At 60.1% G+C, this 57,671-nt stretch carries 45 protein-coding genes and 1 other RNA gene (2 of these 46 only partly in view); 20 read left to right on the plus strand and 26 right to left on the minus strand.

Annotation, left to right across the window (positions count from 1 at the left end; genetic code table 11):
- The 3 genes from hemN to AC07OG_RS10650 all read left to right on the plus strand — a co-directional run.
- Positions 1 to 874 carry the 3' portion of an oxygen-independent coproporphyrinogen III oxidase gene (hemN, locus tag AC07OG_RS10640; RefSeq protein WP_495067069.1) on the plus strand. Its footprint begins 509 nt before the window's first position, so 874 of the gene's 1,383 nt are visible here — the last part of the coding sequence; its start codon lies beyond the left edge, outside the window; its stop codon occupies positions 872 to 874.
- Positions 875 to 967: 93 nt separating this feature from the next.
- Positions 968 to 1,702: a fumarate/nitrate reduction transcriptional regulator Fnr gene (gene fnr, locus AC07OG_RS10645; protein ID WP_218424505.1), complete on the plus strand. Its 735-nt coding sequence runs from the start codon at positions 968 to 970 to the stop codon at positions 1,700 to 1,702.
- Positions 1,703 to 1,782: 80 nt separating this feature from the next.
- The gene (locus AC07OG_RS10650; protein ID WP_008057870.1) at positions 1,783 to 2,331 is read left to right on the plus strand and encodes an adenine phosphoribosyltransferase; all 549 of its coding nucleotides are present in this window, start codon (positions 1,783 to 1,785) and stop codon (positions 2,329 to 2,331) included.
- Positions 2,332 to 2,474: 143 nt separating this feature from the next.
- Here the strand turns inward: AC07OG_RS10650 and AC07OG_RS10655 are convergent, their stop codons facing one another.
- From AC07OG_RS10655 to dnaX, 5 genes are all read right to left on the minus strand, one after another.
- Positions 2,475 to 3,623, minus strand: coding sequence for an acyl-CoA dehydrogenase family protein (locus AC07OG_RS10655; RefSeq protein WP_495066989.1), 1,149 nt, complete (start codon positions 3,621 to 3,623; stop codon positions 2,475 to 2,477).
- Positions 3,624 to 3,828: 205 nt separating this feature from the next.
- The gene (gene recR / locus AC07OG_RS10660; RefSeq protein ID WP_218424507.1) at positions 3,829 to 4,431 is read right to left on the minus strand and encodes a recombination mediator RecR; all 603 of its coding nucleotides are present in this window, start codon (positions 4,429 to 4,431) and stop codon (positions 3,829 to 3,831) included.
- A 78-nt stretch (positions 4,432 to 4,509) separates the two neighbouring features.
- Positions 4,510 to 5,544, minus strand: coding sequence for an NADPH-dependent curcumin/dihydrocurcumin reductase (gene curA, locus AC07OG_RS10665; RefSeq protein ID WP_218424508.1), 1,035 nt, complete (start codon positions 5,542 to 5,544; stop codon positions 4,510 to 4,512).
- Positions 5,545 to 5,759: 215 nt separating this feature from the next.
- Positions 5,760 to 6,098: a YbaB/EbfC family nucleoid-associated protein gene (locus tag AC07OG_RS10670; protein ID WP_060539784.1), complete on the minus strand. Its 339-nt coding sequence runs from the start codon at positions 6,096 to 6,098 to the stop codon at positions 5,760 to 5,762.
- A 66-nt stretch (positions 6,099 to 6,164) separates the two neighbouring features.
- The gene (gene dnaX, locus AC07OG_RS10675) at positions 6,165 to 8,267 is read right to left on the minus strand and encodes a DNA polymerase III subunit gamma/tau (RefSeq protein ID WP_495066990.1); all 2,103 of its coding nucleotides are present in this window, start codon (positions 8,265 to 8,267) and stop codon (positions 6,165 to 6,167) included.
- Between the two features lie 123 nt (positions 8,268 to 8,390).
- Here dnaX and AC07OG_RS10680 point away from each other — a divergent pair, with 123 nt between their 5' ends.
- Positions 8,391 to 9,143 carry a substrate-binding periplasmic protein gene (locus AC07OG_RS10680; RefSeq protein WP_495066991.1) on the plus strand — a complete coding sequence of 251 codons (753 nt, stop codon included), beginning with the start codon at positions 8,391 to 8,393 and terminating at the stop codon, positions 9,141 to 9,143.
- 101 nt (positions 9,144 to 9,244) lie between these two features.
- On the opposite strand, the gene AC07OG_RS10685 is transcribed toward AC07OG_RS10680, so the two are convergent.
- The 7 genes from AC07OG_RS10685 to AC07OG_RS10715 form a co-directional block, all read right to left on the minus strand.
- A complete protein-coding gene (locus tag AC07OG_RS10685) occupies positions 9,245 to 9,532 on the minus strand; it encodes a hypothetical protein (protein WP_495066992.1) in 288 nt (95 codons plus the stop codon).
- A gap of 382 nt (positions 9,533 to 9,914) precedes the next feature.
- Positions 9,915 to 10,011: signal recognition particle sRNA small type (gene ffs / locus AC07OG_RS10690), an RNA gene on the minus strand.
- A gap of 159 nt (positions 10,012 to 10,170) precedes the next feature.
- Positions 10,171 to 11,337 carry a zinc-binding metallopeptidase family protein gene (locus tag AC07OG_RS10695; RefSeq protein WP_495066993.1) on the minus strand — a complete coding sequence of 389 codons (1,167 nt, stop codon included), beginning with the start codon at positions 11,335 to 11,337 and terminating at the stop codon, positions 10,171 to 10,173.
- Between the two features lie 128 nt (positions 11,338 to 11,465).
- Positions 11,466 to 13,823 (minus strand): NAD-dependent DNA ligase LigA, encoded by a 2,358-nt coding sequence (gene ligA / locus AC07OG_RS10700; RefSeq protein ID WP_495066994.1) that lies wholly within the window; start codon positions 13,821 to 13,823, stop codon positions 11,466 to 11,468.
- A gap of 260 nt (positions 13,824 to 14,083) precedes the next feature.
- Positions 14,084 to 14,938 (minus strand): cell division protein ZipA, encoded by an 855-nt coding sequence (gene zipA, locus AC07OG_RS10705; RefSeq protein ID WP_060539798.1) that lies wholly within the window; start codon positions 14,936 to 14,938, stop codon positions 14,084 to 14,086.
- A 257-nt stretch (positions 14,939 to 15,195) separates the two neighbouring features.
- A complete protein-coding gene (smc, locus tag AC07OG_RS10710) occupies positions 15,196 to 18,684 on the minus strand; it encodes a chromosome segregation protein SMC (protein ID WP_495066995.1) in 3,489 nt (1,162 codons plus the stop codon).
- 2 nt (positions 18,685 to 18,686) lie between these two features.
- Positions 18,687 to 19,346 (minus strand): GntR family transcriptional regulator, encoded by a 660-nt coding sequence (locus AC07OG_RS10715; RefSeq protein ID WP_060539915.1) that lies wholly within the window; start codon positions 19,344 to 19,346, stop codon positions 18,687 to 18,689.
- Positions 19,347 to 19,613: 267 nt separating this feature from the next.
- Between AC07OG_RS10715 and xdhA the strand changes: the two genes are divergently transcribed.
- The 4 genes from xdhA (at position 19,614) to guaD (ending at position 25,792) form a co-directional block, all read left to right on the plus strand.
- On the plus strand, positions 19,614 to 21,068 hold the full coding sequence (gene xdhA, locus AC07OG_RS10720) for a xanthine dehydrogenase small subunit (protein WP_495066996.1): 1,455 nt from the start codon (positions 19,614 to 19,616) through the stop codon (positions 21,066 to 21,068).
- Positions 21,061 to 23,460 (plus strand): xanthine dehydrogenase molybdopterin binding subunit, encoded by a 2,400-nt coding sequence (gene xdhB / locus AC07OG_RS10725; RefSeq protein WP_495066997.1) that lies wholly within the window; start codon positions 21,061 to 21,063, stop codon positions 23,458 to 23,460. The genes xdhA and xdhB overlap by 8 nt, the downstream gene beginning before the upstream one ends.
- A gap of 146 nt (positions 23,461 to 23,606) precedes the next feature.
- Positions 23,607 to 24,464, plus strand: a complete 858-nt coding sequence (xdhC, locus tag AC07OG_RS10730) for a xanthine dehydrogenase accessory protein XdhC (protein WP_495066998.1) — start codon at positions 23,607 to 23,609, stop codon at positions 24,462 to 24,464.
- Between the two features lie 23 nt (positions 24,465 to 24,487).
- Entirely contained in the window at positions 24,488 to 25,792 is a 1,305-nt protein-coding gene (gene guaD, locus AC07OG_RS10735; RefSeq protein WP_060539803.1) for a guanine deaminase, read from the plus strand.
- A 182-nt stretch (positions 25,793 to 25,974) separates the two neighbouring features.
- Here guaD and AC07OG_RS10740 read toward each other — a convergent pair whose 3' ends face one another.
- On the minus strand, positions 25,975 to 26,739 hold the full coding sequence (locus AC07OG_RS10740) for a GntR family transcriptional regulator (protein WP_060539804.1): 765 nt from the start codon (positions 26,737 to 26,739) through the stop codon (positions 25,975 to 25,977).
- Positions 26,740 to 26,994: 255 nt separating this feature from the next.
- On the opposite strand from AC07OG_RS10740, the gene AC07OG_RS10745 reads away from it, so the two are divergent.
- Complete coding sequence (locus AC07OG_RS10745; RefSeq protein ID WP_495066999.1) at positions 26,995 to 28,188, plus strand: benzoate/H(+) symporter BenE family transporter; 1,194 nt, start codon at positions 26,995 to 26,997, stop codon at positions 28,186 to 28,188.
- 161 nt (positions 28,189 to 28,349) lie between these two features.
- On the opposite strand, the gene AC07OG_RS10750 is transcribed toward AC07OG_RS10745, so the two are convergent.
- Positions 28,350 to 28,694: a YggL family protein gene (locus AC07OG_RS10750; protein WP_007971486.1), complete on the minus strand. Its 345-nt coding sequence runs from the start codon at positions 28,692 to 28,694 to the stop codon at positions 28,350 to 28,352.
- Positions 28,695 to 28,927: 233 nt separating this feature from the next.
- On the opposite strand from AC07OG_RS10750, the gene dacB reads away from it, so the two are divergent.
- Positions 28,928 to 30,388 (plus strand): D-alanyl-D-alanine carboxypeptidase/D-alanyl-D-alanine endopeptidase, encoded by a 1,461-nt coding sequence (gene dacB, locus AC07OG_RS10755; protein ID WP_495067000.1) that lies wholly within the window; start codon positions 28,928 to 28,930, stop codon positions 30,386 to 30,388.
- 142 nt (positions 30,389 to 30,530) lie between these two features.
- Here the strand turns inward: dacB and rlmKL are convergent, their stop codons facing one another.
- Entirely contained in the window at positions 30,531 to 32,801 is a 2,271-nt protein-coding gene (gene rlmKL / locus AC07OG_RS10760; protein ID WP_060539807.1) for a bifunctional 23S rRNA (guanine(2069)-N(7))-methyltransferase RlmK/23S rRNA (guanine(2445)-N(2))-methyltransferase RlmL, read from the minus strand.
- Positions 32,802 to 33,330: 529 nt separating this feature from the next.
- On the opposite strand from rlmKL, the gene rmf reads away from it, so the two are divergent.
- The gene (gene rmf, locus AC07OG_RS10765; protein ID WP_003223300.1) at positions 33,331 to 33,546 is read left to right on the plus strand and encodes a ribosome modulation factor; all 216 of its coding nucleotides are present in this window, start codon (positions 33,331 to 33,333) and stop codon (positions 33,544 to 33,546) included.
- 189 nt (positions 33,547 to 33,735) lie between these two features.
- Here the strand turns inward: rmf and AC07OG_RS10770 are convergent, their stop codons facing one another.
- A complete protein-coding gene (locus AC07OG_RS10770; protein WP_060539808.1) occupies positions 33,736 to 34,755 on the minus strand; it encodes a quinone-dependent dihydroorotate dehydrogenase in 1,020 nt (339 codons plus the stop codon).
- 229 nt (positions 34,756 to 34,984) lie between these two features.
- On the opposite strand from AC07OG_RS10770, the gene AC07OG_RS10775 reads away from it, so the two are divergent.
- From AC07OG_RS10775 to cobA, 8 genes are all read left to right on the plus strand, one after another.
- The gene (locus AC07OG_RS10775; protein ID WP_218424517.1) at positions 34,985 to 36,196 is read left to right on the plus strand and encodes a CmpA/NrtA family ABC transporter substrate-binding protein; all 1,212 of its coding nucleotides are present in this window, start codon (positions 34,985 to 34,987) and stop codon (positions 36,194 to 36,196) included.
- Positions 36,197 to 36,211: 15 nt separating this feature from the next.
- Entirely contained in the window at positions 36,212 to 36,787 is a 576-nt protein-coding gene (locus tag AC07OG_RS10780) for an ANTAR domain-containing response regulator (protein WP_060539810.1), read from the plus strand.
- 317 nt (positions 36,788 to 37,104) lie between these two features.
- A complete protein-coding gene (locus AC07OG_RS10785; protein ID WP_060539811.1) occupies positions 37,105 to 38,316 on the plus strand; it encodes a nitrate/nitrite transporter in 1,212 nt (403 codons plus the stop codon).
- A gap of 7 nt (positions 38,317 to 38,323) precedes the next feature.
- Positions 38,324 to 39,994, plus strand: a complete 1,671-nt coding sequence (locus AC07OG_RS10790; RefSeq protein WP_495067001.1) for a bifunctional protein-serine/threonine kinase/phosphatase — start codon at positions 38,324 to 38,326, stop codon at positions 39,992 to 39,994.
- Between the two features lie 326 nt (positions 39,995 to 40,320).
- Positions 40,321 to 42,774: a nitrite reductase large subunit NirB gene (gene nirB / locus AC07OG_RS10795; protein ID WP_495067002.1), complete on the plus strand. Its 2,454-nt coding sequence runs from the start codon at positions 40,321 to 40,323 to the stop codon at positions 42,772 to 42,774.
- Positions 42,771 to 43,085 (plus strand): nitrite reductase small subunit NirD, encoded by a 315-nt coding sequence (nirD, locus tag AC07OG_RS10800; protein ID WP_060539814.1) that lies wholly within the window; start codon positions 42,771 to 42,773, stop codon positions 43,083 to 43,085. The genes nirB and nirD overlap by 4 nt, the downstream gene beginning before the upstream one ends.
- The gene (locus tag AC07OG_RS10805) at positions 43,085 to 45,799 is read left to right on the plus strand and encodes a nitrate reductase (RefSeq protein WP_495067003.1); all 2,715 of its coding nucleotides are present in this window, start codon (positions 43,085 to 43,087) and stop codon (positions 45,797 to 45,799) included. Before nirD ends, AC07OG_RS10805 begins: the two co-directional genes overlap by 1 nt.
- Positions 45,800 to 45,810: 11 nt before the next feature.
- Positions 45,811 to 46,569, plus strand: coding sequence for a uroporphyrinogen-III C-methyltransferase (gene cobA / locus AC07OG_RS10810; protein WP_495067004.1), 759 nt, complete (start codon positions 45,811 to 45,813; stop codon positions 46,567 to 46,569).
- A gap of 87 nt (positions 46,570 to 46,656) precedes the next feature.
- Here the strand turns inward: cobA and AC07OG_RS10815 are convergent, their stop codons facing one another.
- From AC07OG_RS10815 to ppsA, 8 genes are all read right to left on the minus strand, one after another.
- A complete protein-coding gene (locus tag AC07OG_RS10815) occupies positions 46,657 to 47,685 on the minus strand; it encodes an OmpA family protein (RefSeq protein WP_495067005.1) in 1,029 nt (342 codons plus the stop codon).
- A 107-nt stretch (positions 47,686 to 47,792) separates the two neighbouring features.
- Positions 47,793 to 48,383 (minus strand): RNA polymerase sigma factor SigX, encoded by a 591-nt coding sequence (gene sigX / locus AC07OG_RS10820; RefSeq protein WP_032834987.1) that lies wholly within the window; start codon positions 48,381 to 48,383, stop codon positions 47,793 to 47,795.
- A gap of 93 nt (positions 48,384 to 48,476) precedes the next feature.
- Positions 48,477 to 49,301 carry a mechanosensitive ion channel family protein gene (locus tag AC07OG_RS10825; RefSeq protein WP_060539818.1) on the minus strand — a complete coding sequence of 275 codons (825 nt, stop codon included), beginning with the start codon at positions 49,299 to 49,301 and terminating at the stop codon, positions 48,477 to 48,479.
- Positions 49,302 to 49,303: 2 nt separating this feature from the next.
- Positions 49,304 to 49,552, minus strand: coding sequence for a hypothetical protein (locus AC07OG_RS10830; RefSeq protein ID WP_008048593.1), 249 nt, complete (start codon positions 49,550 to 49,552; stop codon positions 49,304 to 49,306).
- Between the two features lie 63 nt (positions 49,553 to 49,615).
- Positions 49,616 to 50,611: a zinc transporter ZntB gene (locus tag AC07OG_RS10835; protein ID WP_495067006.1), complete on the minus strand. Its 996-nt coding sequence runs from the start codon at positions 50,609 to 50,611 to the stop codon at positions 49,616 to 49,618.
- A gap of 24 nt (positions 50,612 to 50,635) precedes the next feature.
- On the minus strand, positions 50,636 to 51,127 hold the full coding sequence (gene rraA / locus AC07OG_RS10840; protein WP_495067007.1) for a ribonuclease E activity regulator RraA: 492 nt from the start codon (positions 51,125 to 51,127) through the stop codon (positions 50,636 to 50,638).
- Between the two features lie 137 nt (positions 51,128 to 51,264).
- Complete coding sequence (locus tag AC07OG_RS10845; RefSeq protein ID WP_495067008.1) at positions 51,265 to 52,254, minus strand: alpha/beta fold hydrolase; 990 nt, start codon at positions 52,252 to 52,254, stop codon at positions 51,265 to 51,267.
- Between the two features lie 96 nt (positions 52,255 to 52,350).
- Positions 52,351 to 54,726 (minus strand): phosphoenolpyruvate synthase, encoded by a 2,376-nt coding sequence (gene ppsA / locus AC07OG_RS10850; RefSeq protein ID WP_060539822.1) that lies wholly within the window; start codon positions 54,724 to 54,726, stop codon positions 52,351 to 52,353.
- 174 nt (positions 54,727 to 54,900) lie between these two features.
- On the opposite strand from ppsA, the gene ppsR reads away from it, so the two are divergent.
- Positions 54,901 to 55,719 (plus strand): posphoenolpyruvate synthetase regulatory kinase/phosphorylase PpsR, encoded by an 819-nt coding sequence (ppsR, locus tag AC07OG_RS10855; protein ID WP_060539823.1) that lies wholly within the window; start codon positions 54,901 to 54,903, stop codon positions 55,717 to 55,719.
- Positions 55,720 to 55,853: 134 nt separating this feature from the next.
- Here ppsR and prpF read toward each other — a convergent pair whose 3' ends face one another.
- The gene (gene prpF / locus AC07OG_RS10860; RefSeq protein ID WP_495067009.1) at positions 55,854 to 57,044 is read right to left on the minus strand and encodes a 2-methylaconitate cis-trans isomerase PrpF; all 1,191 of its coding nucleotides are present in this window, start codon (positions 57,042 to 57,044) and stop codon (positions 55,854 to 55,856) included.
- Positions 57,045 to 57,110: 66 nt separating this feature from the next.
- Positions 57,111 to 57,671: the end of a Fe/S-dependent 2-methylisocitrate dehydratase AcnD gene (acnD, locus tag AC07OG_RS10865; protein ID WP_495067010.1), read on the minus strand. Its footprint extends 2,034 nt past the window's final position; 561 of the gene's 2,595 nt are visible here — the last part of the coding sequence; its start codon lies off the right edge, out of view; it ends in the stop codon at positions 57,111 to 57,113.

Genomic DNA, 57,671 nt, shown 5'->3' on the forward strand with positions numbered 1-57,671 from the left:
GGTCAGTATCGGCCTGCAAGACCTTGACCCCGCCGTACAGCGCGCGGTCAATCGCATGCAAAGCCTGGAAGAAACCCGTGCGGTGATCGACGCAGCCCGCACCCTGCAGTTTCGCTCGATCAACATTGACCTGATTTACGGCCTGCCGAAACAGACGCCGGAGAATTTCGCCCGCACCGTCGAAGAAGTCATCAACCTGCAACCGGATCGCCTGTCGGTGTTCAATTACGCGCACCTGCCGGAGCGCTTCATGCCACAACGACGGATCAACGTCGCAGAACTGCCAAGCCCGGCACAGAAACTGGAGATCCTGCAACGCACCATCGAACAGCTGACCGCTGCCGGTTACCGCTACATCGGCATGGATCACTTCGCCCTGCCCGACGATGAACTGGCGATCGCCCAGGAGGAGTCAACCCTGCAACGCAACTTCCAGGGTTACACCACCCATGGTCATTGCGACTTGATCGGCCTGGGCGTATCGGCCATCAGTCAGATCGGCGACCTTTACTGCCAGAACAGCAGCGACCTGAGCGAGTACCAGAACGCACTCGCTTCATCGCAGCTGGCAACCAGCCGCGGCCTGCTGTGCGACGCCGACGATCGCCTGCGGCGCGCGGTCATCCAGCAATTGATCTGCCAATTCAGCCTGGAATTCAGCGAGATCGAGCAGGTGTTCAACATCGATTTTCAAGGCTACTTCGGCGAGCTCTGGCCGCAACTGCAGGACATGGCCAACGACGGGCTGATCGAACTCGATAGCGACCGAATCACAGTATTGCCTGCCGGGCGACTGTTGGTGCGCTCAGTGTGTATGGTCTTCGACGCATACCTTGCACAACACGGCTATCAGCGGTTTTCACGAGTCATCTAGACTGGCGTGACAAAACCGCCACAGGCTGGCCTCAATGTCCTTGGGTGGGTTACCCTTACACCTAATGTGTGATTTCCCACAAGGATTGAAGAAATGTCCGAGCCAGTCAAACTGCGCACCCACACTCAGGCACACTGCAAGGACTGCAGCCTCGCGCCTCTCTGCCTGCCACTTTCGCTGAATCTGGAAGACATGGATGCGCTGGACGACATTGTCAAACGGGGCCGCCCGCTGAAAAAGGGCGAGTTTCTGTTCCGCCAGGGCGATACCTTTGATTCCGTCTACGCGGTACGCTCCGGCGCCCTGAAAACGTTCAGCCTCAGTGATTCCGGCGAAGAGCAGCTCACCGGTTTCCATCTGCCAAGCGAATTGGTCGGCCTGTCAGGCATGGACACCGAAAAGCATCCGGTATCGGCACAAGCTCTTGAGACGACCTCGGTCTGTGAAATTCCGTTCGAACGCCTCGATGAACTGGCCATGCAACTGCCACAACTGCGTCGCCAATTGATGCGTGTGATGAGCCGCGAGATCCGTGACGACCAGCAGATGATGCTGCTGCTGTCGAAAAAAACCGCCGACGAGCGCATCGCCACTTTCCTCGTTAATCTCTCGGCGCGCTTTCGTGCCCGGGGCTTTTCTGCCAATCAGTTCCGCCTGAGTATGTCGCGCAACGAAATCGGCAACTACCTGGGCCTGGCCGTGGAGACCGTTTCCCGCGTCTTTACGCGCTTCCAGCAGAACGAATTGATCGCCGCCGAAGGCAAGGAGATCCACATCCTTGATCCTATCGAGCTCTGCGCCCTGGCCGGTGGCTCGGTGGATAGCTGATACAAATCATTGCGGCTGAGCGAAACGGTTCAGCCGCCGTTATACTGCGCCGTTTGCAGCCCTGCCAGGACTCTTCGATAATGGTCTTCGACTCTTTCGACATCAAATCCCTTATCCGCCCGGTCATCGACTTTCCGAAACCAGGCGTGATCTTCCGCGACATTACCCCGCTGTTCCAGTCGCCAACGGCCCTGCGCCTGGTGATGGACAGTTTCGCCCACCGTTACGTCGAGGCCGACTTCACCCACATCGGCGCCATGGATGCCCGTGGCTTCCTGATCGGCTCGGTGCTGGCTTATCAGCTGAACAAGCCGTTGGTGCTGTTTCGCAAGCAAGGAAAGCTGCCGGCCGACGTACTCGCCGAGGGCTATGCCACCGAGTACGGCGAAGCGTTCCTTGAAGTGCACGCCGACAGCCTCTGTGAAGGCGACTCGGTGGTGATGTTCGATGACCTGATCGCCACCGGTGGCACCCTGATTGCGGCGGCAAACCTGATCCGTCGCATGGGCGCACGGGTGCACGAGGCAGCGGCGATTATCGATCTGCCGGAGCTGGGCGGGTCGCAGCGCCTGGAAGACATGGGCATCCCGACTTTCTGCCTGACGCAGTTTGCGTTGAGCGATAAGTAAGCGGCGCCTGGACTGCCCTCTTCGCGAGCAAGCCCGCTCCCACAGGGGCTTGGTCGTTCACACTTCTGATGTACACCAGAGAACCTGTGGGAGCGGGCTTGCCCGCGAAGCGGGCAGTACAGACACCACACCTACAAGATCAATCAAAGCCCCATCTGCTTGCTGATGATCTCGTTCATCACTTCCCGCGTCCCGCCGCCAATCGACAGGATCCGGTTATCCCGATACAGCCGCTCCACCAGACTCTCGCGCATATACCCTGAACCACCGAGGATCTGCACCGCATCGGTAACGATCCGGTCCGCCGTGTCCGTGGCAAAATTCTTGGCCATGGATATTTCCTTGATGACACTCTGCCCCACCGCCATTTTCGCCGCCTGGCGATAGGTGAACTCCCGGGACACTTCCAGCGCCGTAGCCATCTCGGCGAGGCGATGCTTGATCACCTGGAACTTGCCAATCGGTTTGCCAAAGGCTTCGCGTTGACGCGCCCATTTCAGGCTTTCCTCCAGCGCAAGCTGCGCGGTCATGTTGGCCATCAACGCCAGGGCCAGTCGCTCGCTCTGGAAGTTACCCATGATGCAGGCGAAGCCCATGTTCTCACCGCCGATCAAATTGCCTGCTGGCACCCGGCAATCGTCGAAGAACAGCTCAGCGGTGTCCGACGCCCACCAGCCCATTTTCTTCAACTGGCGGCCCACAGTGAAACCTGGCGTACCCTTCTCGATCAGCAACAGACTGATGCCGCCAAAACCTGGAGCCCCGGTGCGCACCGCAACTGTGTAGAAGTCGGCACGCACGCCGCTGGTAATGAAGGTTTTGCTGCCACTGACGCGGTAGCAATCGCCGTCACGCACAGCGCGGGTTTGCAGATTGGCGACGTCGGAGCCACCACCGGGTTCGGTTACGGCCAGGGCACTGACTTTCTCCCCGGCCAGCACCTGCGGCACCACTCGGTCGCGAACCTCAGGTCGGGCCCATTTGAGTATCGGCGGCAGGCCGATATCCAGCGAACCGAGCCCCGCCACCAGGCCGCCAGAGCCACAGCGCATCAACTCTTCGCTGGCGGCGATCTTGGCGAACAGATCGCCTTCATGGCTCCCACCCAGGACCTCTGGGTAGCCGATGCCGAGTATTCCCGCCGCGCCGGCCTTGAGGTAGAGATCACGGGGAAAGCTTTCGGCTTCTTCCCACTGGTCGATGCCAGGAAGAATCTCGCGCTCGACGAAACGTCTGACGCTGTCACGGACCAATTGGTGGCTGGGGTCGAAGTATTCCTGCAAGGCAGACATCGGCGAGCTCCACTGAAGGGTTCAGTGAAGTTAACCGAGCGCTTGCTTGGTTTTCAACTGGATTTGTGTGAAACAGCGCAACCGAGTCGCCTGCATCGCTAGCAAGCCAGCCCTACAGTAACTCTGGCAGTTCATGCTAGCACGAACACCAAAGAACCTGTGGGAGCTGGCCTGCCAGCGATCGCGTCGGCCGGGCCAACACCAATTACAGAGTGATCGGCTTACGCCCGGCAAACGAATGCGCCAGCGTCCCGCCATCCACCAGCTCCAGTTCACCGCCCAGCGGCACGCCATGGGCGATACGCGAAGCGATCAGGCCTTTGCTGCTCAGCAGTTGGGCAATGTAGTGCGCCGTAGCCTCGCCTTCCACCGTCGGATTGGTCGCGAGAATGACTTCGGCAAAGGTGCCAGCCTCTTCGATGCGCGCCATCAACTGCGGGATTCCGATAGCCTCCGGCCCCAGTCCGTCGAGTGGTGACAAGTGACCCTTGAGCACGAAGTAACGACCACGGAAACCTGTCTGCTCCACCGCATATACATCCATCGGCCCTTCCACCACACACAGTAAAGTGTCGTCACGCCGGGTGTCGGCACATTGCGGGCACAGGTCGTCTTCGGTCAGCGTGCGGCACAAGCGACAGTGCCCGACCCCTTCCATGGCCTGGCTGAGGGCCAGCGCCAGCCGCGAGCCGCCGCTGCGATCACGTTCGAGCAACTGCAACGCCATGCGCTGGGCGGTTTTCTGACCCACCCCCGGCAACGTTCGCAGGGCATCGATCAGTTGGCGAATCAAAGGGCTGAAGCTCATGGTGAAAAAGTCCGACAAAACAACGAGACGCGGTTTATACCCGCGCCTCTGATTTGCGTCAAATTACTGCGTTGAATATCAATCCCGGCAGACTCGCACCACCAGCTTGCCGAAGTTGCGCCCTTCCAGCAGGCCAATGAACGCTTCGGGCGCCTGCTCCAGCCCATCGACCACGTCCTCGCGGAACTTCACCTTGCCATCGCGCACCCACGATGCCATGGCGCTGAGGAATTCCGGCTGGCGATCGCCGTAGTCATCGAACACGATAAAACCCTGGATACGCACGCGCTTGGTCAGCAGCGTGCGCTGCAACAGGGGCAAACGGTCCGGTCCGCTCGGTGCTTCATGGGCATTGTAGGAAGCAATCAGGCCGCACAGCGGAATCCGCGCCTTGGCATTGAGCAGCGGCACCACCGCATCGAAGACCTTGCCGCCAACGTTTTCATAGTAGATGTCGATTCCGTTACCGCAGGCCTTGGCCAGCTCATCGGCAAAGTCCGGGCTCTTGTGGTCGACACAGGCATCAAAGCCCAGCTCTTCGACGACATAACGGCACTTGTCCGCACCACCGGCGACGCCAACCACGCGCAGGCCCTTGATCTTCGCCACCTGGCCGACCACCGAGCCCACGGCGCCGGATGCGGCCGCGACGACCAGGGTCTCGCCGGACTTGGGCTGACCGATGTCCATCAGGCCCATATAGGCAGTCATGCCCGGCATGCCGAGCACGCCCAAAGCCATCGATGGACTGGGCAATCCCGAAGGCACCGGGATGATGCTGCGCCCGTCGCTGATGCTATGGCTTTGCCAGCCTGTGGCACCGACCACCAGATCACCTTCCTGGAACTTGGGATTGAGCGAGCGCTCGACCCGGCTGACGGCGCCACCGGTCATCACTTCGCCGATTTCCACTGGCGCTGCGTAGGACGGCGCGTCACTCATGCGACCACGCATGTAGGGATCCAGAGACAGGTAGACGGTCTTGAGCAGCACCTGACCGTCAGTCAGGTCCGGCAGTGCCACCCGCTCCAGACGGAAGTTCTCCGGCGTCGGCGCACCTGTCGGGCGCGAGGCCAGGACAATGCGTTGATTGAGGGTCATGGGGTCGGACATGGTGGCGTCTCCTTGGATCGATGGGATTCGGTGATATAGGGAGCAGACCTTTGTAAGGGTATCGCGTTCGATGTTTCTGGAGTAAGACCGGGGCGACTTCTTCGCGAGCAAGCCCGCTCCCACAGGGATCACCGCAACCCTCCAACAGCCGGAAACAAAAATGCCAGGCGCGATGCCTGGCATTTTTTGTATCTCATCTGTCGCCTGAAGGCGAATCAGAATGGCAGTTTCATGCCCGGTGGCAATTGCATGCCGGCGGTCATGCTGCCCATTTTTTCCTGGCTGTTGGCTTCGATCTTGCGCACGGCGTCGTTGACGGCGGCGGCTACGACTGCTTCGAGCATTTCCTTGTCGTCTTCGCTCAGGCCTTCGACCAGACTCGGGTCGATGCTCACGCTCTTGACGTCGTGACGACCGGTCATGACCACGGTGACCATATCGCCACCGGCTTTACCGGTGACTTCGGCGTTGGCCAGTTCTTCCTGCATCTTGGCCATTTTTTCCTGCATCTGCTGCGCCTGCTTCATCAGGCCGGCCATGCCACCTTTCATCATGGGAATCACCTCAAAAGTACTTGGATCAAAACAGCGCCCGGCCGATCGGCCGAGCGCTTTCAGTTATTAGCCCTGAGTGACCAGAGCGTCGACAGGTTCAATAGTATCGTTACGGATCACCGCACCGAACTGCTGCATCATTTGCTGGATGAACGGATCACCGTGGATCGATTCTTCCGCCTCGCGCTGACGGTCGGCGCGCCGGCGCGAAGCCGCCTGTGCCGGGGTCTCCTGCTCGGGCTTGATCAGCTCGATGCTCAGGGTCAGTGTGCGTTGATGATACTGGTTCAATGCTTCGTTAAGACGGCGCTGCTGGGTCGCGTTGAACAAGGCGCTGTGGGCCGGGTCCAGGTGCATCAGCCAATTGTCGCCATCCACCGCGATCAGCGTGCAGTTGGCGGCAATGCTACCGGTCATGCCGGAAATCGGCAGTTTCGGGAACAGCTCCAGCCATTGCAGGGCCAGGCCGGTGGCCGGCATCGCGGCGGGCTCAGGCTCGGGCTCCGGCGCAGGGTCAGCGGCATGCTCGCTGGCCAACTCGTCAAGGTAACTGTAGGCCGAATCCATGTCCGGCTCGATGTAGTCTTCGTCCAGCGGGGGCTCGTCATCCAGATCCATGCCTGGCGTGGCGGCGTCGACCTGGGCGACCGTTGGCTCAGGAGTTGGCGTGGCGGCCCACTCCGGCGCATCCGGCACCACGCTGTCCGGCGTCGGTAACGGCATAGGCGGCAACTCGGGCTGCTCGCTCGCGGTTTCCAGAACCGGTTCGACCGCTGGCTGCTGAACGGGGGCAGGCTCGACCGGGTCGTTCCACGGCAGGTCGATAACTTCCTCGACCACGACCGCTTCAACCACGGGCTCGGGCACCACGACCGGTGCAGGTGCAGGTGCAGGTGCAGGTGCAGCATGTTCAGGCACGGCAGCCGTTGCCACCACTGGTTCGACGGGCGCAGCCGCCACCGGTTCGACTGCGGCGGCGACTACCGGCGCAGTCACCTGCGCGGCAGCCACGGATTTGGCGGAATCAACTGTGGCCTGGCTGATCCCCACTGGCTTTAGTGGCTGTCTCGGGGCATCCGCGGTGTCTGCCGGGCGGAAGGCCAGCATCCGCAGCAGGACCATTTCGAAGCCACCTCGCGGATCCGGTGCCAGTGGCAGGTCGCGACGACCGATCAGGCCCATCTGGTAGTAGAACTGCACGTCTTCGGCCGGCAGAGCCTGGGCCAGGGCCAGCACCCGGTCGCGGTCGCCGTGACCGTTGTCGACGCCTTCAGGCAGGGCCTGGGCGATGGCGACACGATGCAATACGTTGAGAATTTCCGACAGCACGCCATTCCAGTCCGGACCTTGTTCAGCCAGGTGACGCACCGCTTCAAGCAAAGCCTTGGCATCACCTTCGATCAGCGCATGCAGGACATCATAGACCTGACCGTGATCGAGAGTCCCGAGCATCGCCCGCACATCGGTTGCCATGACCTTGCCTTCCCCGAAGGCAATCGCCTGGTCGGTCAGGCTCATGGCATCGCGCATCGAACCATCGGCAGCGCGGCCGAGCAGCCACAGCGCGTCGTCTTCAAATGGCACGTTCTCGACCCCGAGGACGTGAGTCAGATGCTCGACCACACGCTCCGGCGTCATGTTCTTCAGGGAGAACTGCAGGCACCGCGAGAGAATCGTTGCAGGAAGTTTCTGCGGATCTGTGGTGGCCAGAATGAACTTGACGTAGGGTGGCGGCTCTTCGAGCGTTTTGAGCAGTGCATTGAACGAATGACTGGAGAGCATGTGCACTTCGTCGATCAGGTAGACCTTGAATCGACCACGGCTCGGGGCGTATTGCACGTTATCGAGCAACTCGCGGGTGTCTTCGACCTTGGTGCGGCTCGCGGCGTCGATCTCGATCAGGTCGACAAAGCGCCCTTCATCGATCTCCCGGCACACCGAGCACTCGCCGCAGGGCGTGGAAGTGATACCTGTCTCACAGTTCAGGCATTTGGCAATGATCCGCGCGATGGTAGTCTTGCCCACCCCGCGGGTCCCGGTAAACAGGTACGCGTGGTGCAGCCGCTGGCTGTCCAAGGCATTGATCAGAGCCTTGAGCACATGGGTCTGGCCGACCATTTCGCGGAACGAGCGCGGACGCCATTTACGTGCAAGAACCTGATAACTCATCGAAAACCGTCGCAACGAAAGAAGCAGAAGCGGCTAATGCTAGCGGAGCAAGGCACAAATTGCATCCGGTGCGCTCCTCAATTCTGGCTAAGCTTCACTTTGCGCACATTTAACGGGGTGTTTATGCGGCTGGTGCTGGGGGCAATGCTGTTAATCAGCCTGGACGGCATGGCCGCGGACGCACCCTTGCGTTTCGTGGTGCCCGATAGCTGGGCCATGCCCATGATGCAGTTTGAACAAGATCGCCCGACCCAGGGCATCCTGCATGACCTGATGCTCAGCCTCGCGACCCAGGTCGGCATGCCTGCCGAATTCCACGTACTGCCTCGCGGCCGCATACAAACCGCCATGGAGCATGGCGAAGTCGATGTGCGCTGCTACGTTGTGCAAACATGGCTGACCGACCAGCCAGGCGATTACAGCTGGAGCATCCCGCTCTTCACTCAGCCCGACCTGCTCGTCTCCCGACAAGCCTCGACTGCCCCGATAAACCCGGCGGACTTGTCGGCACAACCCATTGGCACCGTACTACGTTACAGCTACCCGACCCTGCAACCACTGTTCGACGCCAAGCGCCTGGAGCGTGACGACGCGCGCAATCAGCAGTTGGTGCTGGACAAGCTTTTGGCCGGACGCAATCGCTATGCCGTCAGCAATCAATGGAGCCTGGACTGGTTCAATCAGCGCCTGTTGCCGCAACAGCAGTTAAAAGCCGTGGCAGAACTGCAGGAGTTGAAACTGGGCTGTTATGTGCGCAACGACCCAAAATTGCCCGTGCAGCGCATTCTGGGCACACTGATGCGGATGAAGAAGACCGGAGAGATTGACGACATTATCCGGCTCTATATCGGTGGCGAGCCAAAGACCGCACCGTAACCCTTGTGAGCTAGCGTCGATTTTCAGAGCGTCACGGCGGCGGCACGACGAGCCGTTGTCCAAGCCTTGCGATCTGAACCCTCAAGCCGCCATCAGGTTATTCATTCGTCGCCATCGTCAGCGTCAGCGCCATCTTCATCTTCATCTTCATCTTCCGGTGTGATAACTCCGCTGCCGCCATGGACAAACGACCGACAACCTTCGTTGAAGGATTGAGAGGCGTCGCTGCAGGATTCCTCATCGTCAACCCCTTCTTCTTTGGCCCAGTCATACCCTTCCTGATGCCCCGAGCAGTCATCTGTACATTTGTAGGTATCAAACTTATCAGCGAAAGCAATTGAGCTACCCAACATCGATACAAGCAACGCAACTGCATAAAATATCTTCATCGTTAATCTCGTAATGCAGTGTAAAAACCAGTAAAGCACCTCAACACGAAAGCCGCTGGATATGGCTCGATGCCGAATAGCCGAGGGCTTGCCGCATAGATCGCAGGAGATATTTATAGAGGGAGACTGCCAGCATCGCAACTGGCCACAGTGCCTTTTCGACTCGGGACAAAGTTGCAGTGCATTGCTTACAGTTTCGTAGAATGCCATGCCCCCGGACATACCAATATGTCGTCATTAGTGTGCGAGCAGGGTTTGAGCGCGGACAATACTGAGTGCCAGCACAATGCACCATTCAGGCGTACATGAACGCTGTCGTACTTCGAAGAATTTTTTTTACTGAGAAATCCTTGTAGAACCAAGGACTGGAGATAGGTGGTAACCCCACCAGCCACACCCCGGCACACAATGTTCCCGCTGTGGCTGCTGCCTTCCGGCTCTGACCAGGTTCACGGGTAATCGTTGCGGGGGGACCGATGGGGTCACCATAACGACGCTCACCTGTCGGCGAGCCGCGCCATTGTACCTATCTGAGACGAAGTTACAACTGTTCGGACGGATTAAAAAAAATGAGGCGCTTCAAGGACATGCGCAGAAGTGGAAAGATCGTCCGAACGCGGCCCGCACGACGGCTGCGCCTACAGATCCTGCAGCACCTCGTCCGCCCTGCCGCCCTCCTGCTGGATCACCAGGTGGATGAAGTGCAGCTTGGCGATCACCGCCGGCGGCAGCACGAATGGATAGAAATCCGGCTGCCCCATGCTGCGGGACAGTTCGTTGAGCATTCCGGCCAGTTCGATCCATGCGTTGACGAACGCCAGAAATGCCGCGCCCCCGGGGTGTTGCGGGTCGTAAAGGGTGCCAGGCGCAAACGGCTGGAAGTCGAGATCCAGCTCCCTGGCACTCATGCCGAATCCCAGTGCCGTGTCCACCGCGTCCATCATGTGCAGGTAGTGCGCCCAGGTTTCCGCCCAGTCTTCCCATGGGTGCATGGTGGCGTAGGCGCTGACGTAATGCTGTGGCCAGTCCGGCGGTGCGCCCTGCTGATAATGCCGCTCGAGCGCATCGGTGTAGCTCGTACGCTCGTCGCCGAACAGCCCGCGAAACGCCTCCAGCCAATGGCTGCCTCCGATCAGCCGATCCCAGTAGTAATGCCCGACCTCGTGACGAAAATGCCCGAGCAGCGTGCGATAGGGCTCGTGCATCTGCACCCGCACCTGTTCGCGGTGAACGTCGTCGGCTTCGTTGATATCAAGGGTGATCAGGCCGTTGGCATGCCCGGTGGTGGGCGGTTTGCCGTCGAGGTCGACGCCGATAAAATCGAACGCCAGCCCGGCCGTTTCGTCCACGGTTTTCGGGATGACCTGCAGGCCCAGGCTGATCAGTTGCGCGACCAGCCGTCGTTTCGCGGTTTCGACCTTGCACCAGCGTTCGTGATTTTGCGCGATCGTCAGGTCGGGAATGGTGCGGTTCAGGCTGCAGGCGATGCACAGCAGGTCGCGACCGGTGTCCGGGAGCAACCAATTGCACGCAGCGGGCGAATCGAGGTTGGCACAGCGGCGGAACAAGCCCGCTTCGGGGTCGGCATCAAGTAACCAGTTGTCCGGCTGAACGCCGGGCTGCAGCGAGGATAGACGGCCGAGCTGTGGCTGATAGCCCAGGGCGGCCGAACAGGCCAGGCACTGACTGTTGCGGAAAAACAGCGACTGCCCGCAACGACAGGGCCAGACCTTGCTGTTGCGCGAATTTTGCGCCGTGAAGGGGGCGCTGATTCGCGAAGTCAGCTGTTCGAAAAAACGGTGCATGGCGATCTCTCCCTGGGGCTTGCCAAGACTAGATCATTGCGGTGAGCGGATCGTTCCCACGCTTTTTTGTGGGAATACTGCCTCGGACGCCCCGCGCCCGCAGTGACGCAGAGCGTGGGAACGATCAATTACACAGAAATGCCGTGGGTCTGCAGAAAACCGACAAACGCTTCTTCGTCCAGCACTTTCAATCCCAGTTCATTGGCCTTGGTCAGCTTCGACCCGGCACCGGGACCGGCAACCACGCAGTGAGTCTTGGCCGACACCGAGCCTGCGACCTTGGCTCCCAGGCTTTCGAGTTTGTCCTTGGCGACATCGCGGCTCATCAACTCCAGCGAGCCGGTCAGGACCCAGGTCTGCCCGGCCAGCGGTAAACCTTCGACGACTTTCTTTTCGCTTTGCCAGTGCATGCCGAAAGCGGCCAGCTGCTGCTCGGCGGCCTGCGCCAATCGGCGATTCTCTTCGACTGCAAAGAACTCTCGAACCGATTTGGCCTGCTTCTCCGGCAGCGCCTGGCGCATGTCCAGCCAGTCCGCGTCGATTACCCCTTGCAGGGAGCCGAACCTGTCGGCCAGTTTCTGTGCCCCGCCCGGCCCTACCGAGGGAATGTGCAACTTGTCGAGAAAACCACCCAGGGTGGTGCTGGCGGCGAACTCGGCGCCCAGCTCGCCCTGATCCTGAATCTGCAAACCATGTTTGAGCAGGTCGGCGATCACTTGCTGGTTGTGGGCATCCTCGAAGAAGCTGTGGATCTCGTGAGCAACTTCCAGACCGACATCCGGCAAGTACGTCAGCACTTGAGGCAAGGCTTGCTGCACTCGCTCCAGCGAGCCCAACGAGCGCGCCAGGACCTTGGCCGTCTCTTCGCCGACATCGGGAATCCCGAGGGCGTAGATGAATCGAGCCAGGCCTGGCTTCTTGCTGTCTTCAATGGCGCCCAGCAGCTTGTTGCTCGATACCTCGGCGAAACCCTCCAGGTCGACAATGTCGTCGAACTTCAGGGCATACAGATCAGCGGGCGAACTCACCAGACCTTCATCCACGAGCTGCTCGACGCTCTTGTCGCCCAGGCCTTCGATGTCCATGGCACGGCGGGACACGAAGTGAATGATTGCCTGCTTGAGTTGCGCACCACAGGCCAGCCGACCGACACAGCGGTACACCGCACCTTCGCTGACGGTCTCGCGGCCTTTGCTGCGCTTGACCAGTTGCGTGCGTTCGACATGGGAGCCGCACACCGGGCACTGCTCAGGAATCTGCACCGGTCGCGCATTCTCCGGGCGGCGCTCGGTGACCACTTGCACCACTTGCGGGATCACGTCGCCGGCGCGGCGGATGATCACCGTGTCGCCGATCATCAGACCCAGGCGCGCCACTTCATCCATGTTGTGCAGCGTGGCGTTGGCCACGGTGACGCCCGCGACCTTGACCGGTTTCAGACGCGCCACTGGCGTGACAGCGCCGGTGCGGCCGACCTGGAATTCCACATCGAGCAGCTCGGTGAGTTCTTCCATGGCCGGGAATTTATGCGCGATGGCCCAACGCGGTTCGCGGGCACGAAAACCCAACTCACGCTGCGAGGCAATGCTGTTGACCTTGAACACCACGCCATCGATTTCATAGGGCAATGCGTTGCGGCGTTCGCCGATATCGCGGTAGTAGTCCAGGCACTCGCCGATGCCGTGCGCCAGCTTCAGTTCATGGCTGATGGGCATGCCCCAGTCTTTCAGCTGCTGCAGATTACCGATGTGCGTATCGGCGATATCCGCGGATACCTGGCCGATGCCATAGCAGCAGAATTCCAGCGGGCGGTTGGCGGTGATCTTCGAATCCAGCTGGCGCAAGCTCCCCGCCGCCGCGTTGCGCGGGTTGGCGAAAGTCTTGCCGCCGACTTCCAGTTGCGTGGCGTTGAGCCGCTCGAAACCAGACTTGGACATGAATACTTCACCGCGCACTTCAAGGGTCGCCGGCCAGCCGGTGCCCTGCAGCTTGAGCGGGATATTGCGTACGGTGCGCACGTTGACGCTGATGTCTTCACCCGTGGTGCCGTCGCCACGTGTCGCGCCGCGTACCAGCACGCCATCCTGATACAACAGGCTGACCGCCAGGCCGTCGAGCTTCGGTTCGCAGCTGTACTCCACCGCAGCGCCGCCACCGAACAGATCACCGGCCGGCAGATCCAGACCTTCGGTCACCCGGCGATCGAACTCGCGCATGTCGGTTTCTTCGAAGGCGTTGCCAAGGCTGAGCATCGGTACTTCGTGACGCACCTGGGTGAACGCCGACAACGCCGCACTGCCCACTCGCTGGGTCGGCGAATCGCTGGTGACCAGCTCCGGATTGGCCGCTTCAAGGGCTTTGAGCTCATGGAACAAGCGATCGTACTCGGCGTCCGGGATGCTCGGTTCGTCGAGGACGTGGTAGCGATAGTTGTGCTGATCCAGCTCAGCTCGCAATTCTAGAATGCGGTTTTTCGCGGCGGTCATGGGTGTTCTCTCTTAAAGCAAAAGAGCAGCCGAGGCTGCTCAATTTTCTAATCACGATAGCCTGAAGGCTTGCACTATGTGGTGAGGGGGCTTATCGGACCGCCGCACCGCCCCGTTGGGCTGCGCAGCAGTCGCAAATCCTGTGATCGTGTTCTATCTGGCACAACAGGGTGTGGTTTTAGGGCCGCTTCGCAGCCCAACGGGGCGGTGCGGCGGTCCGACAAGCCCCCTCGCCACAGGAGCCCGCTCCGGCTTTTGAATCAACGCTTCTGGGTCAAGGCGCGGCGTTCGAACTCGACGATGCGCTGACGGTAATGCTCGATCGTCTGGGCGGTCAGTACGCTGCGCTGGTCGTCCTTCAGTTCGCCGTTCAGCTCCTGGGACAGTTTGCGCGCCGCTGCCACCATCACATCGAAGGCTTGCTTGGGATGACGCGGGCCAGGCAGACCGAGGAAGAAGCTCACCGCCGGCGTGCTGAAGTGGTCGATGTCGTCCAGATCGAATACGCCAGGCTTGACCGCGTTGGCCATGGAGAACAGCACTTCGCCGTTACCTGCCATGCTTTCGTGGCGATGGAAGATGTCCATTTCGCCAAAGCGCAGACCGCTTTCCAGAATGTTCTGCAACAATGCCGGGCCCTTGAAGCCGGCGGCGTCACGGCAGATCACACTGATCACCAGCACTTCTTCGGCTTGCGCCTGGTCTTTTTCGCTGGCCGAACCACCCACCTTGGTGTCATCCGGGAAATCGTCGTCACGGCTGCTGAAGCTCGGGCCGCCGTCCAGGTCCAGGCTGAGGTTCATGTCGCCCTGGGAAGGCTCGCCATGCCCACGCTTGCCACGCTTGGAACCCGACTCGCGAGGTTCACGGGCCGGCATGCTCACCGACGGCAGATCCTGCTCGTCGAGCTGCGGCTCTTTATGCGTATCCAGCACGCGCGGCGGGCCCAACAGCTCGGCGCTGGTGTCCTCGTCGGGCAGGTTGGACAGATTTCGATCCAGGCGGAATTTCAGTTTTCCCTTGCCACCGCGCATGCGGCGCCAGCCATCGAAAAGAATACCGGCAATGACAATGATGCCGATGACGATCAGCCACTCGCGCAGACCGATTTCCATGTAATCCCGTGCCTCTATAAAAAATGCTGAAAAATAAGGGGTTTACAACCTGTAAACCGCTTTAAAACGTGGCGCCAACTCTATGTTCTGACAGGCGTTTTGCCCACGTATACGAAAAATTGACATTAAACTAGCACGACCAAAGGCAACTTTACACCGTCTACCACCTTGGCTTGCGCGAATATGTCGAATTGCCAGCAAGTCAAAGCCAGTAAAAAAGTCCGATAGACCGCAATTCCCGTCCTTCAACCTGCGGTTCAGGCGTCCACCATCGCCATCGCCTCCTCGACATCTACCGCCACCAGACGCGAACAACCGGGTTCATGCATCGTCACCCCCATCAGTTGATCGGCCATTTCCATGGCGATCTTGTTGTGGGTGATGTAGATGAATTGCACCGTCTGCGACATTTCTTTGACCAGCCTTGCGTAGCGTCCAACGTTAGCGTCATCCAGTGGTGCGTCAACTTCATCGAGCATGCAGAACGGCGCCGGGTTCAACTTGAAGATCGCAAAAACCAGGGCCAATGCGGTCAGGGCTTTTTCGCCACCGGAGAGCAAATGGATGGTGCTGTTCTTCTTCCCGGGCGGTTGCGCCATGATTGTCACCCCTGTATCGAGTAGATCTTCGCCCGTCAGTTCCAAATACGCGCGTCCTCCACCGAAAACTTTTGGGAAAAGCGCCTGTAAACCGCCGTTGATCTGATCAAAGGTATCCTTGAAGCGGTTGCGGGTTTCCTTGTCGATCTTGCGAATCACGTTCTCGAGCGTCTCGAGGGCTTCGACCAGATCGGCGTCCTGGGCATCCAGATAACGTTTACGCTCCGATTGTTGCTGGTATTCGTCGATGGCCGCGAGGTTGATCGCGCCCAGGCGCTGAATCCGCGCGGCAATGCGCTCAAGCTCTTCTTCGGCGTCTTTCTCGCTGGCCTCAGGCGTCAGCGTGGCGAGCACGCCATGCAGGTCGTAACCGTCTTCCAGCAATTGATCCTGCAAAGTCTTGCGGCGCACGGTCAGGGCCTGCCATTCCATGCGCTGCTGCTCGAGCTGGCCGCGGATCAGCTGCGATTGCTGCTCGGCCTGGTTGCGGCGTTTCTCGGCGTCGCGCAATTCGCGGTCGGCGTCTTCGAGAGCGATCTGTGCGGTCTTGAGCTCTTCGTCGACGCTCATGCGCTTGTCGAGCAATTCTTCGAGTTTCAGGCGCAGCTCTTCCAGCGGCGCCTCGCCCTCCTCCAGATTCAGGCTCAATTGCTCGCGCTTTTCGGTCAGGCGTTCGGACTGCATTTCCAGTCGCTCGAGCGCCTGGCGCGTCGAGTCGTGCTGGGCCTTGAGCGAGCCCAGGCGCACGGCCAGTTGATGAGCGTGATCCTTGTGCTGGCGCGCCTCCTGACGCACCCGGTCAAGGCGCTCGCGCAAGCTATCGCGCTGGGCCAGCAGCAACTCGCGCTGCTCGGTGTCCAGGGCCATGCTGTCGAGGGCTTCCTGCAATTGCAGGCGGGCCTCGCCGATGTTTTCGTGCTCCAGGGCGCGCTGCTCGTCCAGCTCGATGAGCTCGTCGTCGAGGCGGGTGCGGCGCAGGGTCAACTGCTCGGCCTTGGCTTTGCCGGCGGACAACTGCGCCTTGAGTTCGCCCTGCTGACGCGCCTCGTCCTGAAGCAGGCGGCGCAAATGCTCGCGACCGTTTTCCTGTTGACGCTGTTGCGCCCGCAGGTTTTGCAGTTGGGCTTCCAGTGTTTCCACTGCGGCCTCACGCTCTTCGCGCTCAAGGCTCAGTTGCTGGATTTCCTGACCACGGGCCAGCACGCCGCTTTCCGCTTCGCTGGCCCGGCGCACACGCAGGAAGTGTCGACCGACCCAGTAACCGTCGCGACTGATCAGGCTCTGGCCCGCGGCCAGTTGAGCGCGCAAGGCCAGGGCCTGCTCCAGACTGTCGACTGGCTTGACCTGCCCCAGCCAGGGCGACAGATCAATCTGCGCCTCGACCTTGTCGAGCAGGCTGCCCGGCACCCGCACGCCATCGCCGGCGGGACTCAGCAAGCGCAGATCGCCCTGGGTAAACCCGGACAGATCGAAATCGTTGAAATCATCCACCAGCACCGCTTGCAGGTCGGCGCCGAGCACGGTTTCCACCGCCAGCTCCCAGCCCGCCTCAACCTTCAGGCCTTCGGCCAGGCGCGGACGATTCGCCAGGTTCTGCTCGCGCAGCCATTCGGCGGTGCCGGTACCAGGATCGAGCGCGGCTTGCTGCAGGGCTTCAAGGGACGCCAGGCGACCGTTGAGTCGCTGCAAATCGCCTTGGGCCTGCTGTTGCGCCGACAGCGCCTGCTGCAGTTCCTGTCGTAATTGCTCTAGCTTTTCGACCTGCGCTTCTTCGCTGGTCTGCAAATCCTCGAGCGTCGCTTCGGATTCAGCAAGCTGCTCGCTGAGCTCCATGATCGCCGCGTCTTCCGGGTCGGCCGACAGCAAGGCGCGTTCCTCGCCCAGACGTTTCTGACGATCGGCCAGGCGCTCCAGGCTGGTTTCCAGCTGCTGGATCCGCGACTGCTGCACTTCGGCCTGACGCCGGGGTTCGGCGGCGGTGAGGTTGAAGGTGTCCCACTGCTCCTGCCAGCCATGCATGGTGGTTTCGGATTCTTCCAGCGCGGCGGCGGCCTCTTCGGCGGCGGCACTGGTGACTTCCTGCTCGGGCGTGAGCATGTCCAGCTCTTCGCCCAGGGTCAGCAACAGCGTGCGGTCGTGGCCCAAGTGGGATTCGGTTTCCAGGCGGGCACGCTCGGCCTCTTTCAGATCATCCTGCAACTGGCGCAGGCGTTGCTGACCATGCTGGATACTCTGCTCGACCCGGGCGATGTCGCCGCCAACCGAATAGAAGCGCCCCTGCACCAGATTGAAGCGTTCGGAGAGGTCGTGGTGGCCGTCGCGCAAGCGTTCGATGCTCGCATCGGCATTGCGCTGTTCGGCCACCAGGGCTTCGAAGGAAACCTCCTGGTTGCCGATGATCGCTTCGCGCTGGCCGACCTGATCGTTCAGCGCCTGCCAGCGCAGGGCTGACAGCTGGGCTTTGAGCTGTCGCTCCTCGCCCTTGAATTCCTGATACTTCTTGGCGGCCTCCGCCTGGCGATGCAAGCGTTCGAGCTGACGCGCAAGCTCTTCGCGCAAATCGGTCAGGCGCTCAAGGTTTTCGTGGGTGCGGCGGATGCGGTTTTCCGTCTCGCGCCGGCGCTCCTTGTACTTGGAGATGCCTGCGGCTTCTTCGATAAAGTTGCGCAGATCTTCAGGCTTGGACTCGATCAGCTTGGAGATCATCCCCTGCTCGATGATCGAGTAGCTGCGCGGGCCCAGGCCAGTGCCGAGGAAAATGTCGGTGATGTCGCGACGCCGGCATTTGGTGCCGTTGAGGTAATAGGTGGTCTGGCTGTCGCGGGTCACTTTGCGGCGGATGGAAATTTCCGCGTAGGCGGCGTACTCACCGAGCAAGGTGCCGTCGGAGTTGTCGAACACCAGTTCGATGCTCGCCTGGCTCACCGGCTTGCGGCTGGTCGAGCCGTTGAAGATGACGTCTGTCATCGACTCGCCGCGCAGGTTTTTGGCCGAGCTTTCGCCCATCACCCAGCGCACGGCGTCGATGATGTTCGACTTGCCGCAACCATTGGGTCCGACCACCGCCGCCATGTTACTGGGGAAGTTCACCGTGGTCGGGTCGACGAAGGACTTGAACCCCGCCAGCTTGATGCACTTTAGCCGCACGCTCAGGCGTCCGTCAGCGCGCAGATCACCAAATCGCAGCTGCGCTGGGTGTAAGCCGTCAACACTTCGCGAATCTGCGCAACGTCACGGGCGATCACGGCGGCGAGCAAGCGATCGAACAGATCGAGGAATTCGCTCATCGACGCCTTGCGCTGATCCAGGGCGAGAAAATACGCACGGCTCATGGCCGGTTGCAGATTTTCCACGGTTTCCTGCAGATACGGGTTATTGGCGAAGGAGTACGTGGCGCGCATCACACTGAAACTGTCATCGACGAAGGCATGGATGTCCTGGCGTTCGTAGCTGGCCGTGAGGTGCTGCTGAATCTGCACGAAGGGCGCCAGGTCCGCCTGGGCTTTCCAGCCACTGGCCACGGCGTTGGCGAGCAAAATGTACATCTCGCTCATCAGCGTGCACAGGCTCTGTACCTTGTGCGCACTGAGCTCGGTCACATGGGCGCCGCGCCGCGGCAGGATGGCGATCAGGTGGCGTCGCTCGAGGATCAGCAACGCCTCGCGGACCGAACCGCGACTGACATTGAGCGCCAGCGTGACCTTCTGTTCCTGGATGCGCTCCCCGGGCTTCATTTCGCCACGAATGATGCGCTCGGCGAGGTGGTGAGCAATTTGCTCGGCGAGGCTGTCCGGCGCCTTGAACGTCATGGTTGTCCCTTCAAACTCTTCGATCTGCACAAGCGGCGCAGTGTAGCGCAATTGCCAGGCCATGGCGGAGTGCCCGTCGGGTGGTTTTTGGCACGATTCAAGCAAAAAAGCAGGCAGATGAACCAGGGTCAATACTGAACAAACAGGTTGTTAACCGCTAAAACGATATTTCCTGACCTTAAGGTCAGATAATCATTGACCGGAAAGTCAGACCTGCTAAATTCGGTTCTATCGGTTAACAACAATAATGAGTCTGCGAGGCCATCCGTGATCCAGTTTTTACTAAACCAGGAACTCCGTAGCGAGCACGCCCTGGACCCGAACCTGACCGTGCTCAATTATCTGCGCGACCATGTGGGCAAACCCGGTACCAAAGAAGGCTGCGCCAGCGGTGACTGCGGTGCCTGCACAGTGGTAGTCGGTGAGTTGCAGACGGATGACGACGGCCGTGAGCACATCCGCTATCGCAGCCTCAACTCGTGCCTGACGTTTGTCTCCTCCCTGCACGGCAAACAACTGATCAGCGTCGAAGACCTCAAGCACCAAGGCCAATTGCACAGCGTGCAGAAGGCCATGGTGGAATGCCATGGTTCGCAATGCGGCTTCTGCACCCCCGGCTTCGTGATGTCGCTGTTTGCCCTGCAAAAGAACAGCGATGCACCGGATCAGCACAAAGCCCACGAAGCCCTGGCCGGCAACCTCTGTCGCTGCACCGGCTACCGGCCGATCCTGGAGGCCGCCGAGCAGTCCTGCTGCGGCAAACAGCCGGACCAGTTCGACGCCCGCGAAACCGAAACCATTGCCCGCCTCAAAGCCATCGCCCCGACCGATATCGGTGAGCTCAACAGTGGTGACAAGCGCTGCCTGGTGCCGCTGACCGTGGCCGATCTGGCCGACCTCTACGACGCCTATCCACAAGCCCGTCTGCTGGCCGGCGGTACCGATCTGGCACTGGAAGTCACCCAGTTCCACCGCACCCTGCCGGTGATGATCTACGTCGGCAACGTCGCCGAGATGAAGCGCATCGACCGCTTCGACGACCGCCTGGAAATCGGCGCTGCCACCGCCCTCTCCGATTGCTACGAGGCCTTGAAGGCCGAGTACCCGGATTTCGGTGAACTGCTGCAACGCTTCGCGTCCCTGCAGATCCGCAATCAGGGCACCCTGGGCGGCAACATCGGCAACGCCTCGCCTATTGGTGACTCGCCACCGCTGCTGATCGCGCTGGGCGCGCAGATTGTGCTGTGCAAAGGCGACACCCGCCGCACCCTGGCGCTGGAAGACTACTTCATCGATTACCGCGTCACTGCGCGTCAGGAAAGCGAGTTCATCGAGAAGATCATCGTGCCGCGTGCCAGCGCTGAAAAACTGTTCCGAGCCTACAAAGTCTCCAAGCGTCTGGACGATGACATCTCGGCGGTCTGTGCCGCCTTCAACATCCGCCTGGAAAACGGTGTGGTCGCCGAAGCCCGCGTAGCGTTCGGCGGTATGGCAGCCATCCCTAAACGCGCCGCCGCCTGCGAAACCGCGTTGCTCGGTTCACCATTCAATAACGCAACGGTGGAACGCGCCTGCGCGGCCCTTGCCGAAGACTTCACACCACTCTCGGACTTCCGCGCCAGCAAGGAATATCGCCTGCTCAGCGCGCAAAACCTGTTGCGCAAATACTTCATCGAACTGCAAACACCGCACATCGAGACCCGGGTGACCGCTTATGTCTAATCATCACGCCGTAGAGAAGACCCAGGCCGAACTGGCCGAGCTGTTCGCCAAGGACCTGACCACTGGTGTCGGCCGCAGCGTCAAGCACGACAGCGCCGCCAAGCACGTGTCCGGTGAAGCGCAGTACATCGACGACCGGCTGGAATTTCCCAATCAGCTGCACGTTTACGCGCGCATGTCCGATCGCGCCCACGCCCGGATCATCAGCATCGATACCCAGCCGTGCTACGCCTTCGAAGGCGTGCGCATTGCCATCACCCACGAAGACGTACCCGGCCTGAAAGACATCGGCCCATTGCTGCCGGGCGATCCGTTGCTGGCGATCGACACCGTGCAATTTGTCGGTCAGCCGGTACTTGCCGTCGCCGCCAGGGACCTGGAAACCGCACGCAAGGCGGCGATGGCCGCGATCATTGAGTACGAAGACCTGGAGCCGGTGCTGGACGTGGTCGAAGCCCTGCGCAAACGTCATTTCGTGCTCGACAGCCATACCCATCAGCGTGGCGATTCGGCCACCGCGCTTTCTACCGCAGCGCACCGCATCCAGGGCACGCTGCACATTGGTGGTCAGGAACACTTCTACCTGGAAACCCAGATCTCTTCGGTGATGCCCACCGAAGACGGCGGCATGATCGTCTACTGCTCAACCCAGAACCCCACCGAAGTGCAGAAACTGGTGGCCGAAGTGCTGGACGTGTCGATGAACAAGATCGTCGTCGACATGCGCCGCATGGGCGGTGGTTTCGGCGGCAAGGAAACCCAGGCGGCAAGCCCGGCCTGCCTGTGCGCCGTGATTGCACACCTGACCGGCCAACCGACCAAGATGCGTTTGCCACGGGTCGAAGACATGCTGATGACCGGCAAGCGCCATCCGTTTTACGTCGAGTATGACGTGGGCTTCGACAGCACCGGGCGCCTGCATGGCATCAACCTGGAGCTGGCGGGCAACTGTGGTTGTTCGCCAGACCTGTCGGCGTCGATTGTCGACCGGGCGATGTTCCATTCCGACAACTCCTACTACCTCGGTGACGCGACCATCAACGGTCACCGCTGCAAGACCAACACCGCATCCAACACCGCTTACCGTGGTTTCGGCGGCCCGCAAGGCATGGTTGCCATCGAAGAAGTGATGGACGCCATCGCCCGCCATCTGGCCCTCGATCCACTTGCCGTGCGCAAGGCCAACTACTACGGCAAGACCGAGCGCAACGTCACCCACTACTATCAGACCGTCGAGCACAACATGCTCGAAGAGATGACCGCTGAACTGGAAGAAAGCAGCCAGTACGCCGAGCGTCGCGAAGCGATCCGTCGCTACAACGCCAACAGCCCGATCCTGAAAAAAGGCCTGGCGCTGACCCCGGTGAAGTTCGGTATTTCCTTCACCGCCAGCTTCCTCAACCAGGCCGGCGCCCTGGTGCACGTCTACACCGACGGCAGCATCCACCTGAACCACGGTGGTACCGAAATGGGCCAGGGCCTGAACACCAAGGTCGCGCAAGTCGTGGCGCAAGTGTTCCAGGTGGAAATGGATCGGGTGCAGATCACCGCGACCAATACCGACAAGGTGCCAAACACCTCGCCGACTGCCGCTTCCAGCGGTGCCGACCTGAACGGCAAGGCGGCGCAGAACGCTGCTGAAACCATCAAGAAACGTCTGGTCGAATTCGCAGCGCGGCAATACAAGGTCAGCGAAGAAGACGTGGAATTCCACAACGGTCACGTGCGGGTCCGCGATCACATCCTGACCTTCGAGGCACTGATCCAGCAGGCGTATTTCGCCCAAGTGTCGCTGTCGAGCACAGGGTTCTACAAGACCCCGAAAATCTACTACGACCGCAGCCAGGCCCGTGGTCGTCCGTTCTACTACTTCGCCTTTGGCGCGGCGTGCTGCGAAGTGCTGGTCGACACCCTGACCGGCGAATACAAGATGCTGCGCACCGACATCCTCCACGACGTCGGCGCCTCGCTGAACCCGGCCATCGACATCGGCCAGGTCGAGGGTGGTTTCATCCAGGGCATGGGCTGGCTGACCATGGAAGAGCTGGTCTGGAACAATAAGGGCAAGCTGATGACCAACGGCCCGGCCAGCTACAAGATCCCAGCGGTCGCGGACATGCCGCTGGACATGCGGGTCAAGCTGGTGGAAAACCGCAAGAATCCGGAAGACACGGTGTTTCATTCCAAGGCTGTGGGTGAGCCGCCGTTCATGCTTGGCATCGCCGCCTGGTGTGCGATCAAGGATGCCGTGGCGAGTTTGGGTGACTACAAGCATCAACCGAAGATCGACGCGCCGGCGACGCCGGAGCGGGTGTTGTGGGGCTGCGAGCAGATGCGCCAGTTGAAGGTGGCGAAGGCGGCGGAAGCTGAGCCGGAGTTGGCTTCGCTCTGAGACCGAAGTGCGGCCTTCGCGAGCAAGCCCGCTCCCACAATGGATCTCCAGTGGGCACAAATTTTGTGAACGACAGAGATCAAAATGTGGGAGCGGGCTTGCTCGCGAAGAGGCCGGTACAAACAACAGAGATGTTGAGGTGAAACATGTACAACTGGATCGACGCCCTCGCCGACCTGCAAAATCGCGGTGAACCCTGCGTGTTGGTGACCATCATCGAAGAGCTCGGCTCGACGCCGCGCAATGCCGGTTCGAAGATGGTCATCAGCGCCCGCCAGGCCTTCGACACCATCGGTGGCGGGCACCTGGAATACAAGGCCATGCAGATCGCCCGCGACATGCTCGCCAGCGGCAAACAGGACACCCACCTGGAGCGCTTCAGCCTCGGTGCCAGCCTGGGCCAGTGCTGCGGCGGCGCCACCGTGCTGCTGTTCGAACCGATGGGCCAGGTCCAGGCGCAAATTGCCGTGTTCGGCGCCGGCCATGTCGGTCGCGCATTGGTGCCATTGCTGGCCAGCCTGCCCTGCCGGGTGCGCTGGATCGACTCGCGTGAAGACCAATTCCCCGAGCAGATTCCCCATGGCGTGCGCAAGATCGTCAGCGAAGAACCGGTAGACGAAATCGACGACCTGCCCGCCGGCAGCTACTGCATCGTCATGACCCACAACCACCAGCTGGACCTTGAACTCACTGCCGCCATCCTCAAGCGCAACGACTTCGCCTACTTCGGCCTGATCGGCTCGAAGACCAAGCGGGTGAAGTTCGAACATCGCCTGCGCGACCGCGGCTTCGACAGCAGCGTCGTGCAACGCATGCGCTGCCCGATGGGTATCGGCGAAGTCAAAGGCAAGTTGCCCGTGGAAATCGCCATCTCCATCGCCGGCGAAATCATCGCCACCTATAACGCCAGTTTCGGCCAGCACAGCGCCAGCGCCGAACCGATTGCCAAACTGTTGCCCGTGTCACGCCGCAGCCAGGCCGCCAACCTGAAAGCGTCGAACTGATTGCCTCATATTAGAGAATGACCATGCCTCTGACTCGCAAAGCCTACCGTGCCGCCATCCTGCACAGCATCGCCGACCCTGCCGAAGTTGGCATCGAAGCCTCCTACGAATACTTTGAAGACGGCTTGCTGGTGGTCGACAACGGCCAGATCAGCGCCCTGGGCCACGCCAGCGAACTGCTGCCGACCCTGCCGGCGGACATCGAGATCACCCATTACCAGGATGCGCTGATCACTCCGGGCTTCATCGACACCCACATTCACCTGCCGCAAACCGGCATGGTCGGCGCCTACGGCGAGCAACTGCTGGACTGGCTGAACACCTACACCTTCCCCTGCGAAAGCCAGTTCGCCGACAAGGCCCATGCCGACCAGGTCGCGGATATTTTCATCAAGGAACTGTTGCGCAACGGCACCACCACCGCGCTAGTCTTCGGCAGCGTGCATCCGCAATCGGTGAACTCGTTCTTCGAAGCCGCCGAGCAGCTCGACCTGCGGATGATCGCCGGCAAGGTGATGATGGACCGCAACGCCCCGGACTACCTGACCGACACCGCCGAATCCAGCTACCTCGAAAGCAAAACGCTGATCGAGCGCTGGCACGGCAAGGGCCGCCTGCACTACGCGGTCACCCCGCGCTTCGCGCCCACCAGCACGCCGGAACAGTTGACCCTGGCTGGCCAGTTGCTGACTGAATACCCGGATCTGTACATGCAGACCCACATCAGCGAAAACCTCAAGGAAATCGAGTGGGTCAAGGAGCTGTTTCCGGAGCGCAAGGGCTACCTGGACGTCTACGATCACTACCAGTTGCTCGGTGAACGCTCGGTGTTCGCCCATGGCGTGCATCTGTGCGACGCCGAATGCGCGCGATTGGCCGAAACCGGCTCGGCGATCTCGTTCTGCCCGACTTCGAACTTTTTCCTCGGCAGCGGCCTGTTCAACCTGCCGATGGCCGAGAAGCACAAAGTCAATGTCGGCCTGGGCACCGACGTGGGTGGCGGCACCAGCTTCTCGTTGCTGCAGACGTTGAACGAAGCCTACAAGGTCATGCAGCTGCAAGGTGCGCGCCTGAGCCCGTTCAAGTCCCTGTACCTGGCGACCCTCGGCGGTGCGCGGGCACTGCGCCTGGAAGACAAGATCGGTACCCTGTTGCCGGGCACCGACGCAGATTTCCTGGTGCTCGACTACAACGCCACGCCACTGCTTGGGTATCGCTTGCAGCAAGCCAAAAACATTGCCGAGACGTTGTTTGTGTTGATGACCCTGGGGGATGACCGGACGGTACTGCAGACCTATGCAGCGGGGAATCTGGTGCATCAGCGTTAAGGTTTTTCGGGCATAAAAAATCCCCCGCCGCTTTTCAGCCCGGGGGATTTTTATTGCCTGTCAGACCGTCTTCGCGAGCAAGCCCGCTCCCACAATTGAGCTGCACCGAACACAATACTTGTGCACGACATAGAACCAATGTGGGAGCGGGCTTGCTCGCGAAAGGCGCGACTCGGTCCCACCTATAACTTGGCGGTCGACCGCCCTGGCTTCTTGGTCTGCAGCAAATGCGAAAACACCGCATGCAAATCATCCGACGCGCTTTCTTCGTCGAGGTTGAGTTTGCTGTCGATGTGATCCATGTGATGCATCATCAGGCTCACTGCCAGCTCAGCGTCCCGGGCCTCAATCGCATCGATCAGTTGGGTGTGTTCGTCATAAGAGCAGTGGGAACGGTTACCGCTTTCGTATTGGGCGATGATCAACGAAGTCTGGGACACCAGGCTGCGCTGGAAGCTGATCAACGGCGCGTTTTTCGCCGCTTCGGCCAGTTTCAGGTGGAACTCGCCCGACAGACGGATACCGGCACCACGATCGCCACGGGAGAAGCTGTCGCGCTCGTCGTTGACCATCTGCCGCAACTCGGCGATCTGCTCGGCGGTGGCGTGCAAAACAGCCAGCTCGGTGATTGCACGCTCCACCAGACGCCGGGAGAAAAACACCTGGCGCGCCTCTTCAACACTCGGGCTTGCGACGACGGCGCCGCGATTGGGTCGCAGCAGTACCACGCTTTCATGGGCCAGGCGCGACAGCGCGCGACGAATGATGGTGCGACTGACCCCGAAAATCTCCCCCAGCGCTTCTTCGCTCAACTTGGTGCCGGGCGCCAGGCGCTGTTCGAGGATGGCCTCGAAGATATGTGCGTAGACAATATCGTCCTGGGTACCGCTGCGACCGGCTTTGCCTGCTCGCGGTTGTTTCTTTAGGGGCTGCAACTGTTCGTTCATGGGCACTCGAGTCGGGAGAACTGCGGCGAATTGACGGTGACTGTAATACGGCACAGTGGGTCGCTGGCAAGTATCGCGTAAATAACACCGCGATTGTACACAATGAATGGTGGCAACACGACTGTACGGCTGAATGTCACCTCGGCTGTATTGCAACGTCGGGTTACTTTTGAGTTTAGGCTTTATCGCACAATCCGCTCCCACAAGGTTCAGTGTCGCTGCGGAAATCTTCACCTGCATAGGAACACCCCCGTCATGAACGACGCCACCCACACGCAATTGCGCCCCTTGGCCGACACATCGCCCTCGGCCATCGTCGCCGGTTTCATCGCCATGATGACCGGCTACACCAGTTCGCTGGTGCTGATGTTCCAGGCCGGGCAAGCGGCTGGCCTGACCAGCGGGCAGATTTCCTCGTGGATCTGGGCGATTTCCATCGGCATGGCGGTGTGCTCCATCGGCCTGTCCCTGCGCTATCGCACCCCCATCACCATCGCCTGGTCGACGCCTGGTGCGGCCCTGCTGATCACCAGTCTGGGCGGCGTGACCTACGGCGAAGCCATCGGCGCCTACATTACCTGTGCGCTGCTAGTGATCATTTGTGGGCTGACCGGCAGTTTCGAACGCTTGGTAAAGAAGATCCCGGCCTCGTTGGCCGCGGCCCTGCTGGCGGGGATTCTGTTCAAGATCGGCAGCGAGATTTTCGTCGCTGCCCAGCATCGCACCGCGCTGGTGTTGGGCATGTTCTTCACTTACCTGGTCGTGAAACGCCTGTCGCCTCGCTACGCCGTACTGGCCGCCCTGCTGATCGGCACGGCATTGTCAGGGTTCATGGGGCTGCTGGAATTCAGCGGTTTCCATCTGGAAGTGGCCACACCTGTCTGGACCACGCCACACTTCTCCCTGGCCGCAACGATCAGCATCGGCATCCCGCTGTTCGTGGTGGCCATGACCTCGCAGAACATGCCCGGCATCGCCGTACTGCGCGCCGACGGCTACAACGTGCCGGCCTCGCCACTGATTACCAGCACCGGTATCGCCTCATTGTTACTGGCGCCATTCGGCTCCCACGGGATCAACCTGGCGGCGATCAGTGCGGCCATCTGCACCGGACCGCACGCTCACGAGGATCGCAACAAACGCTACACGGCTGCGGTCTGGTGCGGGATTTTCTACGGGATCGCCGGGGTGTTCGGCGCAACGCTGGCGGCGTTGTTTGCCGCATTGCCCAAGGAACTGGTGCTGTCGATCGCCGCGCTGGCACTGTTCGGTTCGATCATCAACGGTTTGAGCATTGCGATGAGCGAAGTGAAGGAGCGCGAAGCAGCGCTGATTACCTTCATGGTCACGGCATCGGGGTTGACGCTGTTTTCCATCGGTTCGGCATTCTGGGGGATTGTGGCGGGGGTTTTGACGTTGTTGATTCTGAATTGGCGCAAGGCCCTGTAGGAACGAGCGTGCTCCGGGCGGCGTTCCGACGATGAACCTGAGAGCGCCGCGGGGGTGTCAGGTTTCCAGCGTTATCGTTGACGACCATCGTGAGCGTGCTCGCTCCTACAGAAAAAAAGCAAAAAAAACGGCGACCCTCGGGTCGCCGTTTTTTTAGAACATCAAGCTACCGGATTGATCGGCTTTTCCGGGTACCAGACGTCCAGCAGCGGGCTGACTTCAACGCTGGTCAGCTCGGTGCGGCCTTTGAGCCAGGCTTCAACGGCAGCGCGCTGTTCAGCGCTGACCGAGCCACGCTTCTGCAGGCAAACCAGACCGTAGTCGTCGCCGCCAACATAACCCAGACCGTTGGCTTCCATGGCTTCTTTGAGGAACGCGTCGAGGAAAGCATCAATGGCTTCATCAGCCAAATCTTCTTTGAAATCCAGGTTCAGTTCGAAACCCAGCTCTTGAAATTCATCGACGCACAATTTTTTGCGCAGACGCTGGGAACGGTTAGTCGCCATTGGAACAATCCTCTTAAGTAATAACGGGCGGCACTTTAGCAGTTTAAGCGGCCGATTGCCCGACTCTCTGGACCGGGACTGCTACCGCCGGTAAAAAAATAGCGGATTAGAGGGCCAAGGCACGGCACAAGTCATGACACCTTGGGGCATAATGCCGACACTTTCATGACCATTGAGGGAATTTATCTTCATGCCCTCGTCTTTTTCCCCCTGGCTGTAGGGTTTTATTACAGATGATCAAATCTTTGCGTCCCTTGTTCCTGGCCAGTCTTCTTCTTCCCCTGGCCCTTCCCGTTTGCGCCGCCAGTATCAACACCGCCCTCACACCCAATGTCGAAAAGGCCCTCAAGGCCAGCAAGCTGCAGGACAACGCCCTGTCGCTGGTGTTGATCCCGCTCACCGGCCCCGGTACCCCGACCGTGTACAACGCCGACGTGTCGGTCAACCCGGCATCGACCATGAAACTGGTCACCACCTACGCGGCCCTGGAAATGCTCGGCCCGAATCATCAGTGGAAAACCGAGTTCTACACCGACGGCACCCTCAGCGGCGGCATTCTCAACGGCAACCTCTACCTCAAGGGTGGCGGTGACCCGAAGCTGAACATGGAAAAGCTCTGGCTGCTGATGCGCGATCTGCGCGCCAATGGCGTCACGCAGATCACCGGTGACCTGGTGCTGGATAAAACCTTCTTCGTCCAGCCGCAACTGCCGGAGTTCAACGACGACGGCAATGACGACAACAAACCGTTCCTGGTCAAACCCGACTCCTTGCTGGTCAACCTCAAGGCCCTGCGGTTTGTTGCACGCAATGACTCGGGCAAGGTGCTGATCTCGGTGGAACCGCCGATTGCCAGCATCCGCATCGACAACCAGGTCAAGGCCATCAACGGCAAGCAATGCACCGGTGGCGTGCGTTACAACCCGGTCCCCCAGGCCGATGGCACCATGACCGTGACGGTCGGCGGCCAACTGGCTGAAGGCTGCAGCTCGCAGACCTACCTGTCGCTGCTCGACCACGCGACTTACACCGCCGGTGCCGTGCGCGCGATCTGGAAGGAACTGGGTGGCAGCATCCAGGGCAAGGATGTGCTGGCGCCAACACCTAAAAGCGCCAAGTTGCTGGCCCGTGCGTTTTCCCCGGACCTGGCGGAAATCATCCGTGACATCAACAAATACAGTAACAACACCATGGCCCAGCAGCTGTTCCTGAGCCTTGGCCAACGCTACCGCACCGACGCCGACGGCGATGACGCCAAGGCGGCCCAGCGTGTCGTGCGCCAGTGGCTGGCAAAGAAAGGCATCACCGCGCCGCACCTGGTGATGGAGAACGGCTCCGGCCTGTCCCGTGCCGAACGGGTCAGCGCCCGCGAAATGGCCTCGATGCTCGAAGCCGCCTGGCACAGCCCGTATGCCGCCGAGTACATCAGCTCGATGCCGATTGCCGGCACCGACGGCACCATGCGCAAACGCCTGAAGACCACCGCGATGCGCGGTGAAGCCCACGTCAAGACCGGCACCCTGAATACCGTGCGGGCGATCGCCGGCTTCAGCCGCGACGTCAACGGCAATACCTGGGCGGTGGTAGCGATCCTCAACGACAAGGCACCGTTTGGCGCTTCGTCAGTGCTCGATCAGGTGCTGCTGGACCTGTATCGCCAGCCTAAGCTGGCACAGACCGCCTCGACTCTATAAGCACCCCCGAACCACTGTAGGAGCGAGCCTGCTCGCGATGGTCATTAACGATAACGCGGGGAATCTGGTTCCCCGCGGTGTTCTTGAGTTCATCGCGAGCAGGCTCGCTCCCACAGTGGGTCAGAGGGCCGCACTCAGCTGATTAACGCGCCATGATTTTCCAGGCACGATGGATCTTGGCGTTACGAGCAAAATCCGGGTCGATGGTCTTGGCAGTGATTTCTTCCACCGCATAGCGCTCGCTGAGGTTCGGCTCCAGCTCGAACTTGCGGAAGTTGTTGGAGAAATACAGCACTCCACCGGGCGCCAGACGGGCCATGGCCAGGTCGATCAGTTGCACCTGGTCGCGTTGCACGTCAAACACACCTTCCATACGCTTGGAGTTGGAAAACGTCGGCGGGTCGATGAAGATCAGCTCGTACTCGTCACGGCTGGCTTCGAGCCAGGCCATCACATCGCCCTGCTCCAGGCGGTTCTTGTCGGAGAAACCGTTCAGCGACAGGTTGCGCCGCGCCCAGTCCAGATAGGTTTTCGACAGGTCGACACTGGTGGTGCTGCGCGCGCCACCCTTGGCGGCATGCACGCTGGCGGTCGCGGTGTAGCAGAACAGGTTGAGGAAGCGTTTGCCCGCGGCTTCTTTCTGGATGCGCATGCGCATCGGCCTGTGGTCGAGGAACAAGCCGGTGTCGAGGTAATCGGTGAGGTTGACCAGCAGCTTGATGCCACCTTCGTTGACCTCGACGAATTTGCCCTGTGCCGCCTGACGCTCGTACTGCTTGGTGCCGCTCTGACGCTCGCGGCGCTTGACCACCACGCGGCTCTTGTCGATGTTCAAGGCCTGGGGAATTGCAGCCAGGGCATCGAACATGCGCGCCGAGGCCTTTTCCGGATCGATGGATTTCGGTGCGGCGTATTCCTGAACGTGGACCCAGTCGTGATACAGGTCGATGGCCATGGAGTATTCCGGCATGTCGGCATCGTAGACGCGATAGCAGTCGATGCCTTCACGCTTGACCCACTTGCCCATGGCCTTGAGGTTCTTCTGCAGGCGGTTGGCAAACATCTGCCCGCCTTCGCTCAGGCGTGGCTGCTCGATCACCGGTGCCGGTGCTGGCGTCGGTTTGATCGGGTTGCCGTTTTTGTTGTACTTGCGCTCTTGCGGCTCGCTTGGGGCCTGATCGTAGGCCGCCTGCTCGCGCTCGACCTGGCGCTGCTCCGGTGTACGACGTTCGCCGGTGACGAACTGATCCGGCAGCACCTTGATCAGCAACAGCTTACACGGCAACGCGCCGTTCCAGAACGAATACTGTTTGTGGCTGCGGATGCCCATGCGCTTGCCCAGATCCGGTGCGCCGGTGAACACCGCCGCCTCCCAGTTCAGGCAGGCCTGACGCAGGCGTTCGCCAAGGTTCTGGTAGAGGTAGAGCAGGCTCGCCTCATCACCCAGACGCTCGCCATACGGAGGGTTGCAGATCACCAGGCCTTTCTGGTTCTGGTCCGGGCGCGGCTCGAACGTCGCCACTTCGCCCTGGTAGATCTTGATCCACTCGCTCAGACCGGCGCGTTCGACGTTGTTACGCCCTGGCTGAATCAGGCGCGGGTCGGCTTCGTAGCCACGAATCCACAGCGGTGGCTTGGCCAGGCCGGCAGCGGCACGCTCGGAGGCTTCTTCATGGAGTTTTTTCCACAGTGCTGGAACGTGGCCCAGCCAGGCGGTGAAGCCCCATTGCTCGCGGCGCAGGTTCGGCGCGATATCGGCGGCAATCATCGCCGCCTCCACCAGGAACGTACCGACACCACACATCGGATCGGCCAGGGCGCCGCCTTCGGCCGCGATGCGTGGCCAGCCGGAACGGATCAGGATCGCCGCCGCAAGGTTTTCCTTCAGCGGTGCCGCGCCCTGCTGCAGGCGATAACCGCGCTGGTGCAGGCTGTGGCCGGACAGATCGAGGGAAAGGATCGCCTCGCCGCGATCCAGACGCAGGTGAATGCGCAGGTCCGGGTTGAGCTTGTCAATGGACGGGCGATCGCCCTGCGGGGTGCGCAGTTTGTCGACGATCGCATCTTTGACCTTCAATGCGCCGAAGTGGGTGTTGTCGATACCCGAGCCATGGCCGCTGAATTCGACGGCCAGGGTGCCGTCATTGAGCATGTGGTCTTGCCACTCGATATCCAGCACACCGTGATAGAGGTCTTCTGCATCCTTCATCGGGAAACGCTTGAGCACCAGCAGCACCCGGTTCGCCAGGCGCGACCACAGGCACAGGCGGTAAGCGGTTTCCATGGTGGCCATGCCGCGCACGGCAGAAGTGTGCTCACGCGCTTCCTCAAGGCCAAGCCCGATGGCTTCCTCGATCAGCAGGCCTTCGAGGCCCTTGGGGCAAGTGAGGAAGAGTTCGAAACGATCGGACATGGGAATTCCAGAACCTTTAGCGAGTGACCGGGCAACGCATTGCCGGTCCGGTTTTGTATCAGGCGCTTTTCTAGAAGAACGCCCGCGTGGCACGAAGGTGTGCCGTTCCACCCTTGCTGCCCGGGTTAAATGAGCTTAGATGCAAAGACAGATAAAAAAGTTGATGCCACAAAAAGACATAATTCGACCCTTCGTCGAATAATCGCCCTCGGCAACGGGAGACATTCTCACTAAGGATTAAGCCCATCATTTTTGCAGGGGGCCGATCATACCGGGGTTTGGCTCACAACGACGGGTTAAACATCGAGTTGCTTAGTGCCATAGCACATTAATCGTTACTTCCTTATGACAAAACGATCATTCCCTCGATGTGACGCATTGGTTAGAACTCATCTCAGGTTGGCGCCGCAACGACGCCAACACCCTTGGCTCGTCACGCCGGCAACGAGCCCCAACGGCAGAGTATTTCTGCCAGACCTCGATCGAGGTCAACGCGATGAAAACAGTCAACAAGTGAGGGCTACACCCTATGAGAAGACTTAAGCGTGATCCGTTGGAAAGAGCATTTTTGCGCGGATATCAATATGGCGTTGGTGGCAAATCCCGTGAGCTTTGCCCATTTACTCTACCGTCGGTACGTCAAGCCTGGATTAACGGCTGGCGAGAAGGACGCGGCGACAACTGGGACGGTATGACCGGCACTGCGGGAATCCATAGACTCAACGAACTTCACGCCGTCGGCTAAACACAGGGCACAACACTCCGACACGACAATCTGAATCAGTATCGAATTAACCACGCACGTCCCATCCGGACGGCGGGCTTCGGCCCAGGGGCTCCTTAAAGGAGCCCTTTTTTGTGCCTGCCAAAAACTCAGCAGCAAACTATTGTGGCGAGGGGGCTTGAGTGAACAGCGTTACGCTCCCCCAAGCGATCAGCGCAAGGCGGCGATGGCATCCACGGATTCACGAATCAACGCCGGCCCTTTGTAGATGAAACCCGAGTAGATCTGCACCAGGCTCGCACCCGCGCTGATTTTCTCCGCCGCGTGTCGGCCTTCGGTAATGCCGCCCGCCGCGATGATCGGCAACTGCCCACCCAATTGCGCCGCCAGCACTTTCACCGTGTGGGTGCTCTTGTCGCGAACCGGGGCGCCAGACAAACCACCCGCCTCATCACCAAACTCCATGCCTTCGACGCCTACGCGGCTCAGGGTGGTGTTGGTGGCGATGACCGCGTCCATGCCGGTTTCGATCAGTGCCTGGGCAACTTGCGCGGTTTCTTCATCGGTCATGTCCGGCGCGATCTTGATCGCCAGCGGTACATGTTTGCCATGGCGCAGCGCCAGCTCCGCGCGGCGCTCGGCCAGGTCGGCGAGCAATTGCTTGAGAGAGTCGCCAAATTGCAGGCTGCGCAGGCCCGGGGTGTTCGGCGAGCTGACGTTTACCGTCACATAGCTGGCGTGGGCGTAGACCTTGTCCAGGCAGATCAGGTAGTCGTCGACCGCACGCTCGACCGGGGTATCGAAGTTCTTGCCGATGTTGATGCCCAGCACGCCCTTGTACTTGGCTGCCGCCACTCGGGCCAGCAGGTGATCGACACCAAGGTTGTTGAAGCCCATGCGATTGATGATCGCCTCGGCTTCCGGCAAGCGGAACAACCGCGGTTTCGGATTGCCTGGCTGTGGACGCGGGGTGATGGTGCCGATTTCGACAAAACCGAAACCCAGTTGCGCGAAGCCGTCGATGGCCGCGCCGTTCTTGTCCAAGCCGGCCGCCAGACCCACCGGGTTGGGGAAGTCCAGGCCCATGACGTTCACCGGGACCTTCGCCGGCGCCTTGCACAACAAGCTGTTGAGCCCCAGGCGTCCTCCTGCGCCGATCAGGTCCAGGGACAGATCGTGGGAAGTTTCCGGGGAAAGTTTGAACAACAGCTGACGGGCCAGGGTGTACATGGGCAGGTCGGACTCAGGGCTACGAAAAGTGGGGCAGATTATAGCCGCGCATCAGGGTTGCAAGCGAGGCGCACGAGAAAATCAGCCAGCGATGGCATATGCCTTGCACCTCTACCGGAATCAGCACCCTTGCCAATGGCGGGATAGGTGCAAGGACGATGGCGTCGTCACCCGGCCTGGCGGACGCAGTGGCCTGGGGCGATGCCTTTTTTTTGAAGGTGCCATAGCAATGAACGAACCCTCAACCACCCCCTTGGCCTGGGTCAACGGCAGCGACGCCCCGGAAAAGACCGAAATCAATCTCGGTTTCATGGCCCTCAGCGATTGCGCATCGGTTGTGGTCGCCGCCACCCAGGGCTTTGCCCAACCCTATGGGCTGACCCTTAACCTCAAGCGCCAATCCTCCTGGGCCGGCCTGCGGGACAAGCTGGTCAGCGGCGAACTGGATGCCGCCCACAGCCTGTACGGCCTGGTGTATGCCGTGCACCTGGGTATCGGCGGCGTGGCGGCGACGGACATGGCGGTGCTGATGGGCCTCAACCAGAATGGCCAGAGCATCAACCTCTCCCACGGATTGCAGACGCAGGGTGTGAGCAGTCCTGAAGCACTCGAGCGGCACGTGCACCAAACTCGCTCAAAACTCACCTTCGCCCAGACCTTCCCCACCGGCACTCACGCCATGTGGCTGTATTACTGGCTCGCCAGCCAGGGCATTCACCCATTGCAGGATGTCGATAGCGTGGTAGTGCCGCCACCGCAAATGATCGCGCACCTGCAAGCAGGGCGTATCGACGGTTTCTGCGTCGGCGAGCCCTGGTCCGCCAGCGCGGTGCAACAGGATCTCGGTTTTACCCTGACCACCAGCCAGGCGATCTGGCCCGATCACCCGGAAAAAGTCCTTGCTTGCACCCGTACTTTCGTCGAGCAATACCCCAATACCGCGCGGGCGCTGGTGATGGCGATTCTGCAAGCCAGCCGGTTTATCGAGCAAAGCCAGGAAAACCGTCGCAGCACGGCGCAGTTGCTCAGCGCCGCGCAATACCTCGACACGCCACTGGAGTTTATCGAGCCGCGCCTGCTCGGCGACTATGCCGATGGTCTCGGCAACCGCTGGCAGGACCCGCATGCGCTGCGGTTCCATGCCAATGGCGAGGTCAATCTGCCGTACCTGTCCGATGGCATGTGGTTCATGACCCAGTTCCGCCGCTGGGGGTTATTGCGCGACGATCCGGACTACCTTGCCGTAGCCCGACAGGTGCAGCAACTGGACCTGTATCGGCAGGCCGCCGATGCCGTCGGCGTTGCCGCCACGGACAAGGAAATGCGCCGCAGCCAGTTGATTGACGGCAAAATATGGGACGGCACAGACCCGGCCGGTTATGCCCGTGGTTTCAAGCTGCACGCGATGAGCGACAGCACGCCGCTGCTCGCCAGCCACTGACAGGAGACTGCAAATATGTTGCGAATCCTGCTGATCAACGACACGGCGAAGAAAGTCGGGCGGCTGAAAGCGGCACTGACGGAAGCCGGGTTCGAGGTAATCGACGAATCAGGCCTGACCATCGACCTGCCCGAACGCGTCGAAACGGTGCGTCCGGACGTGATCCTGATCGATACCGAGTCACCGGGGCGCGATGTCATGGAGCAAGTGGTGCTGGTGACCCGCGACCAGCCCCGGCCAATTGTGATGTTCACCGACGAGCACGACCCCGGCGTGATGCGCCAGGCCATCAAGTCCGGGGTCAGTGCCTACATCGTCGAAGGTATTCACGCACAGCGTTTGCAGCCCATTCTCGACGTAGCCATGGCGCGTTTTGAAAGCGACCAGGCCCTGCGCGCTCAATTGCATGCCCGCGACCAGCAACTGGCCGAGCGCAAGCGCATCGAGCTGGCCAAGGGCCTGCTGATGAAGATGAAGGACTGCAACGAGGAAGAGGCCTACACCCTGATGCGCCGCCAGGCCATGAGCCGCCAGCAGAAGCTGATTCAGGTCGCGGAGCAGATCATTGCCATGAGTGAGTTGTTGGGCTGAAGCCTTGTAGTGGATGTCCTGCCCCTCGCGAGCAAGCCCACTCCCACATTTTTCCCAGTGGGAGCGGGCTTGCTCGCGAAGGACGCACCTCAGCCCCACCTGTTGGCACAAATCTGGCTAAGCAATAACCACAGGTAACCAACGGCGGTTGCCCCACCTACGACAAAGACGTCGCTCACCCCGTTTGCCCAAGGCGAATCGGGTGGCGGCGTTTTTTCGTTCTGGCCCCACAGCTCGGGGTCGGTGGTGCAGCCCACAGGCGCCCCACCTGCAAGCTCCTGACTCCTTCTCGAGACTCTTCACAGCTGAGGTGCGCGATGAATTCAAGCTTCTGGAAATCCGGCCATACCCCGACATTGTTCGCGGCCTTTCTCTATTTCGACCTGAGCTTCATGGTCTGGTATCTGCTCGGCCCACTGGCGGTGCAGATTGCCGCTGACTTGCACCTGACCACGCAACAACGAGGCCTGGTGGTGGCCACGCCGATCCTGGCCGGTGCCATATTGCGCTTTATCATGGGGATGCTGGCCGATCGCCTGTCGCCAAAGACTGCCGGGCTGATCGGCCAGGTGATCGTCATCTGCGCCCTGTTCGTCGCATGGAAACTCGGCATCCACAGTTACGAGCAAGCCCTGTTGCTGGGCCTGTTCCTGGGCATGGCCGGTGCGTCGTTCGCTGTCGCCCTGCCCCTGGCGTCGCAATGGTATCCACCGCAGCATCAAGGCAAGGCCCTGGGTATCGCCGGTGCCGGCAATTCGGGCACCGTATTGGCAGCCTTGATCGCCCCGGTGCTGGCGGCGGCATTCGGTTGGAGCAATGTGTTCGGCTTTGCCCTGATTCCGCTGATCCTGACCCTGATCGTTTTCGCCTGGCTGGCGAAAAATGCGCCCGAGCGGCCCAAAGCCAAATCCATGGCCGACTACTTCAAGGCACTGGGTGACCGCGACAGCTGGTGGTTCATGTTTTTCTACAGCGTGACGTTCGGCGGTTTCATCGGCCTGGCCAGCGCCCTGCCCGGCTACTTCAACGACCAGTATGGCCTGAGCCCGGTGACCGCTGGCTACTACACCGCTGCCTGCGTATTCGGTGGCAGCCTGATGCGCCCATTGGGCGGTGCCCTGGCTGACCGTTTCGGCGGCATCCGCACGCTGCTGGCGATGTACACCGTGGCGGCGACTTGCATTGCCTTGGTCGGTTTCAATCTGCCAAGTTCCTACGCCGCTCTGGCGCTTTTCGTCTGCACCATGCTCGGTTTGGGCGCAGGCAACGGCGCGGTATTCCAGTTGGTACCGCAGCGCTTCCGTCGGGAAATCGGGGTAATGACCGGCCTGATCGGCATGGCCGGCGGCATCGGCGGGTTTGCTCTCGCCGCAGGCATGGGCGCGATCAAGCAGAGCACCGGCAGCTATCAACTGGCGCTGTGGTTGTTCGCCAGCCTCGGCATCCTCGCCTGGTTCGGCCTGCATGGCGTAAAACGGCGCTGGAGAACCACTTGGGGCTCGGCCGCCGTAACCGCGGCGCGGGTCTGACGCTGCCATGGGCCTGCAACTGAGTTTCGCCGAAGCCAGTGCCATCGGCCCTCGCGATGAAAACCAGGACGCCCTGCGCCTGGTCACGCCCGCTCCGGCACTGGCGGCGAGCAAAGGTTACCTGTTCGCCATCGCCGACGGTGTCAGCCAGTGTGCCGATGGCGGCCTCGCCGCCCGTTCGACCTTGCAGGCTTTGGCACTGGACTACTACGCCACGCCGGAAACCTGGGGCATTGCCCAGGCGCTGGATCGCCTGCTGCTGGCGCAGAACCGCTGGCTGCAGGCCAATGGCAATGGCCAACCGCTGTTGACCACGGTCAGTGCGCTGGTCATGCGTGGCAGGCGTTTCACCCTGGCCCACGTCGGAGATTGCCGGGTATATCGCTGGCATGCCGACCAGTTGCAACGCATCAGCGAGGATCACGTCTGGGACCAGCCGGGCATGCAGCACGTGCTCAAACGCGCACTGGGGCTCGATCAGCATCTGGTGCTGGATTTCCTCGATGGCGAACTGCGCCTGGATGAGAGTTTCGTGCTGCTCAGCGACGGTGTCTGGGCCGTGCTTGGCGACACCGCAATTGCCGCGATTCTGCGCGACCAACCGGACCTGCACAGCGCCGCGCAAACCCTGGTGAAGGCCGCGCATCTGGCCGGCAGCGAGGATAACGCCAGCGCCTTGCTGGTGCGTGTCGATGCGCTCGGTGAGGCGAGCATCGGCGACGCGTTGATGCATTTGCAGCAATGGCCGCTGCCGCCGGCACTGAAACCCGGGCAGCTCTTCGAAGGCTGGCAAGTCGAAACAATACTCGGGCAGAGTCAGCAATCGCTGCTCTATCGGGTACGCGACGCCCAGCAACAACCGTGGCTGCTGAAAACCCTGCCGGGGCGAATGCACGACGATCACCAGGCCGGGCAAGCATTACTCTCGGAGGAATGGTTTCTCAAGCGCGTGGCCGGACGGCATTTCCCTGAAGTCCATGCCGCCAGCCAGCGTCAGCATTTGTACTATGTGATGCGCGAATATGCCGGGTCGACGCTGGCGCAACTGTACGATCAGGGCGGGCCGCTGCCGCTGGCCCAGTGGCAGGAACTGGCCGAGCGCTTGCTGCGAGCGGTCGGTTTGCTGCATCGCCGGCAGATACTGCATCGCGATATCAAACCGGAAAACCTGCTGCTGGCAGACGACGGCGAATTGCGCCTGCTGGATTTCGGTCTCGCCTACTGTCCAGGGCTCTGCGAAGACCGCCCCACCGAACTGCCCGGGACGCCGAGCTACATCGCCCCGGAAGCGTTTCTTGGCAACCTTGCGACAGCGCAGCAGGACCTGTACTCCGTCGGCGTTACCCTTTACTTCCTGCTTACCGGGCATTTTCCCTACGGCGAAATCGAGGCATTCCAGCACCCTCGTTTCGGCCAGCCGGTCAGCGCCGGGCGCTATAGACCAGACCTGCCGGAGTGGATTGCCCAAAGCCTGGAGCGGGCCGTGGCTGCGGATCCTGATCAGCGCTTTGAAACGGCGGAAGAATGGCTGCTGTTGATGGAACAGGGCGAGCGCCGCAGCTTGAGCGTACGACCCAGACCGCTGCTGGAGCGCGAGCCGCTGAAGGTGTGGCGGACGTTGGCGCTGGTGTCGCTGGTGGTGAATCTGGTGCTGCTGGTTTTGCTGTTTCACGGCTGATAGCGCTGAACCATCAACCTGACGCTCCACGAACGAGCGACACGCTTCGAATCAGTGCACAAAACACTGCAATCATTTCGACGAATGCCCCCAAACTCAATAAATCCGCGGTCCAGCAGCACTTGGCACAGCCGCTGCATTACTTTTTACACCACACATAAAGCCCAGCCTTCAACGACGAATGCTGCGCTTCCCGAGAGAACGGGACCAGGACAAAGGCGTCCTCGCTAGGCAACTAGCGGGACGCCTTTTTTTGTTTGCGCAAAATTTGTCGAGCAAGACCTGAACAGCCCTGATGAGGCGAGTCTGAGCTCCCGGAGAACCTGATGAAAAAACTAAAACTGGTGATGATCGGCAACGGCATGGCCGGGGTTCGCACCCTGGAAGAACTGCTCAAGCTGAGCAATGAGCTGTACGACATCACGGTCTTCGGCGCCGAACCGCACACAAATTACAACCGCATCCTGCTGTCACCGGTGCTGGCCGGCGAGCAGACTTTCGAAGAGATCGTGCTCAATGACCTGGACTGGTACCTGGAAAACAACATCAAGCTGCTGCTCAACCGCAAAGTGGTGGAAATAGACCGGGTCAAACGCCGGGTCATCGCTGAAGACGGCAGCGAGGCCGAGTACGACCGCCTGCTGATCGCCACCGGTTCGACCCCTTTCATCCTGCCGATTCCAGGCAACACCCTTGAGGGTGTGATCGGCTACCGCGATATTGCCGACACCCAGGCCATGATCAACACCGCAAAAACCCACAAGCACGCAGTAGTGATCGGTGGTGGCCTGCTCGGCCTGGAAGCCGCCAACGGCCTGATGCTGCGGGGCATGCATGTCACCGTAGTGCACCTCGGTGAATGGCTGCTGGAACGGCAACTGGACAAGACCAGCGGCCTGCTGCTGCAATCGGCCCTTGAAGCGCGCGGCCTGCATTTTCGCCTGTGCGAGCAAACCAAGGCCCTGCACGATGCCGGCAATGGCCGGGTCGGCTCGGTGGAGTTCAAGAACGGCGAGATCATCCCCGCCGACCTGGTGGTCATGGCGGCCGGCATTCGCCCCAACACCGAACTCGCGGAAAAATCCGGGATCCCCTGCAACCGCGGGATTCTGGTCAACGACACCCTGCAAACCTATGACCCACGGATCTATGCGATCGGCGAATGCGCCAGCCACCGCGGCATCGCCTATGGCTTGGTAGCACCGCTGTTCGAGCAGGCCAAGGTCTGCGCCAACCACCTTGCACAACTGGGTTTCGCCCGTTATCAGGGCTCGGTGACCTCGACCAAACTGAAAGTCACCGGCATCGACCTGTTCTCCGCCGGTGACTTCATGGGCGGTGAAGGCACGGAGACCATCACCCTTTCCGACCCGATCGGCGGGGTCTACAAAAAACTGGTGATCAAGGATGACGTGCTGGTCGGGGCCTGCCTGTACGGCGATACCGCCGATGGCGGCTGGTACTTCCGGCAAATCCGCGAGAACCACGGCATCGGTGAAATCCGCGATCACTTGATGTTTGGTGAAAACGCTATAGGCGACGTCGGACATCAGGGCCAGGACAAGGCCATGAGCATGGCTGACAGTGCCGAGGTCTGCGGCTGCAACGGCGTATGCAAGGGCACCATCGTCAAGGCGATTCAGGAGCACGGGCTGTTCAGTGTCGATGAGGTCAAGAAACACACCAAGGCCGCCAGCTCCTGCGGCTCCTGCGCGGGCCTGGTGGAACAGATCCTGATCAATACCGTGGGCGGCGCCGCCGACGTCAAGCCGAAAAGCGAAAAAGCCATTTGCGGCTGCAGCGACCTCAATCACGGACAGATCCGCCAGGCCATCCGTGAGCAGCACCTGCTGACCATTGCCGGCACCATGGGCTACTTGAACTGGCGCACGCCGAATGGCTGTGCAACCTGTCGCCCGGCGCTCAACTACTACCTGATTTCCACCTGGCCGGGCGAGGCCAAGGACGATCCGCAATCACGCCTGATCAACGAACGGGCTCACGCCAACATTCAGAAAGACGGTACCTACTCTGTAGTGCCAAGGATGTGGGGCGGAGTGACCAATCCTTCCGAATTGCGCCGCATTGCCGACGTGGCAGACAAATACAACGTGCCCATGGTCAAGGTTACCGGTGGGCAACGCATCGACTTGCTGGGTATTAAAAAACAGGACCTGCCAGGAGTCTGGAAGGATCTCGACATGCCGTCCGGCCACGCCTACGGCAAATCCATCCGCACGGTGAAGACCTGCGTCGGCAGCGAGTTCTGCCGCTTTGGCACGCAGAACTCCACCCAACTGGGCATCGAGCTTGAACATGACCTGTTCAACATGTGGTCGCCGCACAAAGTGAAACTGGCCGTCTCCGGTTGCCCGCGCAACTGCTCGGAAGCGGGTATCAAGGATGTGGGAATTATCGGTGTGGATTCCGGTTGGGAGATGTACATCGGTGGCAACGGCGGGATCAAGACCGAGGTCGCCGAGTTCTTCGTCAAGCTCAAAACCGCCGAAGAAGTACGCGAGTACAACGGCGCCTTCCTGCAGCTCTATCGCGAAGAGGCCTTCTATCTCGAACGCACCGTGCACTACCTGCAACGGGTCGGCATGGAGCACATCAAGAAAGCCGTGCTGGAAGATCCACAGCGCCGCAAAGCGCTCAACGAGCGTCTGCAGTTCTCCCTGTCGTTCGAGCAAGACCCGTGGAAAGAACGCCTGCAACAGCCATTGCTGAAGAAGGAGTTCGACGTCATCCCTGTGAAGAACCTGGAGGTGCTGGCATGAACTGGCTGGATATCTGCGCACTGGAAGAAATCAACGCCCTGGGTTCGCGAATCGTCGCCGGCCCGAAAGGTGACATCGCCATTTTCCGTACCAGCGACGACGAAGTTTTCGCCCTCGATGACCGCTGCCCGCACAAGGGCGGGCCATTGTCCCAAGGGTTGATCTACGGCAAGCGGGTCGCCTGCCCGCTGCACAACTGGCAGATCGACCTGGCAAGCGGCGAAGCCCAGGCGCCGGATATCGGCTGCGCCCACCATCATCCGGCACGGGTCGAAAATGGCCGGGTGATGCTGGCCCTGGACGCAAGCTGATGAACCGCCAGATCACCGCGTCCACCTGCTGTTACTGCGGGGTCGGTTGTGGGGTGCTGATCGAGCATGACGGCGAGCGCATCCTCGGCGTCAGCGGCGATCCGGCCCACCCGGCCAATTTCGGCAAACTGTGCAGCAAAGGCTCAACCCTGCACCTGACGGGCGACCTCACGGCCCGGGCCTTGTACCCCGAATTGCGTCTGGGCAAAGGCCTGGCCCGCGCTCGCACCGATTGGGACAGCGCCCTCGATCATGCCGCCAGCGTGTTTGCCCAAACCATCGCCGAACATGGTCCGGATAGCGTGGCGTTCTATATCTCCGGGCAGTTGCTGACCGAGGATTACTACGCCTTCAACAAGCTGGCGCGAGCGTTGGTGGGGACCAACAATATCGACAGCAACTCACGCCTGTGCATGTCTTCGGCGGTGGTCGGCTACAAGCGCAGCCTGGGCGCAGACGCACCACCTTGCAGCTACGAAGACCTCGAACTGAGCGATTGCGTGATGATCGTTGGCAGTAATATGGCCTACGCCCATCCGGTACTGTTTCGTCGCCTGGAAGAAGCCAAATCCCGCCGTCCACAGATGAAAGTCATCGTCATCGACCCACGGCGTACCGACACCTGCGATCTGGCTGACCTGCATCTGGCGATTTTACCGGGCACCGATGTCGCCTTGTTCCATGGGATCTTGCACCTGCTGCTGTGGGAAGACTGGATCGACCGCGATTTCATCAATGCCCATACCGAAGGTCTGGCCGAACTCAAAAGCCTGGTGCGCGACTACACGCCGCAAATGGTTTCGCAACTGTGCGGCATCGGTATCGAGCAACTGCAGGAGTGTGCCCAATGGGTCGGGACCTCGAAAAGCTTCCTGTCGCTGTGGTGTATGGGCCTGAATCAATCCACCGCCGGCAGCGCGAAAAACAGTGCGCTGATCAACCTGCATCTGGCCACCGGGCAAATCGGACGGCCTGGTGCAGGTCCTTTCTCGTTGACCGGTCAACCAAACGCCATGGGCGGGAGGGAAACTGGCAGTTTGTCCAATTTGCTGCCTGGCCATCGCGAAGTTGCCAATCCTGAACACCGTGCTCAGGTAGCGTCTTACTGGGGTGTCGAGCAACTCCCGGAGAACCCGGGGCTCAGCGCCATCGAACTGTTCGAGCAGGTCGGCAACGGCAAAATCAAAGCCCTGTGGATCGCCTGCACCAACCCGGCGCAATCGATGCCGGACCAGAGCGCCGTGCGCGAAGCCTTGCAAGCGTGCCCATTCGTGGTGTTGCAGGAAGCCTTTCGCACCACCGAAACCGCAGCGTTCGCCGATCTGCTGCTGCCCGCCGCCAGCTGGGGTGAAAAAGACGGCATGGTGACCAACTCCGAACGGCGCATTTCCCACGTCCGCCGGGCCATCGCCGCACCGGGTGCAGCACGGCCAGACTGGGCGATCACCGTAGATTTCGCACAACGTCTGGAAAAACATCTGCGTCCCGGCCAACCCGGTCTGTTCGCGTTTGAAACCCCGACTCAGGTGTTCGATGAATTCAAGCAACTGACCCATGGCCGCGACCTGGACCTGTCCGGTATCAGTCACGACCTGATCGACCGTCTTGGTCCGCAACAATGGCCCTTCCCTGTGGGTGCCAGCGAGGGCACGGCCCGGCTGTATATCGACGGAATTTTTCCGACCCCCAGCGGGCGGGCGCAGTTTGTTGCCGATCCCTATCGCGCCGCCAAAGAACAGCGCGATGCGCGTTTTCCGCTGACCCTGATCACCGGCCGCCTGCGCGATCAATGGCACGGAATGAGCCGCACTGGCACAGCTGCACAACTATTTGGCCATGTCAGCGAAGCCGTTTTGAGCCTGCACCCGGATGAGTTGCGTCGGCATCGCCTGCAATCCGGAGATCTGGTCAGCCTGAAAAGCCGTCGCGGTGCGGTGATCGTGCCGGTCGGCAGCGACGACAGCGTACGCCCCGGCCAGGCTTTTCTGCCGATGCACTTTGGTGACCGCTTTCTCAAGGGCGGCGTGAACAGTCTGACCCTTGCCGCTTTCGATCCGTTGTCAAAACAGCCCGAACTCAAGCACAGCGGCGTACGCCTGGAGCCTGTGCAACTGCCATGGCAATTGTTCGCCCTCATCGAAGGTGACGTTCAACGGCATTTCGAGGCACTGCGCCCACTCTGTGAGGCGTTTTCCTATGCCAGCCTCAGCCTCGCCGGCCGTGAACGCCCAGCATTGCTCATACGCGCTGCCAGCACGTCAGCGCCGCCGCCACAGCTATTGGCAGACATTGATCAGTGCCTGGGATTGAACAGCGGGCCGGTGCTGGCCTACGACGACCCGCGACGCTCCATTGGCAAACGGGTGCGCATCGAGAATGGCCGCATCACCGCGATTCGCCTGGCCGGTGAAACCCTCGCCCAGCACTGGCTGCAAGGCCTGTGGCTCGAAGGAAGCGCCGACGAACAGCTGCGTCGCTGGTTGCTCGCGCCGCTGAGCGTGCCACCGGGCAATGCCTTGGCATCAAACGGCAACAAAACCCTTTGCAACTGCAAGAACGTCAGCCAAAACGCGATTTGCGCCAGCATCAGTCGTGGCCTGGACCTGCAGGGGCTCAAACAGGAACTGGGCTGCGGTACGCAGTGCGGGTCCTGCATTCCGGAAATCAAGCGATTGCTGGCAGTCTCTGCCCAGCCGATCGCCGTCAACTCGTGAGGAGCAACACTATGAGCGCAAAAGTCTGGCTGGTGGGTGCGGGCCCTGGCGATCCGGAATTACTGACCCTCAAGGCGGTACGCGCATTGAGAGAAGCGCAAGTGGTGCTGATCGACGACCTGGTCAACAACGCGATCCTGGAGCATTGCCCTCAAGCGCGGATCATTGCGGTGGGCAAGCGCGGTGGCTGTCGCTCCACGCCGCAGGCATTCATTCATCGATTGATGCTGCGTTATGCCCGCCAAGGCAAATGCGTGGTGCGGCTCAAGGGGGGTGACCCGTGCATCTTTGGTCGTGGTGGTGAAGAAGCGCAATGGCTGCGCGAGCAGGGAGTGGAAGTCGAGCTGGTCAACGGCATCACCGCCGGGCTTGCTGGCGCGACGCAATGCGACATCCCTTTGACCTTGCGCGGCGTTGCCCGCGGGGTAACGCTGGTGACCGCTCACACCCAGGACGACAGCAGCCTCAACTGGCAGGCATTGGCCCAGGGCGGTACGACCCTGGTGGTTTACATGGGCGTGGCGAAATTGAGCGAGATTCGCGAGCAATTGCTGGCAGGTGGAATGGCGGCGGATACGCCAGTGGCGATGATTGAGAACGCCTCCCTGCCCCATCAAAGGGAATGCCGGAGCAGCCTTACAGCAATGGAAGAAGATTCCTACATCTTCCAACTCAAGAGCCCGGCTATCCTAGTGATCGGTGCTGTGGCGGCCCATGCAGAGCCCTCTCTGTGTGACTTGCCCGCGATGAAGGCCTGCCAGCCAGCCTGAAACCTGTCCGACTCAGCTTCGGTTGATCAAATCCCAGGCAAAGAAAAGCCCGGCCTAAGCCGGGCTTTTCTCAGAGCTGCGAGCTAATTACTTAGCTTGAGCTTCAACCTGCGCTTCTACGCGACGGTTTACAGCGCGGCCAGCGTCAGTTTTGTTGTCAGCAACTGGGCGGGATTCGCCGTAGCCAACAGACTGAACGCGGGACGATTCAACACCGTACTGGTTGGTCAGAACTTGTTTAACGGCGTTTGCACGACGCTCAGACAGTTTCTGGTTGTAAGCGTCAGGACCGACGGAGTCAGTGTGACCTTCAACAGTAGTGGTGGTGGCTGGGTACTGCTTCATGAAGTCAGCCAGGTTCTTGATGTCGCCGTAGCTGTTTTCTTTGACTACCGACTTGTCGAAGTCAAATTTGACGTCCAACTCAACACGAACAACTTCAGCAACTGCTGGGCAGCCGTCAGCGTCAACAGTTACGTTGGCTGGGGTGTCCGGGCACTTGTCAACGTTGTCGCAAACGCCGTCGTTGTCGCTGTCGGAGCAAACTTCTGGAGCTGGAACCGGAGCAGCAGGCTTGTTGCCGCCACCGAAGTTCACACCGATACCGACGCTAGGAGCCCACTCGGTGTTGCCCTGGTCGATGTTGTACTGAGCTTCAACGCCAGCACGGGCGTAGAAGTTGTCGGTGAAGTACAGCTTGGCACCGCCGCCAACGTTGGCGAAGGTGGAACGGTTACGACCGCCCGAGCCGTTCTGGTCGATGCTCTGGTCGGAGAAACCGCCCGAGACGTAAGGACGTACCATGTCGCCTGGGTTGTTGAAGTGGTACAGAGCGTCCAGGGCGGTGTTGGCGCCTTTAACGTTCTGGCCATCGTCGGTCACAGCGTTGTGGACTTCGTCGTAGGACAGACGCAGTTCAACGTCGTCAGTCAGGAAGTAACCGATGGAACCACCCGGCAGGATGCCGTCGTTCCGGAAGTTACGGTCGGTATCGAAATATTGCTTCTTCGCGTAGCCTTCGATTTCAACTGCGCCTTGGCCTTGTGCCAGAGCGCCGAAGGAAGTGGCGGCAATAAGAGAACCAATGGCCAAGCCCAAGGTGTTTTTCAGTTTCATCCGTTAAATCCCCATCTGGTGATTGTGAAGCAGTCCCGCAAACCGGGGGACAACTCGGCGGCAAGTCTAACAGAACTTGCCTACACGTAAGAGATATTTGCGCTGAACTAAGTTTCAGCAATGCCTGCAAATTTCTCACGCAATTTATCTAGAGCACGTTTGTACCGCATTTTTGTCGCACTCAATCCCATATGCATGATATCCGCGATCTCTTGAAATTCCAGCTCTGCGACAAATCGTAGCACCAGAATTTCACGGTCAATCGGATTCACATACACCAACCAGCGATCAAGTCCACCCTTTTCCTCGGGTTTCGGCGTCTTTTCTTCGGACGCTTCCTCAAGGGGGTCAAGACTTAACGCGTCCATCAAGCGACGCTTTCGCCGTTCTTTCCGATACTGCGTGATGCACTCGTTGTACGTGATGCTATAGAGCCATGTCTTGAACTTCGATTTACCTTCGAAGTTCTTCAGGCCATACAGCACCTTCAACATGACCTCCTGACAGACATCGTCAGCATCGCGATCGTTCCCAAGATATCGTGCACACACGTTAAATAATGTTCGCTGGTAACGCCGCATCAGTTCTTCGTAGGCGCGCGTCACGTGAAACAGCTCGGTATGCGAGCGCGCGACCAACTCCTCATCAGAGAGCTCGCGGGGGTCGTAGCGCGTGGATAACGATTGGGCTTTATTCAAAACAAGTCGGGCCGACAGTTCAGGTCAATGTCCGCCGCAGCGCCAGCGTCAGCAGGCAATTTGCGGCGGCATACATTAGCAGGGTTTGCCGGGTTAGCGGCTACTCACATGCTGCTCAAGAAGGATCCGATTGGAAAGAGAGACTAGCTCACCCTCATCGGTCAGCAATGTGGTTTTAACCGTGCCGATCTCTTCGATCTGGCCTTCGACCTCGCCAACACGTACTTGTTGCCCAACCTGATACAACTCACGCACATAGATTCCTGCAAGAATCTGTCCAGCTATTTCCCGGCTTCCCAGCCCCATTGCCAGCGCTACTGCCAGACCAACGGTGATCAAAACAATCACAATCACATGGTTGAGCAGGTCAGTCTTGACCTCCAACTGGCTGATCGCGACCGAGATGCTGATGATAATCACCAGGCCCTGAGCAATTCGCCCTAACCCGGAAGCGTAGTCCAGTCCTACGCCTTCTGCCGCACCGCGTACCAGCCCATTGGCCAGTTGCGCCAGCAAGACACCCACCAGCAGCACCAGCGCCGCACCGAATACCTTCGGCAAATACAACGCTAGCATATCCAGCGTAGCTGAAACTCGCTCAAGTCCAAGGGATTCTGCGGCAGAAACCAGAAAAATAAGCAGAACGAACCAATAGACGATTTTTCCGATCAACGTCGAGATCGGTACCTGAAGACCCGCACGGGACAGCAACTTGGTCAGGCCAGTACCGCCCATCAGGCGATCAAGGCCAAGCTTGGCGAGCAACTTGGACAGCAACGCGTCCAGCAGTTTCGCCACGACGAAGCCCAACAGCAGCACAACCAGGGCGCCGAACAGGTTCGGGATGAAGTTCGCAACCTTGGTCCACAACGCAGTCATTGCAGTGACGAGGCTCTGAGTCCAGAGATCAAGTTCCATATTCAATCAGCCTTATCAGCGGTGCGGGCGGCAGGTTTACGTAGACGGGATACCGGCGCGACATGGGCCGATCCATTGTTCAAGGCGATCATCAGGGCGGGCAACCAGCGGCCCAGCAGACTGAACAAATCACCGGCGCCGACCTGGCGGTTGGCGGTTTTCAGCACGCGACCAAGGCACGCATCGTCGTCCCGGGTGGAGGGTGATGCATTGAGCATGTCGCGTAAAGACTGTTCAAACGGATCGTGCATACGCACCTCTCGTGATGTCTGTGAAAGACGCGGCCAGATTTGCCCGGGTCACATGACTCACCTTCAGACCCACCGCAAACGCCGAAATAACCACCACTGTCCCAGCGCTACCGAGATCATCATCAGGCACGCAATCATGAAGCCATAGGGGCTCTCGGAGAATGGAATTCCGCCGACGTTGATCCCCAGAAGACCGGTAAGAAAACTCATCGGCAAAAAAATCCCGGTGATGACACCAAAGCGATACATCGTGCGGTTCATGCGCACGCTCAATCGTCGGTCTTCAGCCTCCAGGACCAGCCCCACCCGCTCGCGGGTCAATTCCAGCTCCTCGAGATAACGGGTCAGGCTGTTGTTCAATTCGTTCCAGTAATCGCCATCGTCTTCGACAAACCAGGGCAATTTTATCCGTGTCAGCTGGCCAAAAATATCCCTTTGCGGCGCGAGAAAGCGTTTTAACGCGGCGGCTCGACGACGGATCTGCAAAATCGCTCCGTGCTCCGGGGTATACCGTTCGTCGGCATCGAGTTTTTCTTCTTCCTCGTCGACCACTTCGGAGAGATCGCTGACCAGATCCTGCACCTTGTTGGTGAGGTACTGCGCCAGGTAAAGAATGAGTTCGGAGGCTGTTTTCGGCCCCTTGCCAGCCTCCAGCTGCACCAGCAACTCTTCGGTGGCGCGCAATGGGCGCAAACGCAGGGAAATGACGCGCCGGGCCGAGCCGAAGATCCGAACCGAGACCATGTCTTCCGGCTCGGCGCCAGGGTTCAGATTAACGCCGCGCAGAAACAGCAGCAGTTCGCTGTCGGACAGTTGCAATAGTCGCGGTCGAGTGTTCTCTTCCAGCAACAGATCGCAATTGAACTCGCTCAGGCCACTGGATTTACGCAACCAGGTATGGGTTTGCGGATGACTGCGATCCCAGTGCAGCCACAGGCTTTCATGGGCCTGCAACTGCAAGTCGTCGAGTTCAGTCCGGGCTATCGAACGCGCGCCGCCTTTACCGTCCAGCACCAAGGCATGCACCAGGCCCCATTGCGCGTTGTCTTCCTCGAACATCCGCATTCCTTTGTTGATCGGACTTTATTCAGGCATCTTGAGCGGGCTTGGCGAGATGATCACGCCGTTGTTGTCCGCATAAACGTACTGGCCCGGGTGGAAGGTTACGCCCGCGAAAGTCACGGCAACGTTGAGATCGCCAATGCCGCGCTTGTCGGTTTTCATTGGGTGGCTGGCCAGCGCCTGAACCCCCAGTTCGGTTTGCGCGATCACGTCCACATCACGGATGCAGCCGTAGATCACCATGCCTTCCCAGCCATTTTTGGCCGCCTTCTCGGCAAGCATGTCGCCCAGCAGCGCGCGACGCAGAGAGCCGCCACCATCAACCACCAGGACTTTGCCATTACCCTTGAGTTCAACCTGCTCCTTGACCAGCGAGTTGTCTTCGAAACACTTGATGGTCACGATTTCGCCGCCGAAGGAATCACGGCCGCCAAAATTGCTGAACATCGGCTCCAGCACCTGCACCAGCTCCGGATAAGCGTCGCACAGGTCAGGCGTGAGGTAATGGTTCATCGAGAAACTCCTGTAAAGAGGAAGACAGCACGAACATCAGTGATGACTCAGTCACTGAAAGTGACCGGAACAGCTCAATCCGTCATATCTTAGCCGCAAGCCGAACAGAGCGAAATGCCCTTGTTAGAGCGGCAGACTCAAATCACCTTGGAAAAATCCGCTTTTTCAGTCATCAAGGGTGCCTGGGGATCGGCAAGCCAACGCGCTACCAACGGCCAGACTTCATTCTGGGCGGCCTTGCTCACCAGCATTTCGACGTGACCGAAATTGTCAGCAAAACCCTGTTCATGACCCAGATTGATAAATTGCTTGTGCTCAGAACCGACCTGATCGAACAACTTGCGACAGGCCCACGCTGGGTCCTGATGGTCACCGGCCGCACTCATGGCCAGCACCGGCACCTGGACGCTGGCCAGACCGGCCCACCAATCCTTGTCCGCATCGCCAAAGCGCCCGAACAGGCCAAACCAGCGCATGCTTTCCAGGGCCAGGCCGATCGGCTCATCCTCCGGACCGCGCTTGAGGCGCGAACCTGACAGTTGGGCAAAACGCTTGAGAATGAAGCGACCGCCCCACTCCACGGGTGGAATCTTCAACGGCCAGTAGTTGCGGCTGACTTGCGTACCAAAAAACGCCGCCGAGGCCACCACTGGCTCACCGATATACTCGCCGCCCAATGCAGCTGCCAGGGTAGTCCCCCCCAGCGAATGACCGATCCAGTGCGGGGCCTGCCCACTCTGCTCGCGCACGAACGCGCCAATGGCGGGCAGATCATAGCGCGCGTAGTCGGCGACACGATTGTTGCGGTAGTCCTGATTACGCCGAGACAAGCCGTGACCGCGCATTTCGGCGATCCACACGTCAAATCCCAGGCGAGCCAGATAAGCGCCGAGCCCAAGCCCCTTGGGTGAAAACCAGAACCGGCGATTGGAAAAGCTGCCGTGCAACAGGATCACCGGCACGCCACGGCAGGCGGGTTCATCAGCCATGCCGAGGCGGGTCACAGCCAGTTCGACGGTACCGTCAGGGCTGTTACCGGGTTTCAAACGATAGACATCTTCGCTCAGATCACCGCGTCGTTCAGCGCTGATCAGGGCGACAGGAAACAGGTTGCTGCTGCTTTGCATAATCTCTTGCACAAAAAAGGGCGGCATCCGGAGGAGCCCGCCCTGCTTGAACTTCTAATGGGCCGCTCAATGTGGGAGCGGCCCGTTCACACTACATCAAGCCTGCGCTTGACCTTCAGCCAGGAAGAACCAGGTTTCCAGCACGGAGTCAGGGTTCAACGAAACGCTTTCGATGCCCTGCTCCATCAGCCACTTGGCCAGGTCCGGGTGGTCCGAAGGACCCTGACCGCAGATACCGATGTATTTGCCGGCCTTGTTGCACGCAGCGATGGCATTGGCCAGCAGCTTCTTGACCGCAGGGTTACGCTCGTCGAACAGGTGCGCAATGATCCCGGAGTCACGGTCCAGGCCCAGGGTCAGCTGGGTCAGGTCGTTGGAACCAATCGAGAAGCCGTCGAAGAACTCGAGGAACTCTTCTGCCAGGATCGCGTTGGATGGCAGTTCGCACATCATGATGATACGCAGACCGTTTTCACCGCGAGCCAGACCGTTTTCGGCGAGCAGATCGATCACTTGGCTGGCTTCGCCCAAGGTACGGACGAACGGCACCATGATTTCGACGTTGGTCAGGCCCATCTCGTTGCGCACGCGCTTGAGGGCGCGGCACTCGAGTTCGAAGCAGTCACGGAACGATTCGCTGATGTAACGCGAAGCGCCGCGGAAGCCCAGCATCGGGTTTTCTTCTTCCGGTTCGTAAAGCTTGCCGCCGATCAGGTTCGCGTATTCGTTGGACTTGAAGTCCGACAGACGCACGATGACCTTTTTCGGCGTGAACGCTGCAGCCAGGGTGCTGATGCCTTCGACCAGTTTGTCGACGTAGAAGTCGACCGGATCGCTGTAACCGGCAATGCGCTTGTCGACGCTTTCCTTGATTTCTTGCGGCAGACCGTCGTAGTTCAACAGTGCCTTGGGGTGCACGCCGATCATGCGATTGATGATGAATTCCAGGCGGGCCAGGCCCACACCGGCGTTCGGCAGCTGTGCGAAGTCAAAGGCACGGTCCGGGTTACCGACGTTCATCATGATCTTGAACGGCAGATCGGGCATGGCGTCCACGGAGTTCTTCTTGATATCGAAGCCCAGTTCGCCTTCGAAGATGAAACCGGTGTCGCCTTCAGCGCAGGAAACGGTCACACCCTGGCCGTCTTTCAACAGCTGGGTGGCGTTGCCGCAACCGACAACCGCTGGAATGCCCAGCTCACGGGCGATGATCGCCGCGTGGCAAGTACGACCGCCACGGTTGGTAACGATGGCGCTGGCGCGCTTCATGACCGGTTCCCAGTCCGGGTCGGTCATGTCGGAAACCAGTACGTCGCCAGGCTGGACTTTGTCCATCTCGGACACGTCCTTGATGATGCGAACCTTGCCGGCGCCGATGCGCTGGCCGATGGCGCGACCTTCAACCAGCACAGTGCCGGTTTCTTTCAGCAGGTAACGTTCCATGACGTTGGCCTGGGTACGGCTCTTCACGGTTTCCGGACGGGCCTGCACGATGTACAGCTTGCCGTCGTCACCGTCCTTGGCCCATTCGATGTCCATCGGGCACTTGTAGTGCTTTTCGATGATCATCGCCTGTTTGGCCAGTTCGCTGACTTCAGCGTCGGACAGGCAGAAACGTGCGCGCTCGGCCTTGTCCACGTCGACGGTCTTGACCGAACGACCGGCCTTGGCTTCGTCGCCGTAGATCATCTTGATGGCCTTGCTGCCCAGATTGCGGCGCAGGATGGCCGGACGACCGGCTTCCAGCGTGCCCTTGTGGACATAGAACTCATCCGGGTTCACCGCGCCTTGTACGACAGTTTCACCCAGGCCGTAGGCGCCGGTGATGAACACCACGTCACGGAAGCCCGACTCGGTGTCGAGGGTGAACATCACGCCGGCGGTGCCGGTTTCGGAACGGACCATGCGCTGAACGCCGGCCGACAGGGCAACCAGCTTGTGGTCGAAACCCTGGTGCACGCGGTAGGAAATCGCGCGGTCGTTGAAAAGGGACGCGAACACCTCTTTGGCGGCGCGAATGACGTTTTCGACACCACGGATATTCAGGAAGGTTTCCTGCTGACCGGCGAAGGAAGCGTCCGGCAAGTCTTCGGCGGTAGCCGAAGAGCGCACGGCCACGGCCATGTCAGGGTTGCCGGCCGACAGCGCGGCGAACGCGGTGCGGATTTCGGCATTCAGTTTTTCAGGGAACTCGGCTTCCATGATCCATTGACGGATCTGGGCACCGGTTTTAGCCAAGGCATTGACATCGTCGACGTCCAGGGCGTCGAGGGCGGCATGGATCTGATCGTTCAGGCCGCTCAGTTCCAGGAAATCACGATAAGCCTGAGCGGTCGTGGCGAAGCCACCGGGTACCGATACACCGGCACCTGCAAGGTTGCTGATCATCTCGCCCAGGGATGCGTTCTTGCCCCCCACGTGCTCAACGTCGTCTTTGCCGAGCTTGTCGAGGGAAACTACGTACTCTACCAAGGTGATCTCTCCACTAACTGTGTTGGAAAAGCTCAGGAACCGGCTGCTCAAGGGAGCGTTTGCCAGCTGTATGGCCTGGACCTGGAAAATAAGTGAGAATGCAGGCCATTGGCGGCCTGCAAATCGCGCCTATCATATCGAAAAATCGTCATGAGCTTAAGGCCCAAGGTGCAAATGAAACGATCTGCTTTCTTTATTTCCGATGGCACCGGCATTACCGCCGAAACGCTGGGCCAAAGCCTTCTGGCGCAGTTCGAAAACATCACCTTCAGCAAATTCACCCGACCGTACATCGACAACGTCGACAAGGCGCGGGCAATGGTCCAGCAAATCAATAAAGCCGCCGAAAACGATGGCTTTCGCCCGATCATCTTCGACACCATCGTCAATCAGGACATTCGTGAGATTCTCGCAACCTCGAATGGTTTCATGATCGACATTTTCTCGACCTTCCTGGCACCACTGGAACAGGAACTCACCGAGCACTCTTCCTACACTGTCGGCAAGTCCCACTCCATCGGCACCAACTCCAATTACATGGAGCGCATCGAAGCGGTGAACTTCGCCCTCGACAACGACGACGGGGCCCGCACGCACTATTACGACAAGGCCGACTTGATCCTGGTGGGCGTTTCGCGGTGCGGCAAGACCCCAACCTGCCTGTACATGGCCATGCAGTTCGGCATCCGCGCCGCCAACTACCCGCTGACCGAAGACGACATGGAACGCCTGACCCTGCCAAGTGCCCTGCGCGCCCACCAGCACAAGCTGTTCGGCCTGACCATCGACCCGGACCGCCTCACCGCGATCCGCAACGAGCGCAAACCCAACAGCCGCTATTCGAGCTACGCCCAGTGTGAATTCGAAGTGCGCGAAGTGGAGAACCTGTTCCGTCGCGAGAACATCCCGCACATCAACTCCACACATTTTTCGGTGGAAGAGATTTCGGCGAAAATTCTGGTGGAGAAAGGTGTAGAGCGGCGGTTCAAGTGAAATAGCTTCACTGCACACCCTGTAGGAGCGAGCCTGCTCGCGATGGACTTCAACGATAACGCGTGCGTTCTGAATGCCCGCGTTATCTTTGCATTCATCGCGAGCAGGCTCGCTCCTACAGGGATAGGCGTCAGTTAGAACGAGTCGCCAGGAACGCGAACATAACCTTCCATCAACACCCGCGCACTGCGGCTCATGATGGCTTTGTTCACGGTCCACTCGCCGTTCACCAGGCTGGCCTCGGCGCCGACACGCAGGGTGCCCGACGGATGACCGAAACGCACCGCATTGCGTTCGATACCACCGGCAGCGAGATTGACCAAGGTGCCGGAAATAGCCGCCGCCGTACCGATGGCCACCGCAGCGGTGCCCATCATTGCGTGGTGCAGCTTGCCCATGGACAGTGCACGCACCAGCAGGTCGACATCACCGGCCGCAATCGCCTTGCCGCTCGATGCCACGTAGTCCGCAGGCTTGGCCACGAAAGCCACCTTCGGCGTATGTTGGCGCTTGGCCGCTTCGTCGATATTGGAAATCAGCCCCATGCGCAACGCGCCATAAGCACGGATGGTTTCGAACATCAGCAACGCTTTCGGGTCGCCGTTGATCGCGCCCTGCAGCTCGGTACCGGTGTAGCCGATATCTTCGGCATTGACGAAAATCGTCGGGATGCCGGCGTTGATCATGGTGGCCTTGAAGGTGCCCACGCCGGGTACTTCCAGGTCATCCACCAGGTTGCCGGTAGGGAACATCGAACCGCCACCGCCCTCTTCTTCCGCAGCCGGATCGAGGAATTCGATCTGCACTTCGGCAGCCGGGAAGGTCACGCCGTCGAGTTCGAAATCGCCGGTTTCCTGCACTTCACCGTTGGTGATCGGCACGTGAGCGATGATGGTCTTGCCGATGTTGGCCTGCCACACGCGAACCACGGCCACGCCGTTGTGCGGAACGCGGCTGGCATCGATCAGGCCATTGCTGACGGCGAACGAGCCGACTGCAGCCGTCAGGTTGCCGCAGTTGCCGCTCCAGTCCACGAATGGCTTGTCGATGGAAACCTGACCGAACAGGTAGTCGACGTCGTGATCGGCCTTGATGCTTTTGGACAGGATCACGGTTTTGCTGGTGCTGGAAGTTGCGCAGCCCATGCCGTCGATTTGCTTGTCGTAAGGATCGGGGCTGCCGATCACGCGCAGCAACAGGGCATCGCGGGCCGGGCCGGGAACCTGAGCTGCTTCAGGCAGGTCTTGCAGGCTGAAAAATACGCCTTTGCTGGTGCCGCCACGCATGTAGGTGGCAGGGACTTTGATCTGTGGTGCATGAGCCATGATGCTCGTCTCTCCTAATCCAGAAACAGACATGGGACCCAAGGTCCCATGTCTGTACAGCCTGTGTTATACGGCCACTGCCGACTCTTCGAGGAAGTCCTGGGCGAAGCGTTGCAGCACGCCGCCGGCTTCGTAGATCGACACTTCTTCGGCAGTGTCGAGACGGCAGGTCACCGGGACCTCGACGACTTCGCCGTTCTTGCGATTGATCACCAGCGTCAGATCAGCGCGCGGTGTGCGAGCACCGACGACGTCGTAGGTTTCGCTACCGTCGATGGCCAGGGTGTGGCGGTTGGTGCCCGGCTTGAACTCCAGCGGCAACACGCCCATGCCCACCAGGTTGGTGCGGTGGATGCGCTCGAAACCTTCGGCGGCAATCGCTTCCACGCCGGCCAGGCGCACGCCCTTGGCGGCCCAGTCACGGGACGAACCCTGACCGTAGTCGGCACCGGCGATGATGATCAGCGGCTGCTTGCGATCCATGTAGGTTTCGATCGCTTCCCACATGCGCATGACCTTGCCTTCCGGCTCCACGCGAGCCAGCGAACCCTGCTTGACCTTGCCGTCTTCCTGAACCATTTCGTTGAACAGTTTCGGGTTGGCGAAGGTCGCGCGCTGCGCGGTCAG

The organism is Pseudomonas sp. GW821-FHT09H03 (assembly GCF_059415945.1).

Coding starts and splice junctions, on each gene's coding strand:
- AC07OG_RS10825 (WP_060539818.1), bottom strand. CDS start 49,301: ATGGAACTTGATCTCTGGACTCAGAGCCTCGTCACTGCAATGACTGCG.
- AC07OG_RS10815 (WP_495067005.1), bottom strand. CDS start 47,685: ATGAAACTGAAAAACACCTTGGGCTTGGCCATTGGTTCTCTTATTGCC.
- AC07OG_RS10750 (WP_007971486.1), bottom strand. CDS start 28,694: ATGGCGACTAACCGTTCCCAGCGTCTGCGCAAAAAATTGTGCGTCGAT.
- fnr (WP_218424505.1), top strand. CDS start 968: ATGTCCGAGCCAGTCAAACTGCGCACCCACACTCAGGCACACTGCAAG.
- AC07OG_RS10830 (WP_008048593.1), bottom strand. CDS start 49,552: ATGCACGATCCGTTTGAACAGTCTTTACGCGACATGCTCAATGCATCA.
- AC07OG_RS10650 (WP_008057870.1), top strand. CDS start 1,783: ATGGTCTTCGACTCTTTCGACATCAAATCCCTTATCCGCCCGGTCATC.
- AC07OG_RS10655 (WP_495066989.1), bottom strand. CDS start 3,623: ATGTCTGCCTTGCAGGAATACTTCGACCCCAGCCACCAATTGGTCCGT.
- AC07OG_RS10695 (WP_495066993.1), bottom strand. CDS start 11,337: ATGCACCGTTTTTTCGAACAGCTGACTTCGCGAATCAGCGCCCCCTTC.
- ppsR (WP_060539823.1), top strand. CDS start 54,901: ATGAAACGATCTGCTTTCTTTATTTCCGATGGCACCGGCATTACCGCC.
- AC07OG_RS10685 (WP_495066992.1), bottom strand. CDS start 9,532: ATGAAGATATTTTATGCAGTTGCGTTGCTTGTATCGATGTTGGGTAGC.
- rmf (WP_003223300.1), top strand. CDS start 33,331: ATGAGAAGACTTAAGCGTGATCCGTTGGAAAGAGCATTTTTGCGCGGA.
- zipA (WP_060539798.1), bottom strand. CDS start 14,938: ATGGAAATCGGTCTGCGCGAGTGGCTGATCGTCATCGGCATCATTGTC.
- nirD (WP_060539814.1), top strand. CDS start 42,771: ATGAACTGGCTGGATATCTGCGCACTGGAAGAAATCAACGCCCTGGGT.
- guaD (WP_060539803.1), top strand. CDS start 24,488: ATGCCTCTGACTCGCAAAGCCTACCGTGCCGCCATCCTGCACAGCATC.
- AC07OG_RS10680 (WP_495066991.1), top strand. CDS start 8,391: ATGCGGCTGGTGCTGGGGGCAATGCTGTTAATCAGCCTGGACGGCATG.
- AC07OG_RS10745 (WP_495066999.1), top strand. CDS start 26,995: ATGAACGACGCCACCCACACGCAATTGCGCCCCTTGGCCGACACATCG.
- xdhC (WP_495066998.1), top strand. CDS start 23,607: ATGTACAACTGGATCGACGCCCTCGCCGACCTGCAAAATCGCGGTGAA.
- AC07OG_RS10670 (WP_060539784.1), bottom strand. CDS start 6,098: ATGATGAAAGGTGGCATGGCCGGCCTGATGAAGCAGGCGCAGCAGATG.
- curA (WP_218424508.1), bottom strand. CDS start 5,544: ATGTCCGACCCCATGACCCTCAATCAACGCATTGTCCTGGCCTCGCGC.
- AC07OG_RS10845 (WP_495067008.1), bottom strand. CDS start 52,254: ATGCAAAGCAGCAGCAACCTGTTTCCTGTCGCCCTGATCAGCGCTGAA.
- ligA (WP_495066994.1), bottom strand. CDS start 13,823: ATGACCGCCGCGAAAAACCGCATTCTAGAATTGCGAGCTGAGCTGGAT.
- AC07OG_RS10835 (WP_495067006.1), bottom strand. CDS start 50,611: ATGTTCGAGGAAGACAACGCGCAATGGGGCCTGGTGCATGCCTTGGTG.
- AC07OG_RS10780 (WP_060539810.1), top strand. CDS start 36,212: ATGTTGCGAATCCTGCTGATCAACGACACGGCGAAGAAAGTCGGGCGG.
- AC07OG_RS10775 (WP_218424517.1), top strand. CDS start 34,985: ATGAACGAACCCTCAACCACCCCCTTGGCCTGGGTCAACGGCAGCGAC.
- AC07OG_RS10785 (WP_060539811.1), top strand. CDS start 37,105: ATGAATTCAAGCTTCTGGAAATCCGGCCATACCCCGACATTGTTCGCG.
- prpF (WP_495067009.1), bottom strand. CDS start 57,044: ATGGCTCATGCACCACAGATCAAAGTCCCTGCCACCTACATGCGTGGC.
- AC07OG_RS10805 (WP_495067003.1), top strand. CDS start 43,085: ATGAACCGCCAGATCACCGCGTCCACCTGCTGTTACTGCGGGGTCGGT.
- AC07OG_RS10790 (WP_495067001.1), top strand. CDS start 38,324: ATGGGCCTGCAACTGAGTTTCGCCGAAGCCAGTGCCATCGGCCCTCGC.
- dacB (WP_495067000.1), top strand. CDS start 28,928: ATGATCAAATCTTTGCGTCCCTTGTTCCTGGCCAGTCTTCTTCTTCCC.
- dnaX (WP_495066990.1), bottom strand. CDS start 8,267: ATGAGTTATCAGGTTCTTGCACGTAAATGGCGTCCGCGCTCGTTCCGC.
- rlmKL (WP_060539807.1), bottom strand. CDS start 32,801: ATGTCCGATCGTTTCGAACTCTTCCTCACTTGCCCCAAGGGCCTCGAA.
- cobA (WP_495067004.1), top strand. CDS start 45,811: ATGAGCGCAAAAGTCTGGCTGGTGGGTGCGGGCCCTGGCGATCCGGAA.
- AC07OG_RS10715 (WP_060539915.1), bottom strand. CDS start 19,346: ATGACGTTCAAGGCGCCGGACAGCCTCGCCGAGCAAATTGCTCACCAC.
- nirB (WP_495067002.1), top strand. CDS start 40,321: ATGAAAAAACTAAAACTGGTGATGATCGGCAACGGCATGGCCGGGGTT.
- AC07OG_RS10740 (WP_060539804.1), bottom strand. CDS start 26,739: ATGAACGAACAGTTGCAGCCCCTAAAGAAACAACCGCGAGCAGGCAAA.
- recR (WP_218424507.1), bottom strand. CDS start 4,431: ATGAGCTTCAGCCCTTTGATTCGCCAACTGATCGATGCCCTGCGAACG.
- AC07OG_RS10770 (WP_060539808.1), bottom strand. CDS start 34,755: ATGTACACCCTGGCCCGTCAGCTGTTGTTCAAACTTTCCCCGGAAACT.
- xdhB (WP_495066997.1), top strand. CDS start 21,061: ATGTCTAATCATCACGCCGTAGAGAAGACCCAGGCCGAACTGGCCGAG.
- rraA (WP_495067007.1), bottom strand. CDS start 51,127: ATGAACCATTACCTCACGCCTGACCTGTGCGACGCTTATCCGGAGCTG.